The organism is Bacillus sp. PS217, assembly GCF_037963535.1.
Taxonomy (GTDB): domain Bacteria; phylum Bacillota; class Bacilli; order Bacillales; family Bacillaceae; genus Bacillus; species Bacillus subtilis.
The window spans coordinates 3,135,001-3,192,671 of record NZ_CP150157.1 but is presented as its reverse complement, the minus strand read 5'-3'; the positions used below and the strand labels follow the sequence as shown (position 1 = coordinate 3,192,671).

Here is a 57,671-nt window from a genome sequence, read left to right as displayed (position 1 = left end):
AAGCCTTTGTCATCTCAAGAGGCGTCATGCCGTTTGTAAATCCGCCAAGCGCCGCCGGAAGAAGATAGTCACTGTCGACAAGTTTGGCAAAATGATACGGCTCAATATAACTGAATGCCTTTTGGATGCCGACGCGGTCGAGCATTCTAATAGCCGGGGTATTATATGAATTTTTAAACGCCGTATCAAGCGTCACTGTGCCGTAAGTGCGGTTATTGTAGTTTTGCGGACAGTAGTCTTTGCTGCAAAACTTGCTGGCATCAATGGTGCTGCTTGTTGTCGCGCCGGTCTGTTCAATATAAGGGCCGTAATCAAGAAGCGGCTTAATGGATGAACCCGGCTGCCTGTACGCCTGGTAGGCGCGGTTAAAGTCATATTTTTGATAGTTTTTCCCGCCGGATAGAGCGATGATTTGATGCGTCTGGTGATTAATCACAGCCGCTCCGCCCTGTACGTCCGCATACGGGAGCTTGGAATTCATTTGTGCCACAACTTGATTTTGCATATACGGATCAAGTGCAGTATAAATTTTCACACCGTCTTTCATCAGCGTGCTGACTCTTGCGGACAGCTCGTTTTCGATCTTTTCTTTTTGTTTTCCTGATGCTTTTTGAAGGCGTTTATCAAAGCCTTCTGATTCAGACACCAGCTGAGTGAATTCATCATTGACGTAGGAAACGTAGTCAGGATATTTGTCTTCTCTTTTTTCAACATCCAGTTTGATTTTTTGTTTTACGGCTTTTTTCAGCTCTTTGTCCGTAATGACCCCGGCATCTTTTAGCCCTTTAAGCAAACGTTCTTGACGGCTTTTCGTGTAGTCAAAATGCTTGAGAGGATCATATAATGTAGGGTTATTAGGTATAGCACAGATAAAAGCCATTTCTCCCACTGTGAGAGATTTCAGCGGTTTGCTGAAATAGAATTCAGCCGCTGAACCGACGCCATAAACACCATTGTTAAAATAAATGGTATTTAAGTAAGCTTCAAGAATTTCATTTTTCGTATATTTTTTCTCCAGCTGATAGGAATACGCGAGCTCTGTCAGCTTGCGGCTGAAGGAGCGTTCGTGGCTCAAATACAAGTTTCTAGAAAGCTGCTGTGTGATGGTGCTGGCACCCTGGTCAATTTTCTTGTCTTTTACGTTAGAAGCAGTAGCCCGCACCATTCCCATAAAGTCAAAGCCTTTATGCTCGTAAAAATGGCGGTCCTCAGATGTTAAGAAAATCTGTTTGACTTCCTCGGGAATCTTGTTAAATGGAACGAGCACACGGTTTTCGTGGTCGCTGACGATTTCCGAGACAAGGGAGCCGTCCCTGTCATACATGTAGCTGTTCTGAACAAGGCTGATATCTTTCAGATTAATATTTTTATCAAGCACCTGATCCAGGGACTTCATTTGTTTTACTTCTTTTCCGGAAGCGATAACTGTAAATGCAAACAATGGGATTATGCAAAGGAGCAAAATCCATCCGATTATTTTTCGTAACATGGTCACTCTCTTTTCTCCTAAATTCTAGCCATATCGTACCATTCTTTTGAGATTACGAGAAGGTTAAATTTAGAAGATTCCTCAGTTTTTTCTCGGAATCAGCTTGCTTTGGCATAAGAATCTTTCCGAAGTTTCTGCATGATCCAAAGCATGCAGGCGCCGGCGAAAAAGAGAAACGCCGTGACGTAAAAGGTGGCCGAAATGGTAAAGTGGCTCGATATGATTCCGCCGAGCAGAGGCCCGAGCACGTTTCCTAAAAAGCGAAAGCTGACATTGTAGCCGAGAACTTCACCTTGAATGCTGCCGGGAGCCTGAACGCGGATCGCTGCCGTAATGCATGGCAGCAAACCGCCCATCGCCATTCCGAATAAAAATCTGAAAACAAGGAGCACGCTGAGTGAGGACGCGAGCGCCTGCGGAATAAAAAAGAAAGAGGCGGCGAGCAAAAGTCCGATTAAAATGCGGCGGTGGCCGTAGCGGTCGCCCAGATCACCCCATTTTCTAGCCAGCAGCAAACTTCCGAGCCCCGTTGCTGAAAATGCCATGCCGGAGAAAAAGGCAAGATTGACAGGTCCGTGCAGCTCATTTACATATAAAGCGAGCAGGGGCTGGATACTGAAATTGCCTGTTTGAATCAGCATGGTTAACAGCATCATGACCCACAGCGCCGGCTGGTGAAAAATATAGGAGAGCACTTCTTTTCTCGAGTAAGACGTACGTTTGGCTGTTTTCTCTGCAAGAGGCTTTTCTTTGACACCAAATAACACGAGAAGAACAGACGAGAAAATCACAAAGGATGTGATAAAAAAGGTATACGTAAAGCCGAAACGATCAGCAAGCATGCCTCCCAAAAGCGGGCCGAACAAGCTTCCGGACACTTGCCCCATTTGCAGCGTGCCAAGCGTTTTGCCGGCTGAGCTCTTCGGAGTCTGTGCCGAAATCATCGCAAGAGATGTTGGGATGAATCCGGTTACAAGACCCATTGCCATACGCAGAAAAAACAATTGGTACACCGATGTAACAAAGCCCATGAAGAAAATGCTGAGGGCAATGCCTGTTCCGGTTGCCATAAGGATTTTCTTATATCCGCGTTTGTCTCCGAACCGTCCCCAAAACGGGGATACCAAAAACGCCATGAGAAATGTAATGCCGAACACATAGCCGCTCCACCTTTGCACAAAGCCGTTTGAAAAAGAGCTGAGCGTCTCAATGTATAAGGAGAGAAAAGGAACGATCATCGTTGTGCTAGCGGAGACAAAAAAGTTCGCCAGCCACACAATGACAAAGTTTTTCTTACGGATAGATATAACATCACCTTCTTATTATTTCGGGTTCCTTACTAATTATAAAGAAACGATTCACAATTTAAAAGAAACGAAGCGGCTGGGAAAATTCATTATTTTTAGAAAATGAAGAAATGTCGAGAAGGGGAATTGATATACTATAAAGATAGCATTTTCTGATCGGAGGAAAGGCAGGTGTAAAAAGGTGACGACAAACAGCTTACTCATTATTGATTTCGAATTTACAATGCCCGATGGAAAGTACAGTCCTCAAAACTTCTTCCCGGAAATCATTGAAGCCGGAATTGTAAAGTCGATTGATGATGAAGTGGTTGAGACGTTTTCTAGCTATGTTAGACCGAAAAAGTTCCCGAAGCTTACGAAACGCTGCAAATCATTTTTAAAAATAACCCAAAAACAGGTAGACGAAGGAATGAGATTCGAGGATTTCATCCGTAAACTAAACGAGCTGGATCCTGAGAAAAACAGCACAATTATTACGTGGGGAAACATGGATATGAAAGTGCTGAAGCAAAACTGTATGTTTAACCATATCCCTTTCCCGTTTAAGGGAGAAATGAGAGATTTATCGCTTGAATACAAAAACTTTTTTGGAGACCGGACATTGACGGGTTTATGGAAAGCTGCCGAAGAGTATGGAGATTCCGGAACCGGCACCCATCATAAAGCGCTTGATGATGCTCTTACAGCATATAAACTTTTTAAGCTTGTTGAGCAGGATAAGCAGTATCTCGAAAAGCCAAAACCGCCCACAATCGGCGAGAGAATCGATTTAACCGAACTGTTGAAGCGCGCGACGTAAAAAACCCAATCTTTTGTCAGACTGGGTTATGGCCGGTTAAAATATTCTTTTTCTAAAATGTCCAGATTATGAAGGGAGCGCTTTGCCCACTCCGAACCATCCTCATTCAATTTGGCTCTCAGCTGTGCTGTCGCCTCCCGCAGAGATTTTGTATAATCCGGCACTTCACCATCATAAGGCTTCACCATATGGTGGGGGATATTGGTCTGTTCACCATATGCAAGCGCTTTTCTCTCATGAAAAAATGGCACATCCGCCTGTTTTGGATGATGAAGGTCTCCTTGAGCGGGATGGGTAAGAACCGCTTTCACTTTCACTAAATAGTGCTGCGGCCTGCAAGCCGTGATTTCTCCTATGTATACACCTGTTTTGTAAAATCCTTTAACGATAGAGCCTGTTTCAAACGTGCTCATCTGTCATCACCTCGCATTTATTCTATTAAAGTTCCAATCGATTTGCTAGTGAGGAAGATCAGCGGGAAGCTTAATGGTCACCGTAGTGCCTTTTTGGAAGCTGCTGTTAAATGAAATGGTCCCGTGATGATGTTCAATAATGGAAAAGGTTACGGTGAGGCCGAGTCCCGTTCCGTTCGTTTTTAAGGAATAATAAGGTTCGCCGAGTTTTTGCATTTGATGGTCTGTCATCCCGACCCCATTGTCTGTGATGTTAATCATGATCGTATGGCCGTTTCTTTTGGCTGATATGTGGATCATCCCCTTCCCGTGAGGAACCGCTTCAATACTGTTTTTCATCAGGTTGATGACAGCCTGCTTCAGCTTTGTTGCGTCTCCGTATATCAAAAGGTCCGGTTCTGTTTCAGCCTCGACGGTTACTGACTTGTAATTGGCGTACGACACCATAAGGGAGCTTGTCTCTTTGATAAGGGCAGATAGGTCAAAAACCTCTTTTTCGTATAATTGCTGTTTGGCCATATCGAGATAGTTTGTAATAATGCCTTGCGCCCGGTCAAGCTCTGACAGTACAAGCTTTTTGTAATCCGCACTCGACTTGTTTTGTAAGGTTTCGTCATTAAAAAGCAGCTGGACAAACCCGCGGACAACTGTCAGCGGATTCCTGACCTCATGGGCGACGCTCGCTGCCAGTTCACTCACAATCGTCATTTTTTCAGAATGGATAAGCTGTGAACGCAGGGCGATATTTTCGGCGATGCTTTCGATAATATAGATGCTTAATAGAAGAACACTGGAGCGGAAAAGCCCTGAGACTGCCGCCTCGTAAACGAAAATTCCTGATTTTTGAAAATTTAAAATATTCAAGGCGGAAAGAATCCAGCTTGAGGCGAAAAATAGGAAAATCTCCACGCAGCTGATCAATAAAGACAGCAGCAGTTTTTTCGCTTTGGACATGAATGGCCATTTTTTCTGAAATAAGATTGGGATAATGATAAGAAAAGGCAGCAAAGTGAAAACAAACATTGCGGAAGGTTCGTAAAAAAGCAGTTCAAAACATAGGACAGATGCGGCGACTGTAAGTCCGGAAGCGGTACTAATGTAAAATAAACAAATGATAACGGGAATCATCTGAAGGCCGTATTGTATGTAGTCCATTTCATGAATCGGGAAAATAATGCATAAAACGGAGGCGCCGCAGGCGAAGAGCGTGACCAAACCGCTGTTTATTTTTGGCACAAGAATCGCAGGTTTTCCAAGCCAAAACACTTGGTAAAGAAGAATAGGAAACAAAATAAAGCAGATGTGCAGAAGATAGTCTTTTAGAATTTCCATTCGTGTGAAATCCTTTCGTATAAAATATGAATCTATTATAACACTAAATATTAGAAGTAAAATATAAAATTCCTTTATTAAGAACGCCTTTACAAATGAAGACGTAAAGGCGTTTACAGCTATATTTACGATAATGCGGCTTTGATGCGGCGCAGGCCGTCCTGCAGGGTTGCAAGAGAGCATCCTGCGTTCAGGCGCATAAATCCTTCTCCGCCAGGCCCGTATTTCGTCCCGGGCTCTAAAATAACTTTTCCTTTTTTTAGCATTCTTTGCTGAAGCTCTGCATCGGACAAGCCGTAAGCGCTGAAGTCGAGCCAAATCAAGTATGATGCATCCGGCTTCATCATTTTGACCTTTGGCAGCTCGGTGCTCAAAAAGGCTTCCGCTTCGTTCATGTTTCTCTCAATGTAAGAGATCAATCCATCAAGCCACGGTCCCCCTTTTGAATACGCGGCTTCGATTGCAGTGACGGCAAACGCGTTCAGTCCGCCTAAACCATTGCGCTGAAGGCTTGCGGAAAACTTGGCGCGCTTCAGGCGATCCGGAATAATGATTGCTGAAGCCTGCAATCCGGCGATATTAAATGTTTTGCTTGGAGCAGCAAATGTCACAGAAATATCAGCGAAATCGTCAGAGAGCGAAGCGAACGGCGTGTGTATGTGTCCGTACAGCATTAAATCAGAATGGATTTCATCCGATACAACTGTGACGCCATGCTCAAGGCACAATTCGCCTAGCTTCAGTAAGTCTTCCCGGCCCCATGAACGCCCAGAAGGGTTATGAGGATTGCATAAAATAAACAATGTAACACTTGGGTCACTAAGCTTCGTCTCCAAATCTTCAAAATCCATTGCATATGCGCCGTCTTTTTCTAGCAGCGGATTATGTAAAATGTGCCGGCCGTTTTTCTCCACCATATGGTAAAAAGGCGTATAAACTGGAGGCTGAACAACTACTTGATCGCCCGGCTCCGTAAAAGCTTGTACCGCCATGCTCAAAGCCGTTACAACGCCGGGGCTGAATGTGATGCTTTCCGGATTCACCTTCCAGCCGTGCCTGTTTTGCATCCATCCGCACACAGCATCCCTCGTTTTTTGATCTGGAGTTGTATAACCAAAAATACCGTGGTCAAGACGCTCTTTTAACGCTTCAGTTATCGCTTCTGGCGCGCGAAAATCCATATCCGCCACCCACATCGGGAGTGCGTCTGTCACGCCAAATAATTCGCCTGTTTTGTCCCATTTGACCGATTGGGTGCCAAGGCGTTCTTCTCGTTTATCAAAGTTCATTCTGTTACCCCCTCATGTATGTTTATTCTTCTAAGCTTCACTATGATAAGATAGAACTGCAAATTTTATTATAAGCGGTGATGAATATGGAAGAAAGTCAAGCGGTCAGGGAAATGATTAAGATCATTGCCAAATGGGACCCGTTTAAATATGGAGAAGAGTTTTACGAAACGGAGGCTGTTGATGTCGTGCAGGCAGTCTATGATGAAGACGATCCCGACGTGCTGGCGAAAAGCATTCAGCAAATATTTGAAACTTCTTTTGAACAAACGCTGCCGATCGCCAGCTGCCGGGAAGTGGCTGGCCAGCTTTTATTCATTAAAAACAGCAGCTCCTGCACGCCTTAAAAAAACCGGTTCAGCACCGGTTTTTTTAATTGATAAAATCAGCAATGTGTTCAGAAACAAGTTCAGGCCGTTCTTCAGGCACCAGATGTCCGGTCTGGCCAAGTGAGTACAGCACGGAATTAGGCAAATCTGCGTGCAGCCGTTTACCGATCTCCATTGGGACAATTCGATCCTCCTCGCCCCAAATCAATAGAGCAGGCTTGTTCATTTTCTTCAATTGCTCGGGTTCTAAATCTCCTTCTCTGTGGCGGATAAACCTTGTCATGGCTTTGAAAATCTGCTCGTCCTGAAACGGTCTGCCATAGCCGTCGATCATCTCCTCATCAATCAGCGATTTGTCATGCACCACATTTAATAAATTTTTCATCACGCCTTCTTTCGAGAGCCAGCGTTTGATGTAAAGATGAAAATACGGGATATGGGTCCCGAAAATGATCGTCGGGTGTGAACGTTTTAAATACCCTGAACTGCAAAGCAGCACAACCTTTGAAAAAAGCTCAGGTTTTTGGAGAGCAGCAGACAGCGATATCTGCCCGCCCATAGAATGCCCGACAAGCACAGCCTGTTTCACTTGCAAGTGCTCCAAAATCCCAATGACAAGCTTAGCAAGGTTTTGATAGGTATAGATAAACGTTCTTGATTTTTCAGATTGGCCGAAAGGAGGCAAATCAAGCGCGATGATGTCGTACTTGTCCCGAAGGAGAGGGATTACTTTTCTGAAGCTGAATGCAGATGATAAAAAACCGTGTACGCAGACCAGCGTTTGCCTGCCGGGATTTTGATAATGTTCGTAGTATACATTGACTCCATCGACCGTAAACCGCCTTATTGGTGAAACCGCCTCCATTCTGTGTCACTCCCTTTTTTTGATGGTTGTATTATGCCCTGAAATTGTAAATTCTAGCGGAAGTTTCTCCTCGTTTTTTCTTAGCATTCGTCAAAAAACGTGATATAATGTCATGAGATTTCTTGACATTGCAAAGGTGTGAATCAAATGAAATTGACAGAAAAAGAAACAGAAATATTAGAAATTTTAGACGAAAACAGCCGCGCCGATTTAGAAACAATTGCAAAGATGGCAGGCATCCCTGTAAATGAAGTAAAAACAATTATTGACAAACTGGAGAAAGAAAAGGTTATTATCGATTATTCCGCTATGATTGATTGGCGAAAAGTAGACGGACATGAGGGCGTTACGGCCATGATCGACGTCAAAGTAACGCCGAAGCGGGGCGTCGGTTTCGATGAAGTGGCGGAACGGATTTACCGATTCCAAGAGGTTGAATCAGTTTACCTGATGTCAGGCGTATACGATTTGTCTGTCGTGATTCGCGGCAATTCGATGTCTGACGTAGCGCGTTTTGTTTCGGATAAACTCTCAACGCTTGATTCAGTTGTATCTACGACAACCCATTTTATCCTGAAAAAATACAAGCATGACGGCAAAGTGTTTGAAACAGGAGACGACGACAAAAGAATCGTGGTGTCACCGTAAATGACTTCGTATTTATCAGACTATGTACAACAAATAAAACCATCCGGCATCCGCAAATTCTTTGATTTGGCGGCAACGATGGAAGGCGTCATTTCTTTAGGCGTCGGCGAGCCTGATTTTGTTACCGCGTGGAATGTCCGCGAAGCAAGCATTCTCTCTCTTGAACAAGGATATACGTCATACACGGCCAATGCGGGTTTATACTCATTGCGGGAGGAAATCAGCCGTTATTTGAGCAACAGGTTTGACCTTAGCTACTCGCCAGATAATGAGCTGATTGTGACAGTGGGGGCAAGTCAGGCTTTAGATATTGCGATCCGCGCCATTGTGAATCCAGGTGAGGAAGTCATCATCCCTGAGCCGTGTTTTGTGGCTTACGATGCGCTTGTTTCTTTGGCAGGCGGTATCCCGGTTCACGTTCATACAACGGCAGACAAAGGATTTAAAGCAACGGCTGCTGATTTTGAAGCGGCAGTCACTGAAAAAACAAAGGCCATTCTCATCTGCTCACCATCGAATCCGACAGGTTCGGTTTATTCGAAGGAAGAGCTGAATGAGATTGCTAAGTTTGCCAAAAAACATGATGTCATCGTTTTAGCCGACGAGATCTACGCGGAGCTGACATATGATGAGGAATTTACAAGTATAGCGGCATTACCGGGAATGAAGGAACGGACGATAGTCATCTCAGGCTTTTCAAAAGCATTTGCAATGACGGGCTGGAGGCTCGGTTTTGCCGCGGCACCATCCTTGCTTCGGGATGCCATGCTTAAAATTCATCAATATGCGATGATGTGTGCGCCCGCAATGGCGCAGTTTGCCGCCCTTGAAGGCCTGAAGAACGGCATGGAAGACGTAGAAAAAATGAAAAAAAGCTATCGAAGAAGACGGAATCTGTTTGTAGAATCGCTCAATGAAATCGGCCTCAGCTGTCATCATCCGGGCGGCGCTTTCTATGCTTTTCCATCTATTAAAAGTACGGGAATGAGTTCAGAACAGTTTGCCGAGGAGCTTCTGACGCAGGAAAAAGTGGCAGTTGTTCCTGGAAGTGTGTTTGGTCCGAGCGGTGAGGGATATATCCGTTGTTCATATGCAACCTCGATTGAACAGCTTCAAGAAGCGTTAGTCAGAATGAAACGCTTCCTGCACAAAACAACATAAAAAAAGATACGAACCTTTTGTTCGCATCCAATAAAAGGGGGGAATACTAGAAAGCCTTTGGTATTTTCAGTTTACCCCCTTTTTGCTGTGCATAAACCTGATTTTTTATAAAAAAGTTTTCTTTGCGGAAATAAGACATGTGTGATATAATTTTAAATTGCGTATAAACAGATATTTAATTTAACTTAGGAGTTGTTATGAATGGCAGCAAAATTTGAAGTGGGCAGTGTTTACACTGGTAAAGTTACAGGATTACAAGCGTATGGTGCGTTTGTTGCATTAGATGAAGAAACTCAAGGTTTAGTACACATTTCTGAAGTGACTCACGGTTTCGTAAAAGATATCAACGAGCACCTTTCAGTTGGCGACGAAGTACAAGTAAAAGTACTTGCTGTTGATGAAGAAAAAGGCAAAATCAGCCTTTCAATTCGTGCGACACAAGCTGCGCCTGAGAAAAAAGAAAGCAAACCAAGAAAACCTAAAGCTGCTCAAGTAAGCGAAGAAGCTTCTACACCACAAGGTTTCAACACATTAAAAGATAAGCTTGAAGAGTGGATCGAAATGTCCAACCGCAAAGACCTTATCAAAAAATAAGCATGAAAAAAAGCACCGGACAGGAATGTTCGGTGCTTTTGGTTTCATGCAAAATCCTATTTCAGCGTGATTGATATCCTATCGCATTTCAGGATTTGCTGCTTCTTCACGTGATCTTTCCTCGTTTGGCTTAAATAGCAGACCGAGGTTGATTAAGCCGGCGATTCCGACAAGTCCGTAAATGATTCGGGAAAGAGCTGACCCTTGGCCGCCGAAGATAGCCGCTACTAAGTCAAATTGGAAAAATCCGATCAATCCCCAGTTAATGGCGCCAATGATGGTTAATACAAGACAAATTCTTTGAATGGTACTCATGTTTTGCAACCTCCTCCATGAATTATTAAAACAGTTATAGATTGTGACATATTGGAGAATCTATACATGCATTCTCCATATGAGGGAAGCTGGCCTGCCCTCGCTTATATCAGCTTCTTTCCCAGCAACTTGCAAAATAAAACCATCTGGTATGCTGATCGGTGAGAGCTGATTGCTTTACATGTGGTGAGGACATTCTGCATAATAAAAAATCTAAGGAGGAGATGTCATGCAAAACTTTACATACTGGAATCCGACCAAATTAATTTTCGGGCGCGGCGAAGTGGAAAGACTTCCGGAGGAACTCAAACCTTACGGAAAAAACGTATTGCTTGTGTACGGAGGCGGCAGCATTAAACGCAGCGGCCTGTATGATCAAGTGATTGAACAGCTGAATAAAGCCGGAGCGACCGTGCATGAATTAGCAGGTGTGGAACCGAATCCTCGTGTGTCGACTGTTAATAAAGGTGTTGCCATCTGTAAAGAACAAAACATTGATTTCTTGCTGGCTGTCGGAGGCGGAAGCGTAATCGACTGTACAAAAGCGATTGCCGCAGGAGCGAAGTATGATGGTGATGCGTGGGATATCGTTACGAAAAAGCATCAGCCAAAAGATGCTTTGCCATTCGGAACGGTATTGACTCTCGCTGCGACTGGTTCAGAAATGAACTCAGGATCTGTTATTACAAACTGGGAAACAAAAGAAAAATACGGCTGGGGCAGCCCGCTCGTATTCCCTAAATTTTCGATTCTTGATCCGGTGAATACATTCACCGTACCTAAAAACCACACGATCTACGGGATGGTTGACATGATGAGCCACGTATTCGAACAATACTTCCATCATGTATCAAACACGCCGTATCAGGACCGCATGTGTGAATCACTTTTGCGTACAGTCATTGAAACAGCGCCTAAGCTGATCAATGATCTCGAAAATTACGAATTGCGTGAGACGATCCTGTACACAGGAACAATCGCATTAAACGGCATGCTTTCTATGGGGGCAAGAGGGGATTGGGCTACTCATAATATTGAACATGCAGTATCAGCCGTTTATGATATTCCGCATGCCGGCGGACTGGCGATTCTGTTCCCGAACTGGATGAGACACACATTGTCTGAAAACCCTGCCCGCATGAAACAGCTTGCAGTTCGCGTGTTTGATGTTGAAGAAGCAGGTAAAACGGATGAAGAAATTGCCCTTGAAGGTATCGATAAGCTGTCCGCATTCTGGACAAGCCTTGGCGCTCCGAACCGTCTTGCTGATTATGATATTAATGATGAGCAGCTTGACACAATTGCTGACAAGGCAATGGCTAACGGTACATTCGGCCAATTTAAATCACTCAACAAAGAAGATGTGCTTTCAATTTTGAAAGCATCTCTATAAAAAAAGGGGAAATAGCCGTTTGGCTGCTTCCCTTTTTCTTTTTGTCAACTTATGTTACAATTGAAAATCTGTTTTTTACCAGCATCATTTGGAGGTTTTACTATGGAAAATTTCACTTATTATAATCCGACAAAGCTGATTTTTGGAAAAGGTCAGCTTGATCAATTAAGAAAAGAATTCAAACAATACGGCAAGAATGTACTGCTTGTTTACGGGGGCGGCAGCATTAAACGCAACGGCCTTTATGATCAAGTCACAGGCATTTTAAAAGAAGAGGGCGCTGTTGTTCATGAGCTGTCAGGTGTAGAGCCGAACCCGCGTCTTGCAACAGTGGAAAAAGGCATAGGACTTTGCAGAGAGCATGATATTGATTTTCTGCTTGCTGTCGGCGGAGGCAGTGTGATTGACTGTACAAAGGCAATCGCAGCTGGCGTCAAATACGATGGCGACGCTTGGGATATTTTCAGCAAAAAAGTAACAGCGGAGGATGCGCTGCCGTTTGGCACTGTTTTAACGCTTGCTGCAACAGGCTCTGAAATGAACCCTGATTCCGTGATTACAAACTGGGAAACAAACGAGAAATTTGTATGGGGCAGCAATGTCACTCATCCGCGTTTCTCTATTTTAGACCCTGAAAATACGTTCACGGTTCCGGAAAATCAAACAGTATACGGCATGGTTGACATGATGAGCCACGTATTCGAACAATACTTCCATAATGTTGAAAATACGCCGCTTCAGGATAGAATGTGCTTTGCTGTTTTGCAGACGGTCATCGAAACAGCTCCTAAGCTTCTTGAAGATCTGGAAAACTACGAGCTTCGTGAAACGATTTTGTATGCTGGTACAATCGCTTTAAACGGCACGCTCCAAATGGGCTACTTTGGTGACTGGGCTTCTCATACAATGGAACACGCCGTTTCAGCTGTGTATGATATTCCGCACGCGGGCGGTTTGGCGATACTGTTCCCGAACTGGATGAGATATACTCTTGATACAAATGTAGGCCGCTTCAAAAACCTCATGCTCAACATGTTTGACATTGATACTGAAGGCAAAACAGATAAAGAAATTGCGCTTGAAGGAATCGATAAACTATCTGCGTTCTGGACAAGCCTCGGTGCGCCTTCTCGTCTTGCTGATTACAATATTGGAGAAGAAAAACTTGAGCTGATTGCTGATATCGCAGCCAAGGAAATGGAACACGGCGGCTTCGGCAACTTCCAAAAACTGAACAAAGATGACGTGCTTGCCATCCTTCGCGCGTCTCTATAAACTCAAAGGGCGGAATCCAGTCATTCCGCCCTTTCTTCTTGACTTGATTTCACAGATAAGTTCATATAAAGTGAAAGATGAAAACATTATACCGTTATGGAGGGACAAGCAATGACGCATGTACGCTTTGACTACTCAAAAGCGTTGACTTTCTTCAACGAACATGAACTTACATATCTGCGGGACTTTGTAAAAACAGCACACCATAATATCCATGAAAAAACAGGCGCGGGCAGCGATTTTCTAGGCTGGGTGGACCTCCCTGAACATTATGATAAAGAAGAATTCGCGCGCATCAAAAAAAGCGCGGAAAAAATCAAATCTGACTCTGATGTCTTGCTTGTTGTCGGCATTGGCGGTTCTTATCTTGGAGCGCGGGCAGCGATTGAAGCGCTGAATCACGCGTTTTATAACACTTTGCCAAAAGCAAAACGCGGCAATCCGCAAGTCATTTTTATCGGGAACAACATCAGTTCATCTTATATGAGAGACGTCATGGATCTTCTTGAAGATGTTGACTTCTCTATTAATGTGATTTCTAAATCAGGTACGACAACTGAACCTGCAATCGCTTTCCGTATTTTCCGCAAGCTTCTTGAAGAGAAATACGGTAAAGAAGAAGCGAAAGCGCGGATTTATGCAACAACTGATAAAGAGCGCGGCGCATTAAAAACGCTTTCTAACGAAGAAGGCTTCGAATCATTCGTTATTCCTGACGATGTCGGCGGCCGTTATTCAGTTTTAACAGCTGTAGGCCTCTTGCCGATTGCTGTCAGCGGCGTCAACATTGATGACATGATGAAAGGCGCCCTGGATGCGAGCAAAGATTTTGCAACATCTGAACTGGAAGATAACCCAGCATACCAATATGCGGTTGTTCGCAATGTCCTTTATAATAAGGGCAAAACAATTGAAATGCTCATCAACTACGAACCGGCGCTTCAATACTTTGCGGAATGGTGGAAGCAGCTGTTCGGAGAAAGCGAAGGGAAAGATGAGAAGGGCATTTATCCTTCTTCAGCGAACTATTCAACAGACCTTCATTCTTTAGGCCAGTATGTACAAGAAGGCCGCAGAGATTTATTCGAAACGGTCCTGAACGTAGAGAAACCTAAACATGAACTGACAATTGAGGAAGCGGATAACGATCTTGACGGCTTGAACTATTTAGCCGGTAAAACTGTTGATTTCGTTAACAAAAAAGCATTCCAAGGTACAATGCTTGCCCATACAGACGGAAATGTTCCGAACTTAATCGTTAACATTCCTGAGCTGAATGCATATACTTTTGGATACCTTGTATATTTCTTCGAAAAAGCCTGCGCGATGAGCGGTTACCTCCTTGGCGTCAATCCGTTTGACCAGCCTGGTGTAGAAGCGTATAAAGTCAATATGTTTGCGTTACTCGGCAAACCTGGCTTTGAAGAGAAAAAAGCAGAGCTTGAAAAACGTCTGGAAGATTAATGTGAGAAAGCTGACTGGCATTTGCCGGTCGGCTTTTTATAAAATCAGAAAGGTGCTGATGTTCATGAAACAATTGGTTAAACATCTCATCATTGCCGGTTTTTCTGCAGCTATTTTAAGTTTCCTTATCTCCTTTGATGCCGTGTATACAGAGTTTTCTTCAAGCTTTGGCGGCACGCTTTCACATTTTTTCATCCACGCCTTTCTTCTCATTGGTTTGCCGCTTGCCCTTTTTACCGATGCGGTACATCGGATTTTGCATTTAAAACGAACCCATACTCTTTTCACTAAATTAGGACTCTATGCAACGGTTATTTATGTGTCTTGGGATTCAGCTGTATGGCTTGCAGCGGCAATGGCTGTTTACTTCTTAATTGAATGCGCTTTATTTTCTGCTGGCCGCGCGAAAGAAACAACGATTTCCATGTAGGCGCCTCTGAATGAAGTCTTGTTCGGCGGGACAGGATAAGTGAAAAAAGGGGCATTCTGATGATACCAATACCTTTCGCGATAGATGGGCAGTCTTTTCTGCTTCAAGAACTGGAACAAGTGATGAAGCCGCTCGGTTATGTGATAAACGGCGGCTGGGAATACGATCATGGCTACTTTGATTATAAAATTGATGATAGAGACGGCTATTTATTTTTAAGAATTCCCGTCAATGCGGTACAGGGCAGTCTCGATGAACGAGGGGCGGCCGTCCGGATCGGAACGCCGTTTATGCTGAGACAGGTGTTTCAGGCGGATGTTGACGATCACGCCGAGGGAGGGCCTTTCCAATCACTGTTTAATCAATTTTCCGAACCGGAAAGGCGGGACGCGGAAATTGATCCGGCATTTTTGGATATCGGCGCCTCTCTCGTGAAAGAATTGGAGGATGTTCTGTTACACTAGATGGCAAGGAATTGGTCTGTTTCGAGCACCTTGTATGTAAGAGGAGGGGAAAGCATCGGTCCCTCCTTTTTTTGTACGCCTATAATTGTTGTGTTGTGATCAAGGAAATAGAGAACACAGGTTTTGTAAGCCGCTCCCTTTAGTTCGTCAGGAACAGCAAGAAGCTCCACATTCTGATCAAGTGTCAGCTTGATTCCGTTCTGCTGTTTAGGCGGCCGTAACTTGACTTGGTAATGCTGCAGCATCGCCCGGCTGATAAATTCTGAAGTTCCGATGATTTGGTTTGCGCCTGCCCGTTCCGCATTGGTGACAAAACGGTCAGTCAAAATCTCGACGATGCAGTAAGCAAGGGGATTAAGACCTTTAACAGATAAAAGAGTCAGCACTGACAGCATATCAGCATCAGTTTCACTTTTATACTGATCGGCAGTAATCATCACTGATTCCGCTTCAGTAATATTGGCCCGTTTCAGTGTCCCATCATCAGCAGCGTGCCCGCGTATGAAATGAACGTTTTCAATAAGCGGGCCTTCTGTTAAGGATTCATCGATTAGTACGACTGTTTTGGAAGGGGCGGCAAGCTGAAGGTCCTTCAAAAGCCGGTTTGTTTTTTCATTCCACCCGATCAGAATGATGTGGTCCCGGCCTTTGTAAGCAACTTTTCCTTCGATGTAGCGATGCTGTCTGCTGAATGCGGCCGCTGATAACGTAGCGAAATATGCTGTGACAAAGCTTGCTCCGCTCAAAATCAGCAGTATTCCGGCTGCCTGTCCCAGCGGCGTGTGCGGCACATAGTCTCCATAACCGACTGTCGAAACTGTAACGACAGCCCACCAAATGCCTTCGAATACCGAAGTGAACTGCTTAGGCTCAAGTATATAAATGATTTGGCCGAACAAAAGAATCAGACATAAAATAATAACCCCGATTCGGATAAATAACGGCCACCTGAGCCATGAAATAAATATCCGATTTGATTTCATTCTTTTTCTCCTTCTTCAGATACTGAGATGGATAAAATCTGTTTAATAATTGTATTTAATTTCTCATTTAGCTTTTCCTGGCCGTACTTATCTCGGGCCTGCTTCATTAACTCGGCTGTATCATCATCAAGCTGAATAAGCGGTTCATCAATTTCCGATTCATTATACAGCTGGATAAACGCGTCCAGTCCTTCATTCATTCGGTCGATTGCTGTGCTCAGCTGTTCCTTTTCCTCACTCGTCACTTTCATAGCTTCCATCACACCCGTGCTTTTTTCTAACAGTATGTCCCACTTCCGGTGATGTTTTTCAAAAAATGTACAAAACATATAAAACCGGATTTCTCCATAAACTAAAACAAAAAGGATGAAAAAGATGACGATCTTTCAAAGAACGATCGTGGTTTTGATCGGTACGCAGCTGGCGGCATCCGCGGTGATTTTGTTTATTTTTGATTTGAATTCATATAATCACTTTTCCGGCAGCTTCTCCTGGCTTCATTTTCTGAAAGAACTGGCCGGCAGTTTCGCCTTTTATTTGTTTTCAGCAGGCCTGTTCTTTTTGCTGATTGGATTGTGTGCTCCAAGCCGGAAGAAAAAGCGCATTTCTGTACACGGGAAAGAAAACTCATTAAAATAATCGTAATAGAGAAATGATCATGGAAAAAGGATGATGAAAAAATGCTGTTTATATTTTTAACAATAGCCGCATTGGGATTGTCGTTTTGGGCACAATTTAAAGTAAAGAGCAACTTTGAAAAATATTCAAAAGTGGAAGCCTCAAGCGGACGTACAGGGGCAGAAACGGCAAGACGGATTTTAGATATAAACGGTCTTTACGACGTGCCGGTCGAACCGGTAAGAGGCACTTTAACAGACCATTACGACCCGACAAGACGGGTGGTGCGTTTATCTGAGCCGGTCTATTACGGCCGCTCAATTTCCGCCATATCCGTAGCTTCCCATGAAGTCGGACATGCCTTGCAGCATCAGGAGTCATATGGTGCGCTTGTGCTGAGACATAAAATCTTCCCAGTCGTGAATTTTGCATCCGGTGTAGCTCCTTTGCTTTTCTTAGGAGGCATGCTTCTCGGCAGCCTGAATTTGATCGGGCTTGGCATCATACTGTTTTCAGCGGCTGTCTTTTTCCAGCTGATTACATTGCCTGTCGAATTCAATGCAAGTTCACGTGCGAAGCAGATTATTGTGTCAGAAGGATTCATCCGAAACAATGAAGAAAATGGGGTAAATAAAGTGCTGAGTGCTGCTGCCTTAACGTATGTGGCCGCCGCCCTGGTTTCCCTGTTTGAACTACTTCGTTTTGTGATGATTTTCTTAAACGGTCGTGATGAGAATTAACGTTAAGGAGGTGGCCCCTTACCATTTATGGTAAGGGCTTTTTTTGCTTATTTTACAATTGATCGCCATTTTTGTTTTGATTGGCATTACGGCTGTTTTCGTTGCAGCGGAATTTGCGATCGTCAAAATCAGAGGTTCAAAAATCAATCAGCTCATCGAAAGCGGTGACAGCCGAGCGTTAGCCGCACATAAAATCATCTCCAATCTTGACGAGTATTTATCAGCCTGCCAGCTCGGGATTACGATTACAGCCCTCGGCCTTGGATGGCTTGGTGAACCTACATTTGAACGTTTTCTTCATCCCTTATTTACAATGACAGGCATGCCGGAACCGTTTAACCACATTGTCACATTTGTAGTTGCATTTATCATCGTCACTTTTTTGCATGTGGTGATGGGGGAGCTTGCCCCGAAAACGGTTTCTATTCAAAAAGCTGAAGCTGTAAGCTTATGGATTGCAAAGCCGCTGATCTGGTTTTATAAAATCACGTACCCGTTTATTAAAGCATTAAACGGCTCTGCAAGCTTTCTTGTGAAATTGTTTGGCTTTCATTCAGTAAAGGAGCATGAGGTTGTCATCAGCGAAGAGGAACTAAGGCTGATCCTTTCTGAAAGCTATGAAAAGGGAGAAATCAATCAGTCTGAATTCCGCTATGTAAATAAGATTTTTGAATTTGACAACCGGGTAGCGAGAGAGATTATGATTCCGCGGACAGAAATTGCGGTTATCTCTCTGGAGCAGTCGCTTGAAGAGGCAATTCATCACATCATTAATGAACGGTATACACGCTACCCTGTCATCAAAGATGACAAGGATCATATTTTAGGGATCATCAACAGCAAAGATATGTTTAAAGCTTATTTTCTCGGCCAGCCGATAAAGCTGGAGCAAATCATGAGGCCCGTTATCAGGGTCATTGAAAGTATTCCTGTTCAACAGCTTTTAATCCGCATGCAGAAGGAGCGGATTCACATGGCGATTCTCGTAGATGAATACGGGGGAACGGCAGGGCTTGTCACTGTAGAGGATATTATAGAGGAAATCGTCGGGGAAATCCGCGATGAGTATGATCAGGATGAAACACCGCACATCCTGAAAAAGGGCGAGCACCATTATGTGATGGATGGAAAAGCGCTAATAGACGAAGTGAATGACCTTCTCGACATTGCGATTGAAAATGAAGAAATTGATACGATTGCAGGCTGGCTTCTAACGCAAAAAATGGAGCTGAAAGCAGGAGATGTGATACACGCGGAGGGCTGTGAATTTAAAATCCTCGACGCCGAAGATCATCACATCCGTTTTGTAGAAATTAAAAAAACTGATTTTTAATAAAAAACAGCCGGGGAACGAACGGCTGTTTTTTGTGTCATCAAGTCATTTCTTAAAAAGCAATGCTGTGAAGCCTTTTTTCTACATAGGATATATAAGACCGGTACACTGGGAAGGAGTGGCTGTATGAAAAAGGCTTGGTGGAAGGAAGCCGTTGTTTACCAAATTTACCCCCGCAGTTTTAAAGATTCAAATGGAGACGGAATTGGGGATATTCAAGGAATCAGATCCAAGCTTTCTTACATAAATGAGCTGGGCGCTGACGTCATATGGATTTGCCCGCTGTATGACTCACCGAATGCTGATAATGGCTATGATATCCGGGATTATCAAAACATATTAAGCGAGTTTGGCACCATGGAAGATTTTGATGAACTGCTTGGTGACATTCATGATCTGGGGATGAAGCTGATTATGGATCTCGTTGTGAACCACACAAGCGACGAACATCCATGGTTCATAGAATCCCGTTCATCCATACACTCGGAAAAGCGCGACTGGTATATTTGGAAAGACGGCAAAAACGGAAAAGCGCCCAACAATTGGGAAAGCATTTTCGGCGGGCCGGCTTGGGAGTATGATCAAAAGACAAGCCAGTATTATCTGCACCTTTTTGATAAAAAACAGCCTGATTTGAATTGGGAAAATGAACAGGTGAGGAATGCCGTTTATGACATGATCAATTGGTGGCTTGATAAAGGAATTGACGGATTTCGGGTGGATGCCATTACGCATATTAAGAAAAAAGAAGGGCTTCCCGACATGCCGAATCCAAAGGGGCTGGACTATGTCCCTTCCTTTCCTTATCATATGAATGCTGACGGCATTATGGATTTGTTAACAGATCTGAAGGAAAACACATTTTCCCGCTATCCGATTATGACAGTTGGTGAAGCAAACGGCGTCGCTGCAAAAGAAGCAGCTGATTGGGCTGGAGAAAAAAACGGCATATTCAGCATGATTTTTCAATTTGAGCATCTCGGCCTGTGGGATGTAGAGATCAATGAAAGTATTGATATCGTTGCATTTAAACGAATTTTAACTGACTGGCAGGACAGTCTGGAAGGGATCGGCTGGAATGCTTTGTTTATGGAGAATCACGACCAGCCCCGTTCAGTTTCTGTGTGGGGAGACGACGGAGTGTACCTGAAAGAAAGTGCAAAAGCGCTTTCCGCTGTTTATTTTCTCATGAAAGGCACACCGTTTATTTATCAGGGACAGGAACTCGGGATGACGAACGTGGCTTTTCCATCTATTGAGGACTATGATGATGTCGCAATGAAACGCCTGTATGAAACAAAAACAGCGAAAGGCACATCACACGAGGATGTGATGAAGATTGTCTGGAAAAAGGGAAGAGACAATTCGCGAACGCCGATGCAATGGAGTGTTGGTCCATACGCCGGATTTTCTGAGGCCAAACCGTGGATCGGAATCAATGAGAATTACAAATGGCTGAATGCCGAGGCGCAAAAAAACGATAAAACATCCGTTTACCATTTTTACAAAAGCTTGATCAAGCTGCGCCAAACATATGATGTTTTTATTAACGGGACATACGAGCTCATTTTACCGGAAGATCAGCAAATCTTTGCATATCTTCGGAAAAACGAGAGCCATACTGCACTGATTGCGGCCAATCTGACAGGAACACCGGCGTTGTTCAGGCACTCTGGATTGCCATTGTCATCAGATGCACTCGTCTTGTCAAATATTGAAACAGAGCCGCACAAGCATATGACATCAGTACTCTTAAAGCCGTATGAAGCAAGAATATATCTATGGTGCTAAACTCCAGCCTTAGACTGGAGTTTTTTTGTTTTAACGGGTTTATGAGAGCGGTTTAACAGGAAAAAAAAGAACACAGAACGAATTAAGCGATGAGAGCGGACAAACGAAAGGAGAAACAAATGCTGAAAACACTGCAAATCAAAACAACCAAACGAGATGAAATGATTGATATCACCCGGGAGGTGGAAGCGTTTCTTCAAGAAACAGGTATAACGAGCGGCGCAGCGCTGATTTACTGTCCGCATACGACTGCGGGCATTACAATTAATGAAAATGCCGATCCGGACGTCAAAAAAGATATGCTCAGAAGGTTTGATGAGGTATATCCGTGGGAACATGAGCTGGACCGCCATATGGAGGGCAATACAGCTGCACACATGAAGTCGAGTACAGTCGGAGCTTCACAGCATGTCATTGTGGAAAACGGCCGGCTCATTCTTGGAACGTGGCAGGGCATTTATTTCTGCGAATTTGACGGCCCTCGCACCCGGACATGCTATATCAAAATGATGGGATAATAGGCTGTTTTTTATGACAAAAGCATGATCGCTGAACAAGCGCCGATAGCCGGAGGGCCTGTCACACCCGCCCACGCTGCGGCTTTATCGAATGAAGGCGCGCTTGGCATTCGTCCATATGCGAAATAAAAAGCGCGGGAAAGAGACACGCGCCTCATCCTTTGTTTTCAGGAAAGCCTGCATGAGGGATAGTCAATCAATGGATGTGAACGTACCGAGCTTTGCCGAACGTAACTTGATAAACTGAGGTGACAGATATGAACATTCTTCAATACTCTTATAAAAAAAGAGGGAAAATTGAGTTTGTATTTGAAGGCTGGCCTCACTCAAAAGTTACAATGGTTCCTATCAAAGGCTACTATTTTGTCCGCTTTATCAAATGGAGCAGCCTGGATCCAATCGTGACAAGAAATGACCTTGAAAAAATGGAGTGGGCTGCGAACCAATATTTCGGCACAGCCCCCTTCTATCGAAAACGAAAGGCATTTGAAACCCCATCGTCCGGAAAATAGGCGATGGGGCTTTTTAGCGGACGATGCGGAAAAGAGACGGAACATCCAGTCTGGTCGCCTGAGACAGAAGGTAGGCTGACTGTAAGGCTCCTTTTTTCCTAAAAGAATTCAGCTTATCAATAATTTGCTGTCCGTTTAAGATACCAAGACCATGGGCAAAATATTTATCTTCCCCCAGTAAAATCACATTTTCGCCTCTCCATTGCGCCTTTTGCGGATCAAATTCAGGATTCTTAAAATACAAACAATCTCCAAGGAAAAAGTGGTGTCCTGTTTCCGTATATATCGGCAATTTCTCATAATGCCAGTCATATAAAATAATTCTGTCAAAGCTGGCATTGAATTTATCTTCTCCGATTGTATCGATTAAGGCCAAGTAATAAATGATAACGATTGCGGTTGCGCATTCAAACGCATAAAACGGGCCGTTCTCTGCAATGTCCCGAATCGCTTTTGAAGGCGGCATTCTGTATTTCAGCTCCAAGGCGCCCTCCGGTGAAACCCTCCAATACGTTGTATTCCCGTATGTTTTTAAAAAAGTGGCAAACTTCGCCCCGCTTTTGTGCAGCGTCTTTGCCGCTGCTACAATATTCATCCGCAGTTTAAGCTCAAACATCAGTTCAGCAATTGAATGATAATCAAACTGAACAGGCGTCTCAATCATCTCTTTTAACAGCGGATTCAGATTTTGATCAATCTGCCAATTTTCAATATCCTGGGGACGGAGCAATTGTCCTGATACAATAATCATGTTTAGCCCCCCTTGTTTTTTATAGGATATGCAAAGGGCTTGGGCAATGAAAGTTAAAAAGACAGAAGACAGCCAAAAAGAACTTCTTCCATTTTTTATTTTAAAACTTTTTTAAGCAGCCGATATATACTGTATCAAACCTGAAGGAGCAAGTGACATGAAGACTTTTATCAATTGGCTGAAGAAACCGTCTATTTCAAAGAAATTAATCGTCTCATTTATCGCGATTCTCATTATCCCTATTCTTATATTAGAATTTAGTTCTTACCGAAGCGCCAGCGGAAAGCTGGATCAGGAAATTATGGGAAATGCGAAAAACAGTGTCGATACATTTAATACAACTGTTACAAATAATCTGGGAGAAAAAGCGAAAGCAGTCACCTTTTTCAGTGAATCTCTTAAAAGATCCGCATTCAAAGGGAAATCTAATCAAGAAGAGATCAAAGCTAAATTTTCACAATATGTATCTATTAATCAAGGAGTAGCCAGAATTTATGGGGGCGCAGATAACGGCACTTACGTACAAGCGCCAAAAGAGAAATTGCCGGAAGGATACGACCCGAGACAACGCCCTTGGTACCAGGATGCGATGAAGGCCGGCGGTGAAATTGTCGTGACAGATCCTTACGTGGCTGCGAGTGACGGAAGCATGGTCATTACCATTGCACAGGAGCTGAAGGACGGATCTGGCGTTGTCGCCATGGATATTACCATTGATAAATTGTTAGAACAAATGAAACAAATCAAGGTCGGAAAAGAAGGTTATGCTTTCATTGCAACAAAAAACAAAACCTATGTCGCCCACAAGAACCATAAGGCTGGAGAAAAGCTTTCAGGCGACTGGGTAGCCAAAATGTATGCGAATGACAGCGGTGAACTCCAGTATACTCTTAATAACGAAGATAAAAAGATGACCTATACTACAAACGAACTGACTGGTTGGAAAATAGCCGGCACAATGTATATGGATGAAATTAAGGATGCCTCAAATTCTGTGCTGACAACAGGAATGATTGTGCTGATTGCTTCCATTGTGGCAGGAGGAATTTTAATTCTGTTTATCGTTCGTTCGATTACAAAACCGTTAAAACGTCTTGTTCAATCATCGAAAACGATCAGCAGGGGGGATCTGACCGAAACGATCGAAATCCATTCAAAGGATGAGCTTGGGGAGCTTGGGGAAAGCTTCAATGAAATGGGACAATCTCTCCGCTCGCTGATCAGCACTATTCAGGACTCGGTGAACAATGTGGCCGCATCTTCCGAACAGCTTACCGCATCTGCCGGGCAGACGAGTAAAGCCACCGAGCATATTACGATGGCGATTGAGCAGTTCTCAAACGGAAACGAGGAGCAAAGCGAAAAGGTTGAATCCAGCTCTCATCAGCTGAACTTAATGAATGAAGGACTCCAGCAAGTCTCACAAACATCGTCAGATATTACAAAGGCATCTATCCAATCAACGGAAATCGCCGGAACGGGTGAGAAGTTTGTGCAGCAGACAGTCGGACAAATGAACTCGATTAATCAATCTGTTCAGCAGGCTGAAGCTGTTGTCAAAGGCTTAGAAGGAAAATCAAAAGACATCACAAGCATTTTGAGAGTCATCAACGGAATCGCTGACCAAACAAATCTGCTTGCACTAAACGCAGCCATTGAAGCGGCGCGTGCCGGAGAGTCAGGACGCGGCTTCTCTGTCGTAGCGGAGGAAGTGCGCAAGCTGGCTGTCCAATCAGCCGATTCAGCAAAAGAAATCGAAAAGCTGATCCAAGAAATCGTCGCAGAAATCGAAACCTCTCTTCACATGTTTAAAGAGGTCAATCAGGAAGTACAGTCCGGACTTGTTGTCACAGACAATACAAAAGAAAGCTTCCAGAGCATTTTCAGCATGACAAACGAAATCGCGGGCAAGCTGCAGACGATGAATTCCACCGTCGAGCAGCTGTCAGACCGTTCACAGCATGTTTCAGCAGCAGTCAGCGGCATTGCAGACGTGTCGAAAGAAAGCTCGGCAAGCATCCAGGACATTGCCGCATCAGCTGAAGAACAGCTTGCTTCCATGGAAGAAATCAGTTCCTCAGCGACGACTCTTGCGCAGATGGCAGAAGAGCTTCGCGATCTGACGAAACAATTTAAAATCGAGTAAAAACCGAAAAACAGCGCTATCAAAGCGCTGTTTTTTTATATGGTAAACAATAATAAAGTCCTAGTTTAACAGGTGAATTTAGAACTATTTTTCATTTTTTCCTCCATTTTCAATGTAATTTAAAGGAAGATCTGCCGATATAATTTGTAAATTATTGAAAGAAGGTTCAAAAGGAAATGAAAAAAACACTCACCACTATTCGCAGATCATCAATTGCAAGGAGACTTATTATTTCTTTCCTGCTGATCTTAATTGTTCCGATAACCGCCCTTTCGGTTAGCGCTTATCAATCAGCAGTTGCCTCACTTGATGTACAGATGACGCAAAGCGCAAAGGAAAATGTTCAGATATTAGATCACATCATTGATGATAAAATCAGCACGACTGAAAAAAGCCTCGCATATTTCAGCGATTGGGCTACAGAAGAAAAGTTTCAGGATAAAAAGAAAACAGAGCTGAAACAGGAATTTAAACAATTTATCCAAATGAATGATAATGTCGCTGCGGTATTTTCAAGCGGCAAAGACGGGGAATTCACCCGTTATCCGTACGCTGACATGCCAAGTGACTTTAATGCTTTGGAACGAGATTGGTACAAAGAAGCAATGGCCAATAAAGGCAAAACAATTGTCACTGAGCCTTATGAATCGATTTCATCAGGAAAAATGGTCGTCACCATCGCCCGTCAAACGGTGGATGGGTCAGGCGTTGTCGCCATTGATATGAAAATTGATGACTTAGTCACTACCGCGAAAGGAATCAATATCGGAAAAGAAGGCTATGCTTTTATCTTGAGCCAAAACAAGAAAGTCATCGCCTACTCCGGAGAAAAAGCGGGAACAGAGCTAAAAGGGGACTGGGTTGATAAGCTCTACAAGGATAAAAGCGGGGACTTTGAATATACGTACAAAGGCAAAAAGAAAAAAATGGCATTTGCAACAAGCGAAACAACAGGCTGGAAAATCAGCGGCACGATGTATGCAAACGAGATTCACGATGCTGCAAGCAGGGTTCTGATCATGGCTTCAATCGTTCTGGCGATTGCCATCGCAGCTGGAATGACGGCGATTTATTTTGTGATTCGATCCATCACAAAGCCATTGAGACGCATTGTCGCATCCGCTGAAAAAATTAGTGAAGGCGATCTAACCGAAACGATTGAAATCAATTCAAAAGATGAACTCGGCGTTCTGAGCGAGAGCTTCAATCATATGGCACACTCGCTTCGCTCGCTCATTCACGGGATCAAAGACTCAGTAGAGCACGTTGCCTCATCGTCTGAAGAGCTGACTGCATCGGCAGACCAGACAAGCAGAGCCACTGAGCACATTACGATGGCTATCGAGCAATTTTCAAACGGCAGTGAAAGCCAAAGCGAGAAAATAGAAACGACAACCGAACAAATTAATGAAATGAATGACGGATTGGCAGAGCTGGCGCGGGCTGCAGCAGTGATTACAGAAACATCCGCAGATTCAACAGAAGTGTCAAGTAAAGGGGAGACACTCGTCCAGAAAACAGCCGGCCAAATGAACACAATTGACCATTCTGTAAAAGCAGCGGAACAAGTGGTGAAAGGGCTGGAGATCAAATCAAAGGATATCACGAATATTTTGCGTGTCATCAACGGCATTGCGGATCAAACCAATCTTTTGGCTTTAAATGCCGCCATTGAAGCGGCCAGAGCGGGTGAATACGGACGGGGCTTCTCAGTCGTCGCTGAGGAAGTGAGAAAGCTCGCGGTACAGTCGGCTGACTCGGCAAAAGAAATTGAATCGCTGATCAGTGAAATAGTAAAAGAAATTCACACATCACTGAACGTGCTTCAGTCCGTAAACAAAGAAGTTAAAACAGGGCTTGTCATGACGGATGAAACTAAACAGAGCTTCAAACATATATCGCAAATGACCAATCAAATTGCTTCCGAGCTGCAAAACATGAATGCGACGGTTGAGGAGCTGTCAGCGGGAGCTCAAGAAATTTCCGCAGCTTCAAATGATATCACAGCCATTTCTAAGGAAAGCTCGGATGGCATCCAAGATATCGCCGCTTCAGCTGAGGAACAGCTGGCTTCCATGGAGGAGATTAGTTCATCTGCACTGACGCTTGAAAGAATGTCTGAAGAACTCCGTGATCTGACAAAACAATTTAAAGTAGATAAATAATAGGTCTAAAATACTATTTATTTATGGGAAATTAGTTACTTTTGTTAAATTTCTTCTTTTTTGCTGTATATATTTACCCATTTCCAGCCGATATGAAGGGTAGCATAAAAAAGGAGAAATGAATGATGAAAAAAATACTCCAACTCATAAAACAAAGATCAATTACACGGAAGCTTCTTGTTTCCTTTCTGTCGATCCTCATCATACCGGTTGTTATATTGGCGATCTTTGCGTATCAATCGGCTAGCAGCTCACTCGACAGACAGATGATGGGGAGCGCATTGGAAAATGTACAGCAATTAAACGAAATCATTAACACCAGCATCGGCGAAAAAGAAAACAGTGCTGATTATTTCAGCGAATGGCTGACAAAAGAGAAATACAATGCAAAAAGCAATGCAAGCATTGCAGAGAAATTCTCACAATATATCAGCATTAACAAGGATGTAGAATCCATTTATACAAGTGACACAAAAGGGCACTTTACCCGCTATCCGGATCTTCCGATGCCAAGCGGCTACAATCCGGTTGAACGCGACTGGTACAAAAAAGCGGTTGCAAATAAAGGGAAAGTCGTGATCACAGACCCTTATAAAACCGCGTCGACAAATACGATGGTTGTGACAATCGCCCAGCAGACAAAAGATGGTTCAGGCGTTATCGCAATCAACATGACCATTGAAAATCTGCTGAAAACAACCAAAAAAGTCAACATCGGCACACAAGGCTACGCATTTATCATGACGAAGGACAAAAAAGTTGTCGCTCATCCTAATGAAAAATCAGGAACTGAATTAAAAGGCGACTGGCTCGATAAGATGTTGAGTGCTGATAAAGGCGATTTTCAATACACCATGGATGGCGATAAGAAAAAAATGGCCTTTGACACAAACAAGTTGACGGGATGGAAGATCGGCGGCACCATGTATTTGGATGAAATCCATGAGGCAGCCCAGCCTGTCCTACACCTTGCTTTAATTGTCTTGGCCGCAGCTATTATCATAGGGATTATCGTCATGACTTTGATCATTCGGTCGATTACAACACCGCTGAAACAGCTTGTCGGTTCCTCTAAGCGGATCAGCGAGGGAGATTTGACGGAAACCATTGATATCCGTTCAAAAGATGAATTGGGCGAGCTTGGCAAAAGCTTTAACAATATGGCGTCGTCACTTCGTTCTCTCATACACGCCATCCAGGATTCCGTAGATAATGTTGCCGCTTCCTCTGAGGAGCTCACTGCATCAGCTGCGCAAACGAGCAAGGCAACAGAGCACATTACATTGGCGATTGAACAATTTTCTAACGGCAATGAAAAACAAAACGAAAACATTGAAACGGCAGCAGAGCACATTTATCAAATGAATGACGGGTTGACGAATATGGCTCAAGCTTCTGAAGTGATCACTGATTCATCTGTTCAATCGACAGAAATTGCAAGTGAAGGCGGCAAGCTTGTTCATCAAACCGTCGGCCAAATGAATGTCATTGACAAGTCCGTTAAAGAAGCGGAGCAAGTCGTACGCGGATTGGAAACGAAATCGAAAGATATTACAAACATTTTGCGTGTGATCAATGGCATCGCAGACCAGACGAACCTGCTTGCCTTAAACGCAGCAATTGAAGCAGCGCGCGCAGGCGAGTACGGCCGCGGCTTCTCCGTTGTAGCGGAAGAAGTAAGAAAACTGGCAGTACAGTCAGCAGATTCAGCAAAAGAGATTGAAGGATTAATCATCGAAATTGTGAAGGAAATCAATACATCACTCGGCATGTTCCAATCTGTCAATCAAGAGGTGCAGACAGGACTTGACATCACAGATAAAACAGAAATGAGCTTCAAACGCATTTCTGAAATGACGAACCAAATCGCCGGCGAACTGCAAAATATGAGTGCGACGGTTCAGCAGCTTTCTGCCAGCTCCGAAGAAGTTTCGGGAGCGTCTGAGCACATTGCATCGATTTCAAAAGAAAGTTCAGCGCATATACAAGATATCGCGGCGTCAGCCGAAGAGCAGCTTGCTTCCATGGAAGAAATCAGCTCGTCTGCAGAGACCCTTTCGTCTATGGCGGAAGAGCTTCGCGATATGACCAAACGATTCAAAATCGAATAATAAGCCTTAACACCCAAGCTTGTTACGCTTGGGTGTTTTTTTTAGTTTTTTTATTAAACCTTTTATCCTAGTTTGACGATATTAGATTTATCTTAAAGGAGGAGTCAACAAGAATGGGAAAATTCATACATTGGATCAAACAGCCATCGATCAGCAAACCGCTAATCGCTGCGTTTCTGGCAGTGCTTATTTTGCCGGTTGGGGTTTTAGCATATTTCAGTTATCAATCAGCTTGGAACGCGTTAGACAGAGAGCTCATAAACAGTGCGAAGGGAAATGTTGAAGAACTAAACAGTACGCTGCAAAATAAATTAGAAGATAAAGTAAAAGCAATAGATTATTATAGTGAGACAGTCGATAAAGACATATTGTTAGGCAAAAACAAAACATTACTGAAAGAGAAATTTAAGCAGTACACGACACTTAACGACGATGTAGGCGCAATCTATGCTGCTTCAGAAGATAAGAAGCTTTATAAATATCCGGATAGCGGTGTTCCGAAAGGTTTCGATCCGACAGGACGTGACTGGTACAAACAGGCGGTTGCGGAAAAAGGACAAGCTGTTTTCTCAGAACCGTATACTGATGAAGCGACAGGAGATATCGTTGTCACAATTTCAAAACAATTAAAAGACGGTTCAGGGGTTATAGCGCTTGATTTAAACCTGGATGAAGTGCTTACTGCATCACAAAGAATCAAAATCGGTAAAGAAGGCTTTGCATTTATTACGACTGGCAACAAAAAATATATCGCCCATCCGACAATTAAGCCGGGGACAACCGGATCCGGCGATTGGACAAACCAAGTATATTCCAAAAAAGAAGGCTCATTTGAATATATATTCGAAGGCAAAGAAAAGAAAATGGCCTTTACGACAAATAAACTGACTGGCTGGAAAATCGCAGGCACATATTTTGTCAGTGAATTGCAAGATGCTTCAAGTCCGGTGCTGAACACTGCGGTTATCATTCTATGCGTGTCAATTGTAATCGGCGGCATACTCATACTCTATATTATTCGTGCCATCACCAAGCCGTTAAGAAAACTTGTCTCAACGTCTGCAAAAATCAGCAGTGGAGATCTCACAGAAGTCATTGACATTCACTCGAAAAACGAGTTTGGCCAGCTTGGCGAAAGCTTTAATGAAATGTCTGCATCATTGCGTTCTGTAATCGGCGTTATTCAAACGTCTGTAGAAAACGTTGCTTCATCTTCTGAGGAGCTGACGGCAAGCGCAGCCCAAACGAGCAAGGCAACTGAACATATTACACTTGCCATCGAACAATTCTCAGATGGCAACGAGGCACAAAGCGAGAAACTGGAAACAAGCTCAAATCATCTTTCTCAAATGAACGAGGGGATTTCAAAAGTGGCTCAGGCCTCTTCAACCATTACGAAATCATCGATTCAGTCCTCTGAGGCAGCGGGCAGCGGAGAAAAGCTGGTGGAGCATACAGTCGGCCAGATGAAAACAATTGACCAATCCGTTCAAAAAGCGGAAGCGGTTGTGAAGGGCCTTGAAACAAAATCGCAAGATATCACAAGCATCTTGAATGTGATTAATGGCATTGCTGATCAAACCAACCTGCTTGCATTAAATGCTGCGATTGAGGCGGCAAGAGCGGGAGAATACGGAAGAGGTTTCTCAGTAGTTGCGGAAGAGGTTAGAAAACTTGCTGTACAATCAGCAGACTCCGCCAAGGAAATTGAAGGATTAATTCAAGAGATTGTCAGGGAAATCAGCACCTCACTTTCAATGTTCCAATCCGTGAATCATGAAGTGAAAGAAGGCTTGCAGATTACGGATCAAACAGCGGAAAGCTTTAAACAAATCTATGAGATGACAACCCAAATTTCCGGCGAATTGCAAAACTTGAACGCGACGGTTGAACAACTGTCAGCCGGATCACAGGAAGTGTCAAGTGCTGTTGAAGATATTTCTGCAGTGGCGAAAGAAAGCTCAGCAGGCATTCAGGATATCGCAGCTTCGGCGGAAGAACAGCTTGCGTCCATGGAAGAAATCAGCTCTTCAGCGGAAACGTTGGCAAACATGGCGGAAGAACTTCAGGACATTACGAAGAAATTTAAAATAGAATCATAATGAAACAAGAAAGCGGCATATCTGCTGCTTTCTTTTTTGTTAAAAGCAAAAATAAACAAAAACAATTCAAAAACAAACAGAAATCATATATAATGAAAACGGATACAAATAAAAGGGGATGGAGGAATATCAAATATGGCGAAACATATATGGGATTCAGAGCGAGCTGCACGGCTGCCTAAAGGTGTAGAGGAATTGGTGTACAGGTCCAATCTGATCGGGTCAGACCGCACTGTCTGCAACTGGGGCGGGGGGAATACATCTATGAAAACAACGGAAAAGGATTTTAGAGGCCGTGAAATAGAAGTCATGTGGGTAAAAGGAAGCGGTTCGGATTTGGCAACAATGAAAGCGCATAACTTTACCGGTTTGAAATTAGATGATATCCGCCCGCTGATTAAAAGGGACCAAATGCCAGATGAAGAAATGGTAGACTACCTGTCTCATTGTATGATAGACAGCAAACATCCCCGCCCTTCAATTGAAACGCTATTACACGCTTTTCTGCCATACAAACATGTTGACCATACCCATCCAGATGCGATTATCAGCATATGCTGTGCGGATAATGGAAAACAAATCGCTGAAGACATTTACGGAAATCGGTTTGTATGGGTGCCATACGTCCGTCCTGGATTTACTTTGTCTAAAATGATCGCTGAAGGCGTAGCAAACAATCCCCACGCCGAGCTTATATTAATGGAGAAACACGGCTTAGTCACTTGGGGAGAGACGTCTGAAACATGTTATCAAAAAACGATATCCATCATTCAAGAAGCCGAGCAGTATGTTAACGATCGTATCAATCAGCATGAGGTATTCGGAGGCAAAAGGTATCAGCCGCTGCCGGAGGATAAAAGAAAACAAATCTTGGCAGGCATCATGCCTGTGATCAGAGGAGCAGTAAGTGAAGAAAAGAAAATGATCCTTTCCTATGATGATCATGACGATGTCTTGGAATTTGTAAACAGTGTCCAAGCGCCAGCACTTTCGCAAATCGGTGCGGCATGCCCGGATCACCTTGTTCACACAAAACGGGTTCCGCTGTACATTGATTGGAATCCGGAAACTCAAGATGTGCACAAGCTTGCAGATCTGATCAAGTCAGGAGTCGAGACCTTTACATCAGAGTATCAGGCTTACTTTACACGAAATCAGCAGGATGGGGATCAAATCTTTGAATCCTCCCCACGGGTGATATTGATTCCGGGAATCGGAATGGTGAATACAGGAAAAAGTTATGCCATGTCTAAAGTAAGCGGGGCTTTATATCGGAGGGCCATCGCCGTGATGAAAGGAGCAACCGCTCTGGGGCAATTTGTTTCTTTACATGAAAATGAATCCTACCATGTCGAATATTGGCCGCTCGAACTATATAAACTCACGCTGGCCCCGCCGGAAGCAGAATTTTCCCGAAAAGTAGCGTTGATAACTGGAGGAGCCGGCGGAATCGGCAGTGCAGCATGCCGCCGATTTGCAGCTGAGGGAGGGCACGTGATCGTAGCTGATCTGAATATAGAAGGTGCACAGAAAATTGCCGGGGAAATAAACGATGCATACGGAGAAGGACGGGCAATGGCTGTCAAAATGGATGTGACAAAGGAGGAAGACGTACAATCAGCTTTTGAACGAGCGGCGCTTGCTTACGGCGGCATTGATATCGTCGTCAATAATGCCGGGCTGGCCACATCAAGCCCATTTGACGAAACAAGTCTAAAAGAATGGAATCTTAATATGAATGTTTTAGGAACAGGCTATTTCCTTGTAGCCCGTGAAGCGTTTAAACAGATGAAACACCAAAATAGAGGCGGAAGCATGGTATTTGTCGGATCGAAAAATTCGGTTTATGCGGGCAAAAACGCCTCTGCCTACAGCTCGGTTAAGGCGCTTGAAACCCATTTAGCAAGATGCATTGCTGCAGAAGGTGGAGAATTCGGCATTAGGGTCAACTCTGTTTTGCCTGATGCGGTTCTTCAAGGATCGGCAATCTGGGGTTCAAGCTGGCGGGAGGAACGAGCCGCGGCGTACGGGATTGAACCGGATCAGCTGGAGGAACATTACCGGAAACGGACAGCATTGCTCGTCAATATTTACCCGGAGGATATTGCCGAAGCCATTGCATTCTTCGCTTCTTCCAAAGCCGAAAAAACAACGGGCTGCATGATCACGGTAGACGGCGGCGTTCCTGCTGCTTTTACGCGTTAGAAATATGCTATGATAAAAAATATAAGACGGACTACGATATGAGGAAGGGCGTTACCGATGCTAGTAGCAGAACGGCAGCAAAAAATAGTGGAAATAGTAAATATGCGTTCAAGCATCCGCGTTTCCGAATTAAGTGACATATTTTCAGTCACAGAGGAAACCATTCGGCGTGATCTTGAAAAGCTTGAAAAAGAACATAAACTGAGCCGGAGCCACGGAGGAGCGGTCAGTATTCAGCAGAAGGAATCAGAAATTCATTTTTCTGAACGGGAAATCACGAATGTCATCGAAAAAAAAGCCATCGCTCACGAAGCGGCCAAATATGTAAAAAGCGGAGACCGAATCATTCTCGATGCAAGCACAACCGCTTGGTACATGGCAAAAATACTCCCTGACATTGAGCTCACCGTGATTACAAACTCAATGAAAGCAGCTATTGAACTCAGCAATAAAGAAAACATATCAGTCATTTCAACAGGCGGCATTTTGCTGGAAAAATCATTATCGTTTGCCGGCCCGTTAGCAGAGCGTTCACTTGAGACCTATCATGTCAATAAAACCTTTCTGTCATGTAAGGGATTTGACGTACACAACGGGATGAGTGATTCAAATGAGTGGCAGGCGCTGCTCAAAAAACGGATGATCGAAAGGTCGGACCAGACCATTTTGATGGCCGATTCAAGCAAATGGGGGAACCGCGAGTTTTCACATATTGCCTCGCTGCAAGATGTCAGCCGCCTTATTACGGATTCTGGACTTGATCCGGCATCGGTAAAAGCTCTTGAGGACAAAAAGGTGAAGGTGACAGCTGTTCCTCTTTCGAAGAGAGGGTGAAAGGATGATTTATACTGCCATTGATATAGGCGCATCAAGCGGGAGAATCATGGTAGGTGAACTGAATGAAGGGAAGCTTGACATACAAGAGATTCACAGGTTCGCTAACGGTTTCAGTCAAAGAGACGGGCATTGCTTTTGGGATATTGATCATTTGCTAAAACAAATCCTGCAAGGACTGCAAAAAGTAAAGACGCTTGGGTATGAACACTGCACCGTAGGCATTGATACATGGGCAGTTGATTATGTCTTACTGGACGAAAAAGGCGATCGGTTGCGGGAAGCAATCTCCTACCGTGATAGAAGAACAGATCACACAATAGACAAACTGGAACATACCCTCTCAAAAGCCGCAATTTATCAAAAAACAGGAATACAATTTCAGCCTTTCAACACGATCTATCAATTATATGAGGAAGACCGTGAGCTGCTGATAAAGACAGACAAAATTATGATGATTCCTGATTATTTAGGCTATTGTTTAACCGGAAAAGCTGTAACGGAAATCACAAATGCGTCCACAACACAGCTTTTAAACGCCTCAACGGGAAATCTTGATCCTGAATTGCTTGAAGCCGTGTCCGTTCAGGAACAGCAATTTGCCCCGCTGACTGAACCGGGGTGTGAACTCGGGAAGCTAAGAAATGAGTGGTTCCCGGATTATGATCTCCCGGCGTGCAAGGTGATGACAGTCGCAACACATGATACGGCCTCGGCCGTCATTGCAGCGCCAGGCGTACATGATGGCTGGGCGTATATCAGCAGCGGAACATGGTCGTTAATCGGGGTTGAAAACAAAACACCGATAATAACTGATCTTGCTTTAGAAAACAACTATACAAATGAACGCGGCGCAAACAACACCATTCGCTTTCTCAAAAACATTATCGGCATGTGGGTGATACAAGAAGTCAGACAGCAGTTACAAGCAGATTACTCCTTCCAGCAGCTTGCAGAAGAAGCCAAAAAAACAGAACCATTCCAGCAATTTATAAACTTAAATGATAAACGATTCCTGAATCCAGAAAACATGATAAAGGAAATACAACATTATTGCAGACAAACCCGCCAAAAGATTCCCCGCACTGCAGGCGAACTTGCCTGCTGCATCTACAGCAATTTAGCCATCATCTATGCGATAGCCATCAAAGAGCTCGAAACAATCACAGAACAACCGATCGAGCAATTTCATATCATCGGCGGCGGAGCCCGGAATGATTTCTTAAATCAATTAACGGCAGACATGAGTGGAAAAGCGGTATATGCAGGGCCGATAGAGGCAACTGCCATCGGAAATCTTTTGATGCAAATGATTGCTGCCAAAGAAGTCAAAGACATAAAAGAAGCCCGGCAAGTCGTCAGAAATTCCTTTCCGATCAAAGTGTTTACACCTAAAGACATTGACAGAAGCACCATCATTCAGTCATTTCAGCAAACCGTTTTGAAAGCGCTATCTAAATGATGAAGAGGTGAAAAGGTTTGAAAAGAAAAGCCAGTATCATGTTTGTCCATCAAGACAAGTACGAAGAATACAAACAGCGGCATGATGACATTTGGCCAGAGATGGCAGAAGCACTCAAAGCTCATGGAGCACACCATTATTCCATTTTTCTAGACGAGGAAACAGGCAGGCTTTTTGCATATTTAGAAATAGAGGATGAAGAGAAATGGAGAAAGATGGCGGACACGGAAGTTTGCCAAAGATGGTGGAAATCGATGGCGCCATTAATGAAAACAAATTCGGATTTCAGTCCTGTTGCGATAGATCTAAAGGAAGTTTTTTATTTGGATTGAAAAACTGATAAAGGGAGAGAGCCGTATGACCATAAAAGCCAATTATGACAGTGCAAAACAGGCATATGAAAAATGGGGAATTGATGTTGAAGAGGCGCTTCGGCAATTAGAGCAAGTGCCCATTTCGATCCACTGCTGGCAGGGTGACGACATTGAAGGCTTTGAAGTAAATAAGGGCGAGCTTTCAGGCGGAATTGACGTGACCGGCAATTATCCCGGAAAAGCGCAAACTCCTGAAGAATTAAGAAGAGATTTGGAGAAGGCTCTTTCTCTCATTCCTGGAAAGCACCGCGTAAACCTGCATGCGATATACGCAGAAACAAACAGGGAAGCGGTAGAACGTGACGAATTGAAGCCGCAGCATTTTGAAAACTGGGTGAAATGGGCAAAAAACCTTGGTCTCGGTTTAGATTTTAATCCAACCTTGTTTTCGCATGAGAAAGCGGCTGACGGACTCACCCTTTCACACCCTGATCCCGACATCAGAGAATTTTGGATCAGGCATTGCATCGCTTGCCGCCGTATCGGGGAATACTTCGGGAAAGAATTAGGAACACCTTGCTTGACGAATATTTGGATTCCCGACGGCTATAAGGATATCCCGAGTGATAGGCTGACACCGCGTAAAAGACTAAAAGAATCACTGGATCGGATCTTCGCAGAGGAGATCAGTGAACATCACAATCTTGATTCAATCGAGAGCAAGCTGTTCGGGCTTGGCTCCGAATCATATGTTGTCGGATCTCATGAATTTTATTTAGCTTATGCTTTGACGAATCATAAGCTTTGTTTACTTGATACAGGCCATTTCCATCCGACTGAGACGGTATCAAACAAGATCTCGTCCATGCTGCTTTACACAGACAAGCTTGCCTTGCACGTATCGCGGCCTGTTCGTTGGGATAGCGACCATGTAGTGGTTTTGGATGATGAATTGAGAGAAATCGCTCTTGAAATTGTACGAAATCATGCTCTTGAGAAGGTCGCCATCGGTCTGGATTTTTTCGATGCCAGCATTAACCGTGTAGCCGCCTGGACCATCGGAACGAGAAATATGATCAAAGCTTTATTGTATGCCCTGCTTCTCCCGAACGGATATTTAAAACAATTGCAGGAAGAGGGCCGCTATACAGAAAGGCTGGCCCTGATGGAGGAATTCAAAACATATCCTTTCGGAGCCATCTGGGATTCCTACTGTGAGCAAATGGGCGTTCCGGTAAAAGAGGCATGGCTTCATGACATCAAAGAATATGAGCAACAGGTGCTTTTAAAAAGGAAGGCATCTTCTCCGATTGCCTAATAAAAAATCCGCCGCGGCATTTGCACGCGGGCGGATTTTTTTAAGCTTGATCAGCAGGGTATACAATCCCCATTTGCTTTCTTGCTTCTTCCATAATCTTTGCAGTGGTCAAAGACCGTTCAAATGTATTTTCTTCAGATTCCAGCTTATTCTCTTTTATGAGCGTGACAAATTCTTCTGCTTCATAGAACATCGCTGGTTTAGGATCAGGGATCGCGATGTTTTCAAGGCGGCCGTCCCGGTAGCGGATTTCAACACGTTCAGGCCGGTGAATCGTATCGATTACAATCGTCCCGTCTTCACCCTGGATTTCAGCCGGGGCATAGGAAGTAGTGATTTTGGAATGCATCAGAACAGCTTCGAACCCGTCGTAAGACAGAATGACAGTTCCTTCTCCGTCCACTCCGGAGGATAAAGCATATCCGTTTGCTTTTACATCCTTCGGCGCGCCAAACAACACAACAGCCGGATAAATACAATAGACGCCAATATCCATTAATGACCCATTGGAAAGCTCAGGCTGAAACGCATTCAAAACAGTTCCGCTTCTGAACGCGTCATATCGTGAGGAATACTGGCAGTAGCTTGCGGTAAATCTGCGGACAGTGCCGATTTTATGCAGGTGTTTTTTCAGCTCTTTGAAATTCGGCAGGAAAGTGGTCTTCATTGCTTCCATGAGAACAACGCCGTTTGCCTTAGCCGCTGAGATCATCTCTTCTGTTTCTTTTGTATTCGAAGCAAACGGCTTCTCACAAAGCACATGCTTGCCATGGTTCATAAAGAGAACGGCTTGTTCCTTGTGAAGAGCGTTCGGGCTCGCTATGTATACGGCATCAAAGCCATCGCTCGCCGCCATTTCCTGAAGGTCTGAGAAGGCATGCGCAGCGTTGTGTTTAGCAGCAAACTCGCCAGCGCGTTCAGCCGATCTTGAATAAACAGCAGTCAGCTGAAAATCTTCGATATCCGCTGCTGACTCAAGAAAGCGGTCTGTAATCCAGTTGGTTCCTATTATTGCAAAACGTATCACTCGTATCGCTCCTTTTGCATGATATAGCTAAATTATAGCTTAAAAAGAACAAAATCACATGATAGATATAAATAGAATGTTAAAACCGTGAAAGCTTTTCCAGCAATTAACGGTTTTTATTTTTCATTATAGGGACGATAGTGTACAATTTAATTAAACTATGTATGACGGAGGAACGATAGTGGAGACGTTGCAAACATGGAGCGGCAGATTCAAGCGATTCTTCTTGGATAATAAGTTTGTTTTATTTTTGCTTGTGCTGCTGCTGATTGGTTTAAATATTCTAGTATTTACAAAAACATCATTTATTTTCACCCCGATTATTGTTTTGCTCAAAACGATATCACTTCCGATTATTTTGACAGGCATTGTTTTTTATCTGTTAAACCCGGTCGTCGATTTCCTTGAGAGAAGAAGAATAAGAAGAATCTATTCTATATTGCTGCTATATCTATTGGTTATCGGGCTGATCACGATCACAATCGTGTCGATCATTCCCTTCTTAAAAGAACAAATTATGAGTTTAATCGACAACATCCCAAGATATGTGGATATCGTTGAAAATCAGACGAAACAGCTGATCGGCAGCAACTTCGTCAATCAGGCCCAGCAAACGACGAACATCAATATATCTGATCTCGCAACAAAGGTTTCAGATCAGGCAGCGACAATTGTGAACAGTACCTTTACCGGCGTTGGGAATTTTATCGGCGCCCTGACTGAGATTATCATTTCAATCGTTACGGTTCCGTTTATCCTTTTCTATTTGTTAAAGGACGGAAAAAAATTGCCGGTCTACATACTGAAGTTTGTTCCGACGCAATTGAAAGAACAGACATACACAGTCTTAAGCGAAATGAATCATCGGTTAAGCTCTTATATCAGAGGCCAGATCATTGTCAGCTTCTGTATCGGGTTTTTGCTGTTTATCGGTTATTTGATTATCGGGCTGGATTATGCTTCATTGCTTGCAGTCATTGCGGCTTGCACAAGCATCGTTCCATATTTAGGGCCAACGATTGCCATTACGCCTGCGATTATCATTGCCATAGTGACATCGCCGCTCATGCTGCTTAAGCTGGTGATCGTTTGGACGATTGTTCAGCTGATTGAAGGGAAGCTGATCTCTCCGCAAATTATGGGAAAAAACCTTCACATCCATCCGATTACGATTATTTTTCTGCTGTTAACAGCCGGCAAGCTGTTCGGCGTTGTTGGAATCATTCTTGCGATTCCCGGCTATGCGGTTGCCAAAGTCATTACGACACATTTATTTGACTGGTTTAAAATGCGGTCACATTTATACGATGAAGAAAAAAATGAAAATACGCCGGGGCATAAAGTGTGATTTTCGTTTATAGTTATATAAGACGGGCTTTCCATTTATGGGAAGCTCCCGTTATGTAAAAAAATAAATGTCTAATGGGGAGAATCAAAATCATGACTCTATGGGAATTGTTTGTAGCCGCCATTTTAGGAATCGTAGAAGGATTAACAGAGTACGCGCCGGTTTCTTCGACAGGACATATGATTATAGTAGACGACATCTGGCTTAAATCAAGTAATCTGATGTCAGAAGAAGCTGCTAACTCATTCAAGGTGGTTATTCAGCTAGGCTCCATTTTAGCAGTAGCTATCGTGTTTAAAGACCGAATTTTAAATTTACTGGGCTTGAAAAAAAATATTACAAGCGACCAGGAGCAGGGACATAAATTAAGCATTGCCCAAATTGCCGTCGGACTCGTGCCTGCAGCTGTTCTCGGCTTTTTGTTTGAAGATTACATTGATGAATATTTATTTTCCGTTAAAACTGTGGCCATCGGTTTAATTGCCGGGGCAATCCTCATGCTTTTTGCTGACTGGGTCAATAAACGGAAAACAGCGACAGACACACTCGACCGCATTTCCTATAAACAGGCGATAGCCGTCGGCTTATTCCAATGTCTTGCCCTTTGGCCGGGTTTCTCGCGTTCGGGTTCAACCATTTCCGGCGGTGTTATTCTCGGATTAAACCACCGAGCTGCAGCCGACTTTACGTTTATTATGGCGATGCCGATCATGATGGGAGCCAGCTTTCTAAGCCTCGTGAAGCATTGGGACAGCTTAAGCTCGGATCTGATGCCATTTTTCATCGTCGGCTTTATCTGTGCCTTTGTTGTCGCACTGTTTGTCGTCCGTTTCTTCTTAAGGCTGATTAACAAAATCAAACTTGTCCCATTTGCAATCTATCGAATTATTCTCGGTGTGATTTTACTTTTGATCATGATGTAAGTCGAAAATAAGGCTCTTTTACGAGCCTTATTTTTTCTGTCAATTCAAGAGGAAACAGCTTGTTTTTCAAAATAAAATCATCTATAATAAACATGACATTACATACGGGGCCATAGCTCAGCTGGGAGAGCGCTACGCTGGCAGCGTAGAGGTCAGGGGTTCGAGCCCCCTTGGCTCCATACCTGTAAACCCTTATTCTATAAGGGTTTTTTTGTTTTGAGGAAAAGATTCATTCTCTGAATCCTCCAGTTGAGCGAAGTCAAAGTGAGCAGTTTATCTGTCAATCATGAATTTTCCAATACCTCCTTTTGTTCCTCAAAGACCGTCATGTCTTCCAAAGGAGGGGAGTAGACATGAAGAGACACCATTCGTTCGGATGTGGGATTAGACATTTTGTGAATTAAACCTTTGGTTGAAATAAGGCATTCTCCTTCGTGGACAAAGTATGAATTGGAGAGTTCTGCGTGTTCGCCGGCTGAGCGATAAATAGAATTAAGAAGCTTTCCTTCTAACACCATTGCACAACCAATGGATTGACCATGATCGTGGACTGTTGTCTCCTTGTTTGGCGGAATGTTAATCACGATAATTTCCAATTCATTATTTCGATAGATGGCATTTCGGCCGTAAGCGTACTGGTCTGGTTCCTTAATATACGGTTGACTCAATTTTGCTGCGTTTGGAATTTGTTTTAAAGACGTTGCTAAATCTTTAACCGATGGATTTTTCAAGCCGCCAAAAATGTCTTGGATACACTCATACAGTTCCATTCGTTTTTGCCTCCCGGAATATTTAAAATTTCCTTACATTGGTATTTTATAGGTTAATTCATGGTATTTACCCATATACAATTTAGAGGCGGCAAACGCCCAGTGAACACAAAAAAATGTGCGGCCAAAATGTTGTCTTATCACCAACTTATTCGAGTTTATTAGTTGGAATAGTGGATTGAAAGGGTTAAAACGGCCTGCTTTAATTCGCTTGAGGGAACGAGCAGGGCTCCATAAGTGCAGTTCTAGGCCCCTTGGCTCCAAAACACAATATCGGGGAAAAGCTTTCAGACTTTTTATGTTGTGCTTGAAATTTACTCCATTGACAAAACACAATCGATTTGAAATAATATTTGATTATATGCTCATTCATTCACATAATTATAATAAAATAATATCATTTCCCCTGAAAGGGAGAATATTAGACTGAAAGCTAATGGTATGCAAAATCTATTAGCTTCTTTTGGTTTCAAAAAATGATGTGTTTCGCATGTATTCATATAGGAAGGAATGACAACATGAAGACAAAACACTATTGGGTGATTTCTTTGCTCGCCGTCTTAGCGGTCGGGCCGGGATTGATGTCTAACACGGCATTGTCGTCAGTTCAAGGCCTTGTTCAGAAAGCGGTTGGAACAAGTGGCTTCACATCAGTAAATCCAATATTGATCGGCAATCTGGCCTTTGCCTTATTAGTTCCGGCAGGACCGCTGCTGAGGAAAAAATTCGGTGCTCGTCCCGTCTATCTGGCTTCATTACCTGTCTTTATACTAGGTTCACTGCTCATCGCATGTTCAAGCGATGTTGCATGGATGGCAGCAGGACGCTTTTTACAGGGAGCGGCAACAGGTGTCATGCTGATGATTATGATTCCAATGCTTGTACTGTCATTCCCGATTGAACGCAGGAATTATGCACTGCTTGTGCTGATCGGGGGATTCTATGGTTCTGTTATCATCGGCACAATCCTGGGAACCATTGCAACAAGCTGCGGGCATTGGAGATGGCTGTTTTTCATCTTTGGCACCTTGTCCCTGATCGGTGTCGCGGTGAGCTATTTCTTTCTCCATGACGAACATCACGGAGCGGCGGATCAAGAACAGCCGCTTGATCGTGCGGGAATTCTTTTATCTGTTTTCCTTGCCGCAGCCTCAGCGGTTTCATTCATTTTTCTGCAAAAATGGGGGCTGTCATCGGGTTATGTATGGATTGGTTTCGGGGTGACGTTATGTTTGCTCATTGGTCTATTGATTGTGGAATATAAAGTGAAAAACCCATTCATATCTATTAAACTGATGCTGCTGCCAAAACCGGTGCTTGGCTTATTGATCATAGCTGCAGGGACGATAACGGTAGCTGTCAGCCTGTCTGCTTTTCAAGGCTTGCTCCGTCAAATGTATGATATTTCTCAGGAGCATCTCATTCTTTTAAACTTGACTCTTTTAATCGGAGTGGCGATCGCGGCCATTTTGAGCGCTCTGTTTTATGATAAAGTCGGACCAGGGATGCTCGGTATTATCGGCGGACTCATTCTCGTCTTTGTGAATTTTCAATGGCTGCATATGCAGGATCGATCATCTCTTTATATGTTCGCGGCACTGTTTATCATGCTTGCAGCGGGAACAGGCCTGACAGTCGCCGCAGGGCTGATGGGAGCTGCCATGGGAGGCCCGCTGCCTGATTTGGTCAAGAGAATGACAGCTGTTCAGTTTTTAAGATTGTTTGTCTATATGGGAGTTCCTATTCTCATCGGCTTTTTCACGAAAAAAGATGCTGCCAGACAAAGCGGTTCGGTACAGGATTCTATGATGACTGCTTATCATGATCTCTTCTTCATTTCTTTTATCCTTAGCGTGCTGCTCGTCTGTCTGTCATTTTGTATGAATGCCACTGGAATGGGGCACAAGCTGGCACATAAACCACATGATAAAGCGAAAACAGCTCCGGAAAAACCGGCCGTTTCAGCAGAAGGTTTGTCGAAGGCAACTGTCAAATCATATAAAGTAATAAATGATACGGAATATCGGAATGCACTCAGAAATTTACAAAAATAGAAACATGGTAAAAACCTTTTCATTGAGCGAAAAGGTTTTTATTTTGCAATCTTTTCCCAACTTTATCCCTAAAGAATTGAAAAATATTAGAAGTGCAAGTAAAATTCTAAAAGGTAGATTCTTTTACATTCGTAATCTTTTAATTCGAAGGAAGGTTTTCATGGCCCGTAAAAAACTTAAAAAACGTAAACTCTTTATTTCACTATTTTTCCTTGTATCGATTCCGCTAGCTCTGTTTGTTTTAGCGACAACTTTATCAAAACCGATTGAAATATCCAAAGAAACTGAAGAAATCGATGAACAGCAAGTATTTATAGACAGTCTGTCCGGACATGCCCAAATTTTGTATGAAAAATACCATGTTCTCCCCAGCATCACAATTGCTCAGGCCATTCTCGAATCGGACTGGGGGAACAGTGAACTGGCTGCTAAGGCCAACAACCTTTTTGGCGTAAAAGGGAATTATAAAGGCCATCATGTCACGATGGAAACGGACGAAGTTGAAAAAGGGAAAAGAAAAACCATTCGCGCGAAGTTTCGAAAATACAGCACGTTTTTTGAATCTATGGATGATCACGCCCAATTGTTCGTCCGTGGCACATCGTGGAATAAAAAGAAGTATAAACCGGTGCTTGAGGCAGGGAATTATAAGGAAGCGGCAACCGCCCTGCAAACATCAGGATATGCTACAGACCCTGACTACGCTGACAAAATCAGTGCTATTGTGGAAAAATACGATTTAGATGAGTACGATGAGGTAAATCCATCCCTCAAATCTGTGGATTTAAACGCCTCTATTAAAGACAGTGCCGTTCAAGACGTATGGTCCAAGCCTTCTACTGATGATCGGTCCATAAGGCTTACCTCTGCCCAATCTTACGTCGGCAAAGACATAAAGGTTGTGTCTAAAAAACAGAAAGGCCAGTCTGTATGGTACCAATTCCAAATCAATGATAAACTTATTGGCTGGATTGATGATTCAGCTGTTGAAATAAAGGAGGCAACCTAAGCCCTTTTTACTGGTATTTTTAATTCTTTGTTCCATTCTGGGGAATTTGAGGTATAATATTCCACGGAAGTTATCACTTTTTAACTATGCTTTCGGGAGGGAACAAAGGTGCAGAAATATAGACGCAGAAACACGGTTGCCTTTACAGTATTAGCTTATTTTACTTTTTTTGCGGGAGTATTTTTGTTTAGTATCGGACTCTATAATGCTGATAACCTGGAACTCAATGAAAAAGGTTATTACATCGCTGTTATGATACTTGTAGCAGTTGGTGCGATTCTCACACAAAAAGTAACCCGTGATAACGCGGAGGATAACGAAATCATCGCGGAACAGGAAAAAAGACAAAATCAATCTCATATCGAATCATAAAAAAATCCGGCGACTGCACGCCGGATTTTTTTGATATCACCCTGTAAACACTTCGCCATCAGGGTAACGGATATTTGATTGCTCTGTTTTTGCGAATGAAAACACGAACGTTAAAGGACCAATTCTTCCGATAAACATGATGACAATAATGATACACTTGCCAGCTGTTGTCAGTTCAGGAGTAAGCCCCATCGTAAGGCCGACAGTTCCGAATGCGGAAAAGGTTTCAAACACAATTTGAAGAAATGGCGCTTGTTCTGTGATCGTCAGGGCGAAAATCCCTAAAAACACGATGAACAAACTGGTGACGCTCACAGCTAAAGCTTTAATGATAATCGGATATTTGATAGAACGGCGGAAAATAACCGTTTCTTTTTTACCTCTCAAGTAAGCAATAACAGATGTTAAAATCACGATGAACGTAGTCAGCTTAATGCCGCTCGCCGTTGATGCGCTTCCTGCTCCGATAAACATCAATAATAAAGTAAATACAATTGTTCCTTCTCTCATGCTTCCAAAATCTAGAGAATTGAAGCCTGCGGTTCTCGGCGTCACTGCCTGAAAATAGGACGCCCACAGTTTATCCACTATATGCAGGTGGCCGAGCGTCCCAGGGTTGCTGTATTCTAAAATAAAGACCGTAAGCATAGCAATCGCATTCAACATCAGCGTTCCTGTAAGCATGAGCTTTGTATGTAAAGAAAAAGCTTTAAAACGCCGATTTTTCATCACATCAAACAGAACCGTAAATCCGATCCCTCCTGTAATAAATAAGAAAGTAATCACGAGGTTTACTGTAGGATCGCCAACGTAGCTCATCAAATTATCAGGCCACAACGAAAACCCGGCATTGTTAAAAGCAGATATTGCGTGAAACAAACTTGCAAACAAGCCGGATGACCAGCCGTACTGAGGTACAAGCCGGATGGATAAAATGAGTGCTGCTATCAATTCAATACTGATCGAAAACAGAAACAGGACTTTGACAAGGCCAATGACACCGCCGATTGTCGGCTGGTTTAAGGCTTCCTGGACGAGCATTCGTTCTTTTAAGCCGATTTTTTTTCCTAATATCATGACGATCAAGACCGCAAATGTCATAAATCCAAGCCCGCCAATCTGAATCAGCCCCATAATAACTGTTTGCCCGAATACCGTAAATTGAGTACCGGTATCGACAACAGCAAGCCCTGTAACAGTTGTAGCGGAAGCCGCAGTAAAAAGGGCATCTATCCATGACAATGGCTTCGTAGTGGAAATCGGAAGCATTAATAGGACAGCCCCGATGATAATGGTAAGGAAAAAACCAATGGCAAGCACTTGAGGCGGTGTAAACCGAACCCATTTGATCACTTTATCCCTTTGAAGTGTCACTTTTGTCTACATCCCTTCGTTTTCAAAACGTTTAATATCCTTTTTGTGGCCCATGATCACCAGGCAATCTTGCTCGTGAATGATGTCTTCAGGCGCGGGGGAAAGACAGATATCTCCATGATGTTTAATGGCCAGGATCGTGCAGCCGTACTTTGCTCTTACATTCAGGTCAATAATCGATTTTGAATCAAGCTTGCGCGTAGCCAGCAGCTCGACAATACTGTATTCATCAGATAGATCAATGTAATTCAAAACATTTTCGTCTGAAAGGCTTTGTGCGATTTTAACTCCCATATCTTTTTCAGGATGAATAATGCGGTCAGCGCCTATTTTTTCAAGCACCTTGTGATGATAATAGTTTTGAGCCTTCACCCAAATATTTGGAACATCAAGCTCCTTTAATAATAGGGTGGTCAGCGTACTCGCTTGAATATTTGCTCCGATGGCAACAATCACATATTCAAAATTGCGTATTCCTAATGAAAGCAATTCGTTTTCTTCGGTGGCGTTGGCAATTACCGCATGAGTGGCGTAAGAAGCATATGCATTGACCTTTTCTTCGTTGATATCAACCGCAAGGACCTCATGCCCCATTCTATGAAGTTCTTTACAAATGCTGCCGCCAAATCGGCCCAGCCCGATCACGGCAAATTGCTTATTTTTAATTCTTCCCAATGTTCATATCTCCCTTAGTGAATTAACGTTTTTGAAGCAAAAAAGACCATTGCAAAGAATGGCCGATAATAGACCTCCTCTCTGTATACGCCTACGAGGTTAGCTGTCGGATTAGGGATTCAGAGTACCCCCTCTTACTTAGTAAGATTCACCCCAAGGCTGTTAATAAAACAGCCAATCGTTGGTTCCCCCGTTCGTGTTTGATTAAGCGGTAAAAGAGACTGTATGAAATTGAACACTCAAGAATTTACTCCTGTTTCTAGTGTTTGTCAATTTAAATTTTAAACCAGAAAAAAGATAACGGGAATTAGAGAAAAAGGGGAGGGTAAAACGCAAAAAAGACCGGCGTTAACCGGTCTTTTACATTAGTTGCAACCGCAAGGCTGAGTCGGAGGAGTGCTGCGCTTAGCCACGTCAATGCTGGCTTCTGCGTAAAATTTATTTCCGATGCTTAATGATTTATTCTCTGCACGGAAAGTATATGTACCTGCGGCAGGAAGTGTTTTGTTATTCAGTTTTAATTTGAATTCGCCAGCTCCTAACAAATCAAGTGCCAAAGGAACTCTTACTGTTTTCCCGTTATTGAGGATCTGTGTTGTACGCAAGGCATTTCCGTTCAATGTGTCTTTCGTGTTTGCAGTAAATCCGCTTGGCAATGTAAACTCCATAACGCCAAGGCTGAGAAGCGTGTTTGGACGGTAAGTCAATTCGATATCTGAGAAAGACCATTCCGTTTTGCTGGCGCCAGTGATTGTTGCGAACAATGAAGCTGTAGACTGTGTTCTCATAGTAGATTCAGTATGAGCTTTAGTTGATGTAGATTCAGCCGCGAAAGAAGCTGTAGGTGCAGAAACGAGTAACCCGAGACTTAATGCACTAATTGCCAAAGAAGATAATAATTTGCGTTTCATAACAAAATTCCCCCTAAAAAATGATAAATTAAACAGGCCTGCCCGCTTTTCACCTCCTCTGAAAGGCCAAATACAAATTTTACCTACATAAAATTACCATCAAATATTTTGGAAGTAAATGGGGTGTTTTTCCCGTATTTTTCAAATTTGTAGTAGTTACATCAAAAAAACGCCTGGTTTCCCAGGCGTTTTCTGCTTTACTTTGTTTCGATCGGTATAAATTTAAAAATTTCTCCGGTCTGCACCGATTCAGCAAGCCGTTTCAGCCAGTCATAGTAAGCTTTAGAGCTTTCCAGCTGATCATATAACTGCAGTGCTTCATTTTTGATATCCTCATCGAGATCTTCCTTGCATAAAACCTTTTGTAAATCAGCTTGAGCTTCCTCGATCGCTGCTACATTCACTTGAACCTCCCGCTCCCATTTAGGCGGAAAGAAATTTGTGAAAAATTTAAAGAAATCCTTCTCAGCCACAAATGTATGCTTGCGGATGCCCCGGTGAAATGTTTTTTTCACTACATTTAAGTCTTGAAGCTTTTTGACGCCAGTGCTCATGCTTGGTTTGCTCATTTGCAACTCCTCACGCATTTCGTCAAGCGTCATCTCATCCCTCATATACATCGTCCCATATAAAATCCCGACACTGCGGGTAATTCCGTAAAGATCCATCGTTTCAGCAATGGAGTCAATAACAAGATCCCGAGCCTGTTCTATAGCTGCAAATTCTGGATTTTCATCCATACTGACCCTCTTTTCCTTTAGAAAATTAAATTCGTTAAGTTATTTCTTTATGTTCTTTATCTTAACGAAACATGAGGAAAAGTCAAAAAGAAAAATCAAAAGGGGACTTTGACAGTTTAAAAACCATATGTTAGATTAAGGTTGTTAAAAACATTAAATTTTTATTTAACAAACTTTATTTACGTCAAGGAGGCTTATATGAGTCAAACATTATTCATTGACGGAGAATGGATCAGTGCCGAAAAAGAACAGATCCGCAGTATTATCAACCCATTTAATCAAGAAGAAATTGCAACTGTAAGCGAGGGAGGGCGAGAGGACGCCATCAAAGCAATCGCAGCCGCACGCAGAGCATTTGACAAAGGAGAATGGTCTTCGCTATCCGGGCTTGAACGCGGAAAAATTGTTCTGAAAATTGCGGAATTAATCAGACGCGATCTTGAGGAGCTGGCTGAGCTTGAATCTCTTGATACAGGAAAAACACTCGAAGAAAGCAAGGCCGATATGGACGATATCGCCAATGTTTTTCAATATTACGCCGGCTTGGCAGACAAAGATGGCGGAGAGATCATTTCATCTCCGATTCCTGATTCAGAAAGCAAAATTATTAGGGAGCCAATCGGGGTTTGCGGCCAGATCACTCCATGGAATTATCCGCTCCTTCAAGCGAGCTGGAAAATCGCCCCTGCACTGGCCGCAGGAAACACAATCGTCATGAAGCCGAGTGAGATTACGCCGCTGACGACAATCAAAGTCTTTAAGCTGATGGAAGAAGCCGGTGTTCCAAAAGGTGTCGCAAATCTTGTTCTTGGACCGGGAGCCACAGTGGGCGACGAGCTTGCCGTAAACAAAGACGTCGATTTGATTTCATTTACGGGCGGAATTGAAACAGGCAAAAAAATCATACGGGCGGCAAGCGGAAACGTCAAAAAAATCGCCCTTGAACTTGGCGGGAAAAACCCAAATATTGTTTTCAAGGACGCGGATTTAGAAGTTGCGGTTGATCAGGCCTTAAACGCTGTATTTTTCCACGCCGGCCAAGTATGCTCTGCAGGTTCCCGCTTGCTTGTTGAGGATGCCATTCATGATCAATTTTTGGCGGAGCTGGTCAAACGGGCAAAACGCATAAAACTCGGAAACGGTTTTCATGCTGAGACAGAAAGCGGTCCGCTTATTTCGGCGGAGCACAGGGCAAAGGTAGAAAAATATGTTGAGATCGGAATAGAGGAAGGCGCGAAGCTGGAGACAGGAGGCAAACGCCCGGAAGATCCTGAGCTTCAAAACGGCTTTTTCTATGAACCTACTATTTTCTCAAACTGTAATTCTGACATGAGAATCGTTCAGGAAGAGGTTTTCGGTCCTGTATTGACAGTCGAAACCTTCAACTCTGAAGAAGAGGTAATCGAGCTTGCGAATGATACCATCTATGGCTTGGCTGGAGCGGTATGGTCAAAAGACATTGAAAAGTGCGAACGGGTAGCAGCCCGCTTGAGAATGGGAACCGTTTGGATCAACGATTTTCATCCGTACTTTGCACAAGCGCCATGGGGCGGATATAAGCAATCCGGGTTCGGACGCGAGCTTGGAAAAATAGGCCTTGAAGAATACACAGAAGTCAAACATGTATACCGCAATACAAAACCGGCAGCGGTTAACTGGTTCAATTCATAAGAGGGGGAGATTGATCATGACATTAAATATGAAGGTAGAAAGCATGCAGAAATTCCACACATTTGAAATTCCGACTGTGATTAAGCATGGAATCGGAGCCATCAAGCATACGGGTGAGGAAGTAGCTGCACTGGGCGTATCAAAAGCGCTCCTTGTCACAGACCCAGGGATTTATAAAGCCGGTGTTGCTGATCCTGTAATCGAATCACTTAAAGAAGCAGGCATTGAAGTGGTGCTCTTTCATAAAGTTGAGCCAAACCCGCCTGTCCGTCTGGTGAATGAAGGATCTGAGCTTTACAAAAAAGAGAACTGTAATGGTTTGGTGGCAGTCGGAGGCGGAAGCTCCATGGATACAGCAAAAGCAATCGGAGTAGAAGCGACTCACGAAGGAAGCGTGCTTGATTATGAAGCGGCAGATGGGAAAAAACCGCTGGAAAACCGCATTCCTCCGCTGACGACAATTCCCACTACAGCTGGAACAGGATCAGAAGTAACCCAATGGGCGGTTATCACAGATGAAGAAAGAGAATTCAAATTCAACACGGGCGGTCCGCTGATTGCAGCGCACTTGACCATCATTGATCCTGAGCTTCATGTTTCAATGCCTCCGCATGTAACAGCTATGACGGGAATTGATGCGCTCGCCCATGCCATTGAGTGCTATACAATGAAATTTGCACAGCCAATCACGGATGCGGTTGCCTTAATGGCGATTGAGTATGCCGCTCATTACATTAAGAGGGCATTTGCTGACGGAGAGGATCTGGAAGCAAGGTACGGAATGGCGCAGGCAGCGATGCTTGCCGGTCTTTCTTACGGAAGTGAATCAGCGGGCGCGGCTCATGCGATGAGCCAAACGCTTGGCGGTATTATCCCAGTCGCTCACGGCCAATGTGTAGCGGCGATGATGGGCCCTGTGATGGAATACAACTGGAAGGGCTATCCTGAGAAGTTTGCGCGTATTGCGAAAGCGTTCGGTATTGATACAAGCAAGATGACAACAGAAGAAGCTGCGAAAGCATCTGTCAATTGGATGTATGATCTGGTCGAAGATTTAGAAGTGCCGACTTTAGAAGAGCAGGGAGTATCACCTGATATGATCGAACGCTTGTCTAAAGAAGCAATGAAAGATCCGCAAACCTTCGGAAACCCTAGAGATTTAAATGAAAAAGCATACAACTGGATCTACAAGCGCTGCTTTAACCTTACGCCTAAAACTGTATAATCAAAATCCCGCTCCTTTACAGAGCGGGATTTTTTGGGATAATGAAGCATAGGTGGAAATTTTAGATAAGAAGGAAGGTGCCAGCTGATGTGGAAGCGTATGACTGCAAAAGCGGAAGGCTTATATATCGCAGATACAAAAAGCTTCGTAACAAAGCAAATGGACAAGCTTGATTTTGATTATGGCGGCATCCCCGGCGACTTGCATTTTGGCCTGACCAAAAAAGCGGGAGCCAGAGAACCAATGTTTTCAAGAGGGACTGAAATTTTCAACCGCAGACAAATTTCAATTGTTTCAATAGAGGAATGCAACGAAATCGCTTTAAAAATGGGAGTGCCGAGAATTTTGCCGGAATGGCTCGGGGCGAATGTGGCAGTCAGCGGTATGCCAGATCTTACTTCATTAAAAGAAGGAAGCCGGATTATTTTTCCGAGCGGAGCGGCTCTGCTGTGTGAGGGCGAAAATGATCCGTGTATCCAGCCGGGAGAAGTCATTCAGTCTTATTATCCGGACCAACCGAAGCTGGCGCCGGCTTTCGTCCGCCACGCACTGGGCATTAGAGGGATTGTCTGTATTGTGGAGAGACCTGGTGCTGTTTACACAGGTGATGAAATAGAAGTTCATTCCTATCAGCGAAAAGTCAAACGAAAAGCAGAAAGGGTCTGATTAAATCAGGCCCTTTCTATCTTTTCTTTAATTTCTTTCATTTGGCTGAGGTGCCGTTTTTCATGATGGCCGATAAAATCGATCCACTGTCTGACAGTCAGCTCTTGAAACACAGGATGCGGAAGCACTCTTTCAAAATCTTCTTCTTTCAGAGAGGCAATCGCAGCAGTCAGCTGCTCTCTTACCACATCAAGCTCACGTTTCATTTGGCTGCCTGAAATAAAATCATGCGCAGGCTCAAGATGACTCGGGGCTTTCCGTTTATTATTTCTGTCCTGTGCTACCTCAAGCGGTTTTTCTTCAATTTCTTTAATCGGAGCGTCCTTTACACGTTCCTTCAACATTTTTTGTGCGGTCATATCGATTTTTTTCAAATGGTCAAGAACTTCCCGTATGCTCCATTCTTCAGCAGAAGGCTTTTGATTCAGCTTTTCGTCAGAAAGTCCTTTCAATTCGTTCCACGTTTCTAATCTGGCTTCATTAAAGATACTCATCATATCTCCTCCTAAAATGACATTACCATATATATAAGCAATTATCATTTATAAAGCACTTCAAATGGGTTATTTGTCTTAAAATTTTGAAACTTTTCCTGGGGTGTCTCGTATTAATGGTAACGGCAGCCGTTCATCAATGCATTGATGAAGAAAGGATGAGGAAATTGGAGTTATTTGGAGTACCTATACAAACAATTTATCTTTATACGCTTATTATTGCGGGCAGCCTTACGCTGTTATTTCTGTTTTTCGGAGATGTATTTGCAGGGCTGCCAGAAGGCATTCCGTTTCTTAATCCGACATTAGTGCTCTCATTTTTCACATGTTTTTCAGCGGGCGGATATATAGGTGAACTCGTATTGCCTCTGTCGAGCTTGCTGATTGCGCTTTTATCTTGCATCCTTTCAATCATGCTGGTGGTATTGCTTCACATCTTTGTACTGGTACCATTATCATCTGCAGAAGAATCATTGGCATATAGAGAAGATGATCTCAGAGGAAGACTCGGTAAAGTGATTACAGCTGTGCCGGTTGACGGGTTTGGTGAAGTGGTCATAGAAGGGATAGGCGGGACCATTTCAAAGTCAGCGGTCAGTTTTGATAATCAGCAGATCAGTTACGGGACAACGGTGTTAGTCGTAGATATTAACAACGGAGTTCTTTCGGTTACTCCGCATGAACCCATTTAACATACAAGGAGGAATTTGATATGACAATGCCGATTATAATGATCATCGGAGTTGTATTCTTTTTATTAATTGCACTAATAGCTGTGTTTATTACGAAGTATCGTACAGCAGGGCCTGATGAAGCGTTAATTGTAACAGGGAGCTATCTGGGCAATAAAAATGTTCATGTCGATGAAGGCGGCAACCGTATTAAAATCGTCCGCGGCGGAGGAACCTTTGTCCTTCCCGTCTTCCAGCAGGCAGAGCCGCTAAGCTTATTATCAAGCAAACTCGATGTTTCGACACCTGAAGTCTATACAGAACAAGGAGTGCCAGTAATGGCCGATGGAACTGCGATTATTAAAATCGGCGGTTCTATAGGAGAAATCGCTACAGCGGCCGAACAATTTTTAGGGAAATCAAAAGACGACCGTGAGCAGGAAGCGCGGGAGGTTTTAGAAGGCCACCTTCGTTCCATTCTCGGCTCAATGACAGTTGAAGAAATCTATAAAAACAGGGAGAAATTTTCTCAAGAGGTGCAGCGTGTCGCTTCACAGGACCTCGCGAAAATGGGGCTTGTGATTGTTTCCTTTACCATTAAAGATGTGCGTGATAAAAACGGTTATCTTGAATCATTAGGGAAACCGAGAATTGCCCAAGTAAAACGCGATGCTGATATCGCGACAGCAGAGGCTGATAAAGAAACCCGAATTAAGCGGGCAGAAGCCGATAAAGACGCAAAAAAATCAGAACTTGAACGGGCGACGGAAATCGCTGAAGCTGAAAAAATCAATCAGCTCAAAATGGCTGAATTTCGCAGAGAACAAGATACGGCAAAAGCGAATGCCGACCAGGCATATGATTTAGAGACTGCCAGAGCGCGCCAGCAAGTCACAGAGCAGGAAATGCAGGTTAAAATTATCGAACGCCAAAAACAAATAGAACTAGAAGAAAAAGAAATTCTTCGCCGTGAACGTCAATACGACTCAGAGGTAAAGAAAAAAGCCGATGCAGACCGTTATTCTGTTGAGCAGTCCGCAGCAGCTGAGAAAGCCAAACAGCTCGCGGAAGCCGATGCCAAGAAGTACAGTATTGAAGCAATGGCAAAGGCTGAGGCGGAAAAAGTAAGAATTGACGGGCTAGCAAAAGCAGAAGCGGAAAAAGCGAAAGGAGAGACAGAGGCAGAGGTTATCCGCCTGAAAGGTCTTGCAGAAGCGGAAGCAAAAGAGAAAATTGCGGCCGCCTTTGAACAGTACGGGCAGGCGGCGATTTTCGATATGATTGTCAAAATGCTTCCGGAATACGCGAAACAAGCAGCGGCACCTCTTTCAAATATTGATAAAATCACCGTTGTCGATACAGGAGGAAGCGGTGAATCAAGCGGAGCAAACAAAGTAACCAGCTATGCGACGAACTTAATGTCAAGTCTGCAAGAAAGTTTAAAAGCATCCTCAGGAATTGATGTAAAAGAAATGCTTGAGAACTTTTCAGGAAAAGGAAACGTAAAACAAAGCATTAATGAATTAACAAATGAAATCAAAGAAGCCAAAACGATCCAAAAATCAGAGTAAGGAAAGGGCAGAACCGTATGGTAACTGTACGTGAAGCGAAGTTAGAGGATATAAAGGACATTGCAAAAGTGCATGTAGACAGCTGGAGGACAACATACCACGAAATTATCCCGATTGATTATTTAAACAGCCTGAACTATAAGGAATTTGAAGACAAATGGAAAAGTCGCTCGTTAAAGGGAGTATTTGTTGCTCAGGACGAAAAGGGTTCAGTATTCGGCTTTGCTTCATTTGGACCTATTCGCTCTGAACAAGAAGGCTATGACGGCGAGTTATACGCTATTTATCTTCTGGAAGAGCGCCAGCGGCAAGGTGCAGGCAGGGCGCTCTTAGCAAAAGGAGCGGAGTTTTTGCTTCAACATGGCTTTTCAAGTATGTTTGTTTGGGTTATTGAGCAGAATCCCTCGATTATATTTTATCAGGCCTATTCACCTGAAAGAGTAGCGGAGGACAACTTTGAAATTGCCGGAGTAAGGCTGAAAGAAGTAGGTCTTGGCTGGCCGGATCTTTCAGCTTTAAAAACACTTCTTAACAGATAACGAAAAATCCCCCAGTGGAATTCGCTGGGGGATTGTTACTTTTACGCTTTGTCACTTTTAAGCAGACGGGGTGCTGTCATAAATAATAAACATAGGACAATTGCACAAATAATGAATGAAGGAACCATGTAAGTCGCATTATAAGTTAAAGAATAAATCCATACCGGTGTTCCTTTTGGAGCAAAGCTGCCGAAAAACACAGCTCCTGAAATGACATGCGCGGCATAGCGCAGCAAACTGCCGATAAAAACTGCGCTGACCACTGAAACAATCAATTTCCCTTTTGTTTTTGATACAGCGGCTTTACGGACAGAAGAAGCGAAACAGCCGCTTATGCCGATTGCTGCGAAAGCGACAATGTAATCTAACAATAGCTGTACAGGATGTTGAGCAAACAAGTTTCCGATTGCTATTTGTACTAGACCTGTCAACAAACCTGTAGTAAGACCTGCTTTGACACCCCAGCGAAACGAAATTAAAAAGATCGGAATCATCATGATGGAGACCGAGCCTCCTTGAGGCATGCTAAGAAACATTCCTGAGACAATGTCTAAAATAACGGCTGCCGCTGTCATAATGGCAATTTCAATAAGGCGAACCAGTTGCTTAGATTGATTCATATCTATCTCCTTCCATTGACAGACAACCAAAAGGACAACAAAAAAGCAGCACGCGGAAGGATGAGAAAAGTTCCACGCACTGCTTTACGATCTGCAATTCATTTGACTTCGCCACATCCCTACGCCAGCGTTAACTAACAGGTTCAAAGGGTCAGAACGAAACCGCTCACTCTCAGCTTTAATGCTCCCCTTGTGGTCATCAGTATTTAGTTCGTTTCTACTATACAAGAAAACGAAAAAAACAACAAGATCACATGACTGATGTATATGTTCTTTTAAGAAACTTATATGATACACACGCTTTAGAAATCATGGCGAGGATTATAGTTTATTTGTTTTATAGATTTTTTTAAAAAAACTATTGCAATAAATAAATACAGGTGTTATATTATTAAACGTCGCTGATGCACAGCGGACACAAACTAGATGCTTCAAAACAACTTGAAAAAAGTTGTTGACAAAAAAGAAGCTGAATGTTATATTAGTAAAGCTGCTTCATTGAGAAGTAACGAAATGATCTTTGAAAACTAAACAAGACAAAACGTACCTGTTAATTCAGTTTTTAAAAATCGCACAGCGATGTGCGTAGTCAGTCAAACTAGGGTCTGCACGACGCAGGTCACGCAGGTGTCGCCGCAGGATGCGGTGAACTTAACCTGTGATCCATTTATCGGAGAGTTTGATCCTGGCTCAGGACGAACGCTGGCGGCGTGCCTAATACATGCAAGTCGAGCGGACAGATGGGAGCTTGCTCCCTGATGTTAGCGGCGGACGGGTGAGTAACACGTGGGTAACCTGCCTGTAAGACTGGGATAACTCCGGGAAACCGGGGCTAATACCGGATGGTTGTTTGAACCGCATGGTTCAAACATAAAAGGTGGCTTCGGCTACCACTTACAGATGGACCCGCGGCGCATTAGCTAGTTGGTGAGGTAACGGCTCACCAAGGCAACGATGCGTAGCCGACCTGAGAGGGTGATCGGCCACACTGGGACTGAGACACGGCCCAGACTCCTACGGGAGGCAGCAGTAGGGAATCTTCCGCAATGGACGAAAGTCTGACGGAGCAACGCCGCGTGAGTGATGAAGGTTTTCGGATCGTAAAGCTCTGTTGTTAGGGAAGAACAAGTACCGTTCGAATAGGGCGGTACCTTGACGGTACCTAACCAGAAAGCCACGGCTAACTACGTGCCAGCAGCCGCGGTAATACGTAGGTGGCAAGCGTTGTCCGGAATTATTGGGCGTAAAGGGCTCGCAGGCGGTTTCTTAAGTCTGATGTGAAAGCCCCCGGCTCAACCGGGGAGGGTCATTGGAAACTGGGGAACTTGAGTGCAGAAGAGGAGAGTGGAATTCCACGTGTAGCGGTGAAATGCGTAGAGATGTGGAGGAACACCAGTGGCGAAGGCGACTCTCTGGTCTGTAACTGACGCTGAGGAGCGAAAGCGTGGGGAGCGAACAGGATTAGATACCCTGGTAGTCCACGCCGTAAACGATGAGTGCTAAGTGTTAGGGGGTTTCCGCCCCTTAGTGCTGCAGCTAAC

At 43.7% G+C, this 57,671-nt stretch carries 55 protein-coding genes, 1 tRNA gene, 1 rRNA gene, 1 pseudogene and 2 riboswitches (2 of these 60 only partly in view); of the genes and pseudogenes, 40 read left to right on the top strand and 18 right to left on the bottom strand.

Features of this window, described 5'->3' with window-relative positions; translation table 11 throughout:
- Together NSQ83_RS16660 and NSQ83_RS16655 are read right to left on the bottom strand one after the other, a co-directional pair.
- On the bottom strand, positions 1 to 1,495 hold the 5' portion of the coding sequence (locus NSQ83_RS16660; protein ID WP_076457651.1) for a transglycosylase domain-containing protein. The gene continues 380 nt to the left of window position 1, outside the view; 1,495 of the gene's 1,875 nt are visible here — the first part of the coding sequence; its start codon is at positions 1,493 to 1,495; its stop codon lies beyond the left edge, outside the window.
- Positions 1,496 to 1,587: 92 nt separating this feature from the next.
- Complete coding sequence (locus NSQ83_RS16655) at positions 1,588 to 2,766, bottom strand: multidrug efflux MFS transporter (RefSeq protein ID WP_072173680.1); 1,179 nt, start codon at positions 2,764 to 2,766, stop codon at positions 1,588 to 1,590.
- Between NSQ83_RS16655 and NSQ83_RS16650 the strand changes: the two genes are divergently transcribed.
- Both NSQ83_RS16650 and kapD read left to right on the top strand, forming a co-directional pair.
- The gene (locus tag NSQ83_RS16650) at positions 2,699 to 2,902 is read left to right on the top strand and encodes a hypothetical protein (protein ID WP_029318498.1); all 204 of its coding nucleotides are present in this window, start codon (positions 2,699 to 2,701) and stop codon (positions 2,900 to 2,902) included. The two genes, NSQ83_RS16655 and NSQ83_RS16650, sit on opposite strands and share 68 nt — an antisense overlap.
- A gap of 75 nt (positions 2,903 to 2,977) precedes the next feature.
- Positions 2,978 to 3,595 carry a 3'-5' exonuclease KapD gene (gene kapD / locus NSQ83_RS16645; protein WP_003228846.1) on the top strand — a complete coding sequence of 206 codons (618 nt, stop codon included), beginning with the start codon at positions 2,978 to 2,980 and terminating at the stop codon, positions 3,593 to 3,595.
- 26 nt (positions 3,596 to 3,621) lie between these two features.
- Here the strand turns inward: kapD and kapB are convergent, their stop codons facing one another.
- The 3 genes from kapB to patB form a co-directional block, all read right to left on the bottom strand.
- On the bottom strand, positions 3,622 to 4,008 hold the full coding sequence (kapB, locus tag NSQ83_RS16640; protein WP_046381295.1) for a kinase-associated lipoprotein KapB: 387 nt from the start codon (positions 4,006 to 4,008) through the stop codon (positions 3,622 to 3,624).
- 45 nt (positions 4,009 to 4,053) lie between these two features.
- Entirely contained in the window at positions 4,054 to 5,340 is a 1,287-nt protein-coding gene (gene kinB, locus NSQ83_RS16635; RefSeq protein WP_003228853.1) for a sporulation sensor histidine kinase KinB, read from the bottom strand.
- Positions 5,341 to 5,465: 125 nt separating this feature from the next.
- A complete protein-coding gene (patB, locus tag NSQ83_RS16630; protein WP_198878540.1) occupies positions 5,466 to 6,629 on the bottom strand; it encodes a cystathionine beta-lyase PatB in 1,164 nt (387 codons plus the stop codon).
- An 86-nt stretch (positions 6,630 to 6,715) separates the two neighbouring features.
- Here patB and NSQ83_RS16625 point away from each other — a divergent pair, with 86 nt between their 5' ends.
- The gene (locus tag NSQ83_RS16625; protein ID WP_032722422.1) at positions 6,716 to 6,976 is read left to right on the top strand and encodes a YugE family protein; all 261 of its coding nucleotides are present in this window, start codon (positions 6,716 to 6,718) and stop codon (positions 6,974 to 6,976) included.
- A 25-nt stretch (positions 6,977 to 7,001) separates the two neighbouring features.
- Here NSQ83_RS16625 and NSQ83_RS16620 read toward each other — a convergent pair whose 3' ends face one another.
- Entirely contained in the window at positions 7,002 to 7,823 is an 822-nt protein-coding gene (locus NSQ83_RS16620; RefSeq protein WP_014480683.1) for an alpha/beta hydrolase, read from the bottom strand.
- Between the two features lie 147 nt (positions 7,824 to 7,970).
- Here NSQ83_RS16620 and NSQ83_RS16615 point away from each other — a divergent pair, with 147 nt between their 5' ends.
- The 3 genes from NSQ83_RS16615 to yugI all read left to right on the top strand — a co-directional run bounded on the left by NSQ83_RS16615 (position 7,971) and on the right by yugI (position 10,226).
- Positions 7,971 to 8,471 (top strand): Lrp/AsnC family transcriptional regulator, encoded by a 501-nt coding sequence (locus tag NSQ83_RS16615; RefSeq protein ID WP_009968070.1) that lies wholly within the window; start codon positions 7,971 to 7,973, stop codon positions 8,469 to 8,471.
- On the top strand, positions 8,472 to 9,632 hold the full coding sequence (locus tag NSQ83_RS16610; RefSeq protein WP_198878541.1) for an aminotransferase: 1,161 nt from the start codon (positions 8,472 to 8,474) through the stop codon (positions 9,630 to 9,632).
- 201 nt (positions 9,633 to 9,833) lie between these two features.
- Complete coding sequence (yugI, locus tag NSQ83_RS16605; RefSeq protein WP_003228864.1) at positions 9,834 to 10,226, top strand: S1 domain-containing post-transcriptional regulator GSP13; 393 nt, start codon at positions 9,834 to 9,836, stop codon at positions 10,224 to 10,226.
- Positions 10,227 to 10,304: 78 nt separating this feature from the next.
- Here yugI and NSQ83_RS16600 read toward each other — a convergent pair whose 3' ends face one another.
- Positions 10,305 to 10,541: a DUF378 domain-containing protein gene (locus NSQ83_RS16600; protein WP_003220771.1), complete on the bottom strand. Its 237-nt coding sequence runs from the start codon at positions 10,539 to 10,541 to the stop codon at positions 10,305 to 10,307.
- Positions 10,542 to 10,770: 229 nt separating this feature from the next.
- Here NSQ83_RS16600 and NSQ83_RS16595 point away from each other — a divergent pair, with 229 nt between their 5' ends.
- The 5 genes from NSQ83_RS16595 to NSQ83_RS16575 all read left to right on the top strand — a co-directional run bounded on the left by NSQ83_RS16595 (position 10,771) and on the right by NSQ83_RS16575 (position 15,567).
- Positions 10,771 to 11,934 (top strand): iron-containing alcohol dehydrogenase, encoded by a 1,164-nt coding sequence (locus tag NSQ83_RS16595; RefSeq protein WP_003228869.1) that lies wholly within the window; start codon positions 10,771 to 10,773, stop codon positions 11,932 to 11,934.
- A gap of 102 nt (positions 11,935 to 12,036) precedes the next feature.
- Positions 12,037 to 13,209, top strand: coding sequence for an iron-containing alcohol dehydrogenase (locus NSQ83_RS16590; protein ID WP_038429527.1), 1,173 nt, complete (start codon positions 12,037 to 12,039; stop codon positions 13,207 to 13,209).
- A gap of 111 nt (positions 13,210 to 13,320) precedes the next feature.
- Entirely contained in the window at positions 13,321 to 14,673 is a 1,353-nt protein-coding gene (locus NSQ83_RS16585; RefSeq protein WP_003243401.1) for a glucose-6-phosphate isomerase, read from the top strand.
- Positions 14,674 to 14,731: 58 nt separating this feature from the next.
- The gene (locus NSQ83_RS16580; protein ID WP_339239246.1) at positions 14,732 to 15,103 is read left to right on the top strand and encodes a hypothetical protein; all 372 of its coding nucleotides are present in this window, start codon (positions 14,732 to 14,734) and stop codon (positions 15,101 to 15,103) included.
- A gap of 59 nt (positions 15,104 to 15,162) precedes the next feature.
- Positions 15,163 to 15,567: a YugN-like family protein gene (locus NSQ83_RS16575; protein ID WP_198878542.1), complete on the top strand. Its 405-nt coding sequence runs from the start codon at positions 15,163 to 15,165 to the stop codon at positions 15,565 to 15,567.
- Here NSQ83_RS16575 and kbfO read toward each other — a convergent pair.
- Both kbfO and mstX read right to left on the bottom strand, forming a co-directional pair.
- The gene (gene kbfO, locus NSQ83_RS16570) at positions 15,564 to 16,550 is read right to left on the bottom strand and encodes a potassium channel protein KbfO (RefSeq protein ID WP_198878543.1); all 987 of its coding nucleotides are present in this window, start codon (positions 16,548 to 16,550) and stop codon (positions 15,564 to 15,566) included. The two genes, NSQ83_RS16575 and kbfO, sit on opposite strands and share 4 nt — an antisense overlap.
- Positions 16,547 to 16,879: a biofilm formation protein MstX gene (gene mstX / locus NSQ83_RS16565; protein WP_021480479.1), complete on the bottom strand. Its 333-nt coding sequence runs from the start codon at positions 16,877 to 16,879 to the stop codon at positions 16,547 to 16,549. Before mstX ends, kbfO begins: the two co-directional genes overlap by 4 nt.
- Before the next feature lie 46 nt (positions 16,880 to 16,925).
- Between mstX and NSQ83_RS16560 the strand changes: the two genes are divergently transcribed.
- The 7 genes and pseudogenes from NSQ83_RS16560 to NSQ83_RS16530 all read left to right on the top strand — a co-directional run bounded on the left by NSQ83_RS16560 (position 16,926) and on the right by NSQ83_RS16530 (position 22,062).
- Entirely contained in the window at positions 16,926 to 17,189 is a 264-nt protein-coding gene (locus tag NSQ83_RS16560; protein WP_015483620.1) for a membrane protein, read from the top strand.
- Positions 17,190 to 17,230: 41 nt separating this feature from the next.
- Positions 17,231 to 17,908: a zinc metallopeptidase gene (locus tag NSQ83_RS16555; RefSeq protein ID WP_003228889.1), complete on the top strand. Its 678-nt coding sequence runs from the start codon at positions 17,231 to 17,233 to the stop codon at positions 17,906 to 17,908.
- A 43-nt stretch (positions 17,909 to 17,951) separates the two neighbouring features.
- Positions 17,952 to 19,241 (top strand): hemolysin family protein, encoded by a 1,290-nt coding sequence (locus tag NSQ83_RS16550; RefSeq protein WP_014665156.1) that lies wholly within the window; start codon positions 17,952 to 17,954, stop codon positions 19,239 to 19,241.
- A 126-nt stretch (positions 19,242 to 19,367) separates the two neighbouring features.
- Positions 19,368 to 21,032 (top strand): alpha-glucosidase, encoded by a 1,665-nt coding sequence (locus NSQ83_RS16545; protein ID WP_198878544.1) that lies wholly within the window; start codon positions 19,368 to 19,370, stop codon positions 21,030 to 21,032.
- A gap of 25 nt (positions 21,033 to 21,057) precedes the next feature.
- Positions 21,058 to 21,192 (top strand): annotated as a pseudogene (locus NSQ83_RS16540) (hypothetical protein).
- Entirely contained in the window at positions 21,152 to 21,550 is a 399-nt protein-coding gene (locus NSQ83_RS16535; RefSeq protein ID WP_003243483.1) for a secondary thiamine-phosphate synthase enzyme YjbQ, read from the top strand. The pseudogene NSQ83_RS16540 and the gene NSQ83_RS16535 overlap by 41 nt, the downstream one beginning before the upstream one ends.
- Before the next feature lie 257 nt (positions 21,551 to 21,807).
- Positions 21,808 to 22,062 (top strand): hypothetical protein, encoded by a 255-nt coding sequence (locus NSQ83_RS16530; protein ID WP_015714605.1) that lies wholly within the window; start codon positions 21,808 to 21,810, stop codon positions 22,060 to 22,062.
- 13 nt (positions 22,063 to 22,075) lie between these two features.
- Here the strand turns inward: NSQ83_RS16530 and NSQ83_RS16525 are convergent, their stop codons facing one another.
- Positions 22,076 to 22,813, bottom strand: coding sequence for a protein-glutamine gamma-glutamyltransferase (locus tag NSQ83_RS16525; protein ID WP_015384485.1), 738 nt, complete (start codon positions 22,811 to 22,813; stop codon positions 22,076 to 22,078).
- Between the two features lie 157 nt (positions 22,814 to 22,970).
- Here NSQ83_RS16525 and mcpB point away from each other — a divergent pair, with 157 nt between their 5' ends.
- The 9 genes from mcpB (at position 22,971) to rhaA (ending at position 37,470) form a co-directional block, all read left to right on the top strand.
- Complete coding sequence (gene mcpB / locus NSQ83_RS16520; protein WP_198878545.1) at positions 22,971 to 24,959, top strand: methyl-accepting chemotaxis protein McpB; 1,989 nt, start codon at positions 22,971 to 22,973, stop codon at positions 24,957 to 24,959.
- A gap of 176 nt (positions 24,960 to 25,135) precedes the next feature.
- Positions 25,136 to 27,124 carry a methyl-accepting chemotaxis protein TlpA gene (gene tlpA / locus NSQ83_RS16515; RefSeq protein ID WP_160221782.1) on the top strand — a complete coding sequence of 663 codons (1,989 nt, stop codon included), beginning with the start codon at positions 25,136 to 25,138 and terminating at the stop codon, positions 27,122 to 27,124.
- Between the two features lie 125 nt (positions 27,125 to 27,249).
- Positions 27,250 to 29,235 (top strand): methyl-accepting chemotaxis protein, encoded by a 1,986-nt coding sequence (mcpA, locus tag NSQ83_RS16510; RefSeq protein WP_015714603.1) that lies wholly within the window; start codon positions 27,250 to 27,252, stop codon positions 29,233 to 29,235.
- Positions 29,236 to 29,348: 113 nt separating this feature from the next.
- Positions 29,349 to 31,337, top strand: coding sequence for a methyl-accepting chemotaxis protein TlpB (tlpB, locus tag NSQ83_RS16505; protein WP_003228913.1), 1,989 nt, complete (start codon positions 29,349 to 29,351; stop codon positions 31,335 to 31,337).
- A gap of 135 nt (positions 31,338 to 31,472) precedes the next feature.
- Positions 31,473 to 33,542 (top strand): bifunctional rhamnulose-1-phosphate aldolase/short-chain dehydrogenase, encoded by a 2,070-nt coding sequence (locus tag NSQ83_RS16500; RefSeq protein ID WP_046160782.1) that lies wholly within the window; start codon positions 31,473 to 31,475, stop codon positions 33,540 to 33,542.
- A 57-nt stretch (positions 33,543 to 33,599) separates the two neighbouring features.
- Positions 33,600 to 34,376 carry a rhamnose catabolism operon transcriptional regulator RhaR gene (gene rhaR / locus NSQ83_RS16495; RefSeq protein WP_009968057.1) on the top strand — a complete coding sequence of 259 codons (777 nt, stop codon included), beginning with the start codon at positions 33,600 to 33,602 and terminating at the stop codon, positions 34,374 to 34,376.
- Between the two features lie 4 nt (positions 34,377 to 34,380).
- Complete coding sequence (gene rhaB, locus NSQ83_RS16490; protein WP_160221781.1) at positions 34,381 to 35,838, top strand: rhamnulokinase; 1,458 nt, start codon at positions 34,381 to 34,383, stop codon at positions 35,836 to 35,838.
- A gap of 17 nt (positions 35,839 to 35,855) precedes the next feature.
- On the top strand, positions 35,856 to 36,170 hold the full coding sequence (gene rhaM / locus NSQ83_RS16485) for an L-rhamnose mutarotase (RefSeq protein ID WP_003243762.1): 315 nt from the start codon (positions 35,856 to 35,858) through the stop codon (positions 36,168 to 36,170).
- Positions 36,171 to 36,195: 25 nt separating this feature from the next.
- Positions 36,196 to 37,470 carry an L-rhamnose isomerase gene (rhaA, locus tag NSQ83_RS16480; RefSeq protein ID WP_003228924.1) on the top strand — a complete coding sequence of 425 codons (1,275 nt, stop codon included), beginning with the start codon at positions 36,196 to 36,198 and terminating at the stop codon, positions 37,468 to 37,470.
- Between the two features lie 40 nt (positions 37,471 to 37,510).
- On the opposite strand, the gene iolU is transcribed toward rhaA, so the two are convergent.
- Entirely contained in the window at positions 37,511 to 38,497 is a 987-nt protein-coding gene (gene iolU / locus NSQ83_RS16475; RefSeq protein WP_160221780.1) for a scyllo-inositol 2-dehydrogenase, read from the bottom strand.
- 181 nt (positions 38,498 to 38,678) lie between these two features.
- On the opposite strand from iolU, the gene NSQ83_RS16470 reads away from it, so the two are divergent.
- The 3 genes from NSQ83_RS16470 to NSQ83_RS16460 all read left to right on the top strand — a co-directional run bounded on the left by NSQ83_RS16470 (position 38,679) and on the right by NSQ83_RS16460 (position 40,947).
- Positions 38,679 to 39,845 (top strand): AI-2E family transporter, encoded by a 1,167-nt coding sequence (locus NSQ83_RS16470; RefSeq protein WP_014480665.1) that lies wholly within the window; start codon positions 38,679 to 38,681, stop codon positions 39,843 to 39,845.
- A gap of 92 nt (positions 39,846 to 39,937) precedes the next feature.
- On the top strand, positions 39,938 to 40,768 hold the full coding sequence (locus tag NSQ83_RS16465) for an undecaprenyl-diphosphate phosphatase (RefSeq protein WP_014477785.1): 831 nt from the start codon (positions 39,938 to 39,940) through the stop codon (positions 40,766 to 40,768).
- 106 nt (positions 40,769 to 40,874) lie between these two features.
- Positions 40,875 to 40,947 (top strand) — tRNA-Ala (locus NSQ83_RS16460).
- Positions 40,948 to 41,052: 105 nt separating this feature from the next.
- On the opposite strand, the gene cdoA is transcribed toward NSQ83_RS16460, so the two are convergent.
- Positions 41,053 to 41,538 (bottom strand): cysteine dioxygenase, encoded by a 486-nt coding sequence (gene cdoA / locus NSQ83_RS16455; protein WP_015251362.1) that lies wholly within the window; start codon positions 41,536 to 41,538, stop codon positions 41,053 to 41,055.
- Positions 41,539 to 42,056: 518 nt separating this feature from the next.
- Here cdoA and NSQ83_RS16450 point away from each other — a divergent pair.
- The 3 genes from NSQ83_RS16450 to NSQ83_RS16440 all read left to right on the top strand — a co-directional run bounded on the left by NSQ83_RS16450 (position 42,057) and on the right by NSQ83_RS16440 (position 44,973).
- Positions 42,057 to 43,592, top strand: coding sequence for an MFS transporter (locus tag NSQ83_RS16450; protein ID WP_160221779.1), 1,536 nt, complete (start codon positions 42,057 to 42,059; stop codon positions 43,590 to 43,592).
- A 160-nt stretch (positions 43,593 to 43,752) separates the two neighbouring features.
- Positions 43,753 to 44,601 (top strand): exo-glucosaminidase LytG, encoded by an 849-nt coding sequence (gene lytG / locus NSQ83_RS16445; RefSeq protein ID WP_041352186.1) that lies wholly within the window; start codon positions 43,753 to 43,755, stop codon positions 44,599 to 44,601.
- 108 nt (positions 44,602 to 44,709) lie between these two features.
- Complete coding sequence (locus tag NSQ83_RS16440) at positions 44,710 to 44,973, top strand: YiaA/YiaB family protein (RefSeq protein WP_003222348.1); 264 nt, start codon at positions 44,710 to 44,712, stop codon at positions 44,971 to 44,973.
- A 36-nt stretch (positions 44,974 to 45,009) separates the two neighbouring features.
- Here the strand turns inward: NSQ83_RS16440 and ktrB are convergent, their stop codons facing one another.
- From ktrB to gbsR, 4 genes are all read right to left on the bottom strand, one after another.
- On the bottom strand, positions 45,010 to 46,347 hold the full coding sequence (ktrB, locus tag NSQ83_RS16435; RefSeq protein WP_080529717.1) for a Ktr system potassium transporter KtrB: 1,338 nt from the start codon (positions 46,345 to 46,347) through the stop codon (positions 45,010 to 45,012).
- A 6-nt stretch (positions 46,348 to 46,353) separates the two neighbouring features.
- Positions 46,354 to 47,022: a potassium uptake protein KtrA gene (gene ktrA, locus NSQ83_RS16430; RefSeq protein ID WP_029318513.1), complete on the bottom strand. Its 669-nt coding sequence runs from the start codon at positions 47,020 to 47,022 to the stop codon at positions 46,354 to 46,356.
- Between the two features lie 72 nt (positions 47,023 to 47,094).
- A riboswitch (cyclic di-AMP (ydaO/yuaA leader) is annotated at positions 47,095 to 47,243 on the bottom strand.
- A gap of 144 nt (positions 47,244 to 47,387) precedes the next feature.
- Positions 47,388 to 47,933 carry a biofilm surface layer hydrophobin BslA gene (bslA, locus tag NSQ83_RS16425; RefSeq protein WP_003243556.1) on the bottom strand — a complete coding sequence of 182 codons (546 nt, stop codon included), beginning with the start codon at positions 47,931 to 47,933 and terminating at the stop codon, positions 47,388 to 47,390.
- A 197-nt stretch (positions 47,934 to 48,130) separates the two neighbouring features.
- Complete coding sequence (gbsR, locus tag NSQ83_RS16420; RefSeq protein ID WP_014480661.1) at positions 48,131 to 48,673, bottom strand: transcriptional regulator GbsR; 543 nt, start codon at positions 48,671 to 48,673, stop codon at positions 48,131 to 48,133.
- Positions 48,674 to 48,871: 198 nt separating this feature from the next.
- Between gbsR and betB the strand changes: the two genes are divergently transcribed.
- The 3 genes from betB to NSQ83_RS16405 all read left to right on the top strand — a co-directional run bounded on the left by betB (position 48,872) and on the right by NSQ83_RS16405 (position 52,235).
- Entirely contained in the window at positions 48,872 to 50,344 is a 1,473-nt protein-coding gene (gene betB, locus NSQ83_RS16415; protein ID WP_153912380.1) for a betaine-aldehyde dehydrogenase, read from the top strand.
- Positions 50,345 to 50,360: 16 nt separating this feature from the next.
- A complete protein-coding gene (gene gbsB, locus NSQ83_RS16410) occupies positions 50,361 to 51,569 on the top strand; it encodes a choline dehydrogenase (protein WP_014477776.1) in 1,209 nt (402 codons plus the stop codon).
- A gap of 87 nt (positions 51,570 to 51,656) precedes the next feature.
- Positions 51,657 to 52,235 carry an MOSC domain-containing protein gene (locus NSQ83_RS16405; RefSeq protein ID WP_003228953.1) on the top strand — a complete coding sequence of 193 codons (579 nt, stop codon included), beginning with the start codon at positions 51,657 to 51,659 and terminating at the stop codon, positions 52,233 to 52,235.
- 5 nt (positions 52,236 to 52,240) lie between these two features.
- On the opposite strand, the gene NSQ83_RS16400 is transcribed toward NSQ83_RS16405, so the two are convergent.
- Positions 52,241 to 52,729, bottom strand: a complete 489-nt coding sequence (locus tag NSQ83_RS16400; RefSeq protein WP_003242867.1) for a DinB family protein — start codon at positions 52,727 to 52,729, stop codon at positions 52,241 to 52,243.
- Between the two features lie 167 nt (positions 52,730 to 52,896).
- Between NSQ83_RS16400 and NSQ83_RS16395 the strand changes: the two genes are divergently transcribed.
- Genes NSQ83_RS16395 through NSQ83_RS16385 form a run of 3 tightly spaced genes read left to right on the top strand, consistent with a single transcriptional unit; the run spans position 52,897 to position 55,510 of the window.
- On the top strand, positions 52,897 to 53,421 hold the full coding sequence (locus tag NSQ83_RS16395) for an NfeD family protein (protein WP_015251368.1): 525 nt from the start codon (positions 52,897 to 52,899) through the stop codon (positions 53,419 to 53,421).
- Between the two features lie 20 nt (positions 53,422 to 53,441).
- Complete coding sequence (gene floT / locus NSQ83_RS16390; RefSeq protein ID WP_003228960.1) at positions 53,442 to 54,971, top strand: flotillin lipid rafts scaffold protein FloT; 1,530 nt, start codon at positions 53,442 to 53,444, stop codon at positions 54,969 to 54,971.
- 17 nt (positions 54,972 to 54,988) lie between these two features.
- Positions 54,989 to 55,510: a GNAT family N-acetyltransferase gene (locus NSQ83_RS16385; protein WP_003228963.1), complete on the top strand. Its 522-nt coding sequence runs from the start codon at positions 54,989 to 54,991 to the stop codon at positions 55,508 to 55,510.
- 41 nt (positions 55,511 to 55,551) lie between these two features.
- Here the strand turns inward: NSQ83_RS16385 and thiT are convergent, their stop codons facing one another.
- The gene (gene thiT, locus NSQ83_RS16380) at positions 55,552 to 56,130 is read right to left on the bottom strand and encodes an energy-coupled thiamine transporter ThiT (protein ID WP_003228966.1); all 579 of its coding nucleotides are present in this window, start codon (positions 56,128 to 56,130) and stop codon (positions 55,552 to 55,554) included.
- A gap of 99 nt (positions 56,131 to 56,229) precedes the next feature.
- Positions 56,230 to 56,331, bottom strand: a riboswitch (TPP riboswitch).
- 466 nt (positions 56,332 to 56,797) lie between these two features.
- Between thiT and NSQ83_RS16375 the strand changes: the two genes are divergently transcribed.
- A 16S ribosomal RNA gene (locus tag NSQ83_RS16375) occupies positions 56,798 to 57,671 on the top strand; it runs 676 nt beyond the window's last position.

Coding starts and splice junctions, on each gene's coding strand:
- NSQ83_RS16650 (WP_029318498.1), top strand. CDS start 2,699: ATGTATAAGGAGAGAAAAGGAACGATCATCGTTGTGCTAGCGGAGACA.
- kapB (WP_046381295.1), bottom strand. CDS start 4,008: ATGAGCACGTTTGAAACAGGCTCTATCGTTAAAGGATTTTACAAAACA.
- kinB (WP_003228853.1), bottom strand. CDS start 5,340: ATGGAAATTCTAAAAGACTATCTTCTGCACATCTGCTTTATTTTGTTT.
- patB (WP_198878540.1), bottom strand. CDS start 6,629: ATGAACTTTGATAAACGAGAAGAACGCCTTGGCACCCAATCGGTCAAA.
- NSQ83_RS16625 (WP_032722422.1), top strand. CDS start 6,716: ATGGAAGAAAGTCAAGCGGTCAGGGAAATGATTAAGATCATTGCCAAA.
- NSQ83_RS16620 (WP_014480683.1), bottom strand. CDS start 7,823: ATGGAGGCGGTTTCACCAATAAGGCGGTTTACGGTCGATGGAGTCAAT.
- NSQ83_RS16615 (WP_009968070.1), top strand. CDS start 7,971: ATGAAATTGACAGAAAAAGAAACAGAAATATTAGAAATTTTAGACGAA.
- NSQ83_RS16610 (WP_198878541.1), top strand. CDS start 8,472: ATGACTTCGTATTTATCAGACTATGTACAACAAATAAAACCATCCGGC.
- yugI (WP_003228864.1), top strand. CDS start 9,834: ATGGCAGCAAAATTTGAAGTGGGCAGTGTTTACACTGGTAAAGTTACA.
- NSQ83_RS16600 (WP_003220771.1), bottom strand. CDS start 10,541: ATGAGTACCATTCAAAGAATTTGTCTTGTATTAACCATCATTGGCGCC.
- NSQ83_RS16595 (WP_003228869.1), top strand. CDS start 10,771: ATGCAAAACTTTACATACTGGAATCCGACCAAATTAATTTTCGGGCGC.
- NSQ83_RS16590 (WP_038429527.1), top strand. CDS start 12,037: ATGGAAAATTTCACTTATTATAATCCGACAAAGCTGATTTTTGGAAAA.
- NSQ83_RS16585 (WP_003243401.1), top strand. CDS start 13,321: ATGACGCATGTACGCTTTGACTACTCAAAAGCGTTGACTTTCTTCAAC.
- NSQ83_RS16580 (WP_339239246.1), top strand. CDS start 14,732: ATGTTCATGAAACAATTGGTTAAACATCTCATCATTGCCGGTTTTTCT.
- NSQ83_RS16575 (WP_198878542.1), top strand. CDS start 15,163: ATGATACCAATACCTTTCGCGATAGATGGGCAGTCTTTTCTGCTTCAA.
- kbfO (WP_198878543.1), bottom strand. CDS start 16,550: ATGAAATCAAATCGGATATTTATTTCATGGCTCAGGTGGCCGTTATTT.
- mstX (WP_021480479.1), bottom strand. CDS start 16,879: ATGTTTTGTACATTTTTTGAAAAACATCACCGGAAGTGGGACATACTG.
- NSQ83_RS16560 (WP_015483620.1), top strand. CDS start 16,926: ATGACGATCTTTCAAAGAACGATCGTGGTTTTGATCGGTACGCAGCTG.
- NSQ83_RS16555 (WP_003228889.1), top strand. CDS start 17,231: ATGCTGTTTATATTTTTAACAATAGCCGCATTGGGATTGTCGTTTTGG.
- NSQ83_RS16545 (WP_198878544.1), top strand. CDS start 19,368: ATGAAAAAGGCTTGGTGGAAGGAAGCCGTTGTTTACCAAATTTACCCC.
- NSQ83_RS16535 (WP_003243483.1), top strand. CDS start 21,152: ATGCTGAAAACACTGCAAATCAAAACAACCAAACGAGATGAAATGATT.
- NSQ83_RS16530 (WP_015714605.1), top strand. CDS start 21,808: ATGAACATTCTTCAATACTCTTATAAAAAAAGAGGGAAAATTGAGTTT.
- NSQ83_RS16525 (WP_015384485.1), bottom strand. CDS start 22,813: ATGATTATTGTATCAGGACAATTGCTCCGTCCCCAGGATATTGAAAAT.
- mcpB (WP_198878545.1), top strand. CDS start 22,971: ATGAAGACTTTTATCAATTGGCTGAAGAAACCGTCTATTTCAAAGAAA.
- tlpA (WP_160221782.1), top strand. CDS start 25,136: ATGAAAAAAACACTCACCACTATTCGCAGATCATCAATTGCAAGGAGA.
- mcpA (WP_015714603.1), top strand. CDS start 27,250: ATGAAAAAAATACTCCAACTCATAAAACAAAGATCAATTACACGGAAG.
- tlpB (WP_003228913.1), top strand. CDS start 29,349: ATGGGAAAATTCATACATTGGATCAAACAGCCATCGATCAGCAAACCG.
- NSQ83_RS16500 (WP_046160782.1), top strand. CDS start 31,473: ATGGCGAAACATATATGGGATTCAGAGCGAGCTGCACGGCTGCCTAAA.
- rhaR (WP_009968057.1), top strand. CDS start 33,600: ATGCTAGTAGCAGAACGGCAGCAAAAAATAGTGGAAATAGTAAATATG.
- rhaB (WP_160221781.1), top strand. CDS start 34,381: ATGATTTATACTGCCATTGATATAGGCGCATCAAGCGGGAGAATCATG.
- rhaA (WP_003228924.1), top strand. CDS start 36,196: ATGACCATAAAAGCCAATTATGACAGTGCAAAACAGGCATATGAAAAA.
- NSQ83_RS16465 (WP_014477785.1), top strand. CDS start 39,938: ATGACTCTATGGGAATTGTTTGTAGCCGCCATTTTAGGAATCGTAGAA.
- cdoA (WP_015251362.1), bottom strand. CDS start 41,538: ATGGAACTGTATGAGTGTATCCAAGACATTTTTGGCGGCTTGAAAAAT.
- NSQ83_RS16450 (WP_160221779.1), top strand. CDS start 42,057: ATGAAGACAAAACACTATTGGGTGATTTCTTTGCTCGCCGTCTTAGCG.
- lytG (WP_041352186.1), top strand. CDS start 43,753: ATGGCCCGTAAAAAACTTAAAAAACGTAAACTCTTTATTTCACTATTT.
- bslA (WP_003243556.1), bottom strand. CDS start 47,933: ATGAAACGCAAATTATTATCTTCTTTGGCAATTAGTGCATTAAGTCTC.
- gbsR (WP_014480661.1), bottom strand. CDS start 48,673: ATGGATGAAAATCCAGAATTTGCAGCTATAGAACAGGCTCGGGATCTT.
- betB (WP_153912380.1), top strand. CDS start 48,872: ATGAGTCAAACATTATTCATTGACGGAGAATGGATCAGTGCCGAAAAA.
- gbsB (WP_014477776.1), top strand. CDS start 50,361: ATGACATTAAATATGAAGGTAGAAAGCATGCAGAAATTCCACACATTT.
- NSQ83_RS16405 (WP_003228953.1), top strand. CDS start 51,657: ATGTGGAAGCGTATGACTGCAAAAGCGGAAGGCTTATATATCGCAGAT.
- NSQ83_RS16400 (WP_003242867.1), bottom strand. CDS start 52,729: ATGAGTATCTTTAATGAAGCCAGATTAGAAACGTGGAACGAATTGAAA.
- floT (WP_003228960.1), top strand. CDS start 53,442: ATGACAATGCCGATTATAATGATCATCGGAGTTGTATTCTTTTTATTA.
- NSQ83_RS16385 (WP_003228963.1), top strand. CDS start 54,989: ATGGTAACTGTACGTGAAGCGAAGTTAGAGGATATAAAGGACATTGCA.
- thiT (WP_003228966.1), bottom strand. CDS start 56,130: ATGAATCAATCTAAGCAACTGGTTCGCCTTATTGAAATTGCCATTATG.